At 35.0% G+C, this 56,303-nt stretch carries 68 protein-coding genes and 2 other annotated features (1 of these 70 running past the window's edge); of the genes, 57 read left to right on the forward strand and 11 right to left on the reverse strand.

The window, feature by feature from the left end:
* Window positions 1-232 precede the first annotated feature (232 nt).
* Complete coding sequence (locus EZV73_RS23530; RefSeq protein WP_240842899.1) at window positions 233-1,648, forward strand: hypothetical protein; 1,416 nt, start codon at window positions 233-235, stop codon at window positions 1,646-1,648.
* A gap of 3 nt (window positions 1,649-1,651) precedes the next feature.
* Window positions 1,652-3,187, forward strand: a complete 1,536-nt coding sequence (locus EZV73_RS23535; protein ID WP_240842900.1) for a DUF4652 domain-containing protein — start codon at window positions 1,652-1,654, stop codon at window positions 3,185-3,187.
* A gap of 8 nt (window positions 3,188-3,195) precedes the next feature.
* Here EZV73_RS23535 and EZV73_RS23540 read toward each other — a convergent pair whose 3' ends face one another.
* The 3 genes from EZV73_RS23540 to EZV73_RS23550 all read right to left on the reverse strand — a co-directional run bounded on the left by EZV73_RS23540 (window position 3,196) and on the right by EZV73_RS23550 (window position 4,389).
* Window positions 3,196-3,378 carry a PspC domain-containing protein gene (locus EZV73_RS23540; RefSeq protein ID WP_240842901.1) on the reverse strand — a complete coding sequence of 61 codons (183 nt, stop codon included), beginning with the start codon at window positions 3,376-3,378 and terminating at the stop codon, window positions 3,196-3,198.
* Between the two features lie 72 nt (window positions 3,379-3,450).
* Window positions 3,451-4,128, reverse strand: coding sequence for a metal-dependent hydrolase (locus EZV73_RS23545; RefSeq protein WP_240842902.1), 678 nt, complete (start codon window positions 4,126-4,128; stop codon window positions 3,451-3,453).
* A gap of 9 nt (window positions 4,129-4,137) precedes the next feature.
* On the reverse strand, window positions 4,138-4,389 hold the full coding sequence (locus EZV73_RS23550) for a hypothetical protein (RefSeq protein WP_240842903.1): 252 nt from the start codon (window positions 4,387-4,389) through the stop codon (window positions 4,138-4,140).
* 82 nt (window positions 4,390-4,471) lie between these two features.
* On the opposite strand from EZV73_RS23550, the gene EZV73_RS23555 reads away from it, so the two are divergent.
* From EZV73_RS23555 to EZV73_RS23620, 14 genes are all read left to right on the forward strand, one after another.
* Complete coding sequence (locus EZV73_RS23555; protein ID WP_240842904.1) at window positions 4,472-5,218, forward strand: nucleotidyltransferase domain-containing protein; 747 nt, start codon at window positions 4,472-4,474, stop codon at window positions 5,216-5,218.
* The gene (locus EZV73_RS23560) at window positions 5,218-5,625 is read left to right on the forward strand and encodes a secondary thiamine-phosphate synthase enzyme YjbQ (RefSeq protein WP_240842905.1); all 408 of its coding nucleotides are present in this window, start codon (window positions 5,218-5,220) and stop codon (window positions 5,623-5,625) included. Before EZV73_RS23555 ends, EZV73_RS23560 begins: the two co-directional genes overlap by 1 nt.
* Window positions 5,618-5,845 carry a DUF2007 domain-containing protein gene (locus tag EZV73_RS23565; RefSeq protein WP_240842906.1) on the forward strand — a complete coding sequence of 76 codons (228 nt, stop codon included), beginning with the start codon at window positions 5,618-5,620 and terminating at the stop codon, window positions 5,843-5,845. Before EZV73_RS23560 ends, EZV73_RS23565 begins: the two co-directional genes overlap by 8 nt.
* Window positions 5,796-6,545 carry a metallophosphoesterase gene (locus tag EZV73_RS23570; protein WP_240842907.1) on the forward strand — a complete coding sequence of 250 codons (750 nt, stop codon included), beginning with the start codon at window positions 5,796-5,798 and terminating at the stop codon, window positions 6,543-6,545. Before EZV73_RS23565 ends, EZV73_RS23570 begins: the two co-directional genes overlap by 50 nt.
* A gap of 80 nt (window positions 6,546-6,625) precedes the next feature.
* Window positions 6,626-7,324, forward strand: coding sequence for an ATP-binding cassette domain-containing protein (locus tag EZV73_RS23575; RefSeq protein WP_240842908.1), 699 nt, complete (start codon window positions 6,626-6,628; stop codon window positions 7,322-7,324).
* Window positions 7,317-8,030 (forward strand): hypothetical protein, encoded by a 714-nt coding sequence (locus EZV73_RS23580; RefSeq protein ID WP_240842909.1) that lies wholly within the window; start codon window positions 7,317-7,319, stop codon window positions 8,028-8,030. The genes EZV73_RS23575 and EZV73_RS23580 overlap by 8 nt, the downstream gene beginning before the upstream one ends.
* A gap of 9 nt (window positions 8,031-8,039) precedes the next feature.
* The gene (locus EZV73_RS23585; protein WP_240842910.1) at window positions 8,040-8,804 is read left to right on the forward strand and encodes a sugar phosphate isomerase/epimerase; all 765 of its coding nucleotides are present in this window, start codon (window positions 8,040-8,042) and stop codon (window positions 8,802-8,804) included.
* Window positions 8,805-9,045: 241 nt separating this feature from the next.
* The gene (locus EZV73_RS23590) at window positions 9,046-9,198 is read left to right on the forward strand and encodes a hypothetical protein (protein ID WP_240842911.1); all 153 of its coding nucleotides are present in this window, start codon (window positions 9,046-9,048) and stop codon (window positions 9,196-9,198) included.
* Between the two features lie 90 nt (window positions 9,199-9,288).
* Window positions 9,289-9,738, forward strand: a complete 450-nt coding sequence (locus EZV73_RS23595; protein ID WP_240842912.1) for a pyridoxamine 5'-phosphate oxidase family protein — start codon at window positions 9,289-9,291, stop codon at window positions 9,736-9,738.
* A gap of 60 nt (window positions 9,739-9,798) precedes the next feature.
* On the forward strand, window positions 9,799-10,737 hold the full coding sequence (locus tag EZV73_RS23600) for a DUF6144 family protein (RefSeq protein ID WP_240842913.1): 939 nt from the start codon (window positions 9,799-9,801) through the stop codon (window positions 10,735-10,737).
* Window positions 10,728-10,949 carry a hypothetical protein gene (locus EZV73_RS23605; protein ID WP_240842914.1) on the forward strand — a complete coding sequence of 74 codons (222 nt, stop codon included), beginning with the start codon at window positions 10,728-10,730 and terminating at the stop codon, window positions 10,947-10,949. Before EZV73_RS23600 ends, EZV73_RS23605 begins: the two co-directional genes overlap by 10 nt.
* Window positions 10,950-11,179: 230 nt before the next feature.
* Complete coding sequence (gene rsgA, locus EZV73_RS23610; RefSeq protein ID WP_240842915.1) at window positions 11,180-12,226, forward strand: ribosome small subunit-dependent GTPase A; 1,047 nt, start codon at window positions 11,180-11,182, stop codon at window positions 12,224-12,226.
* Between the two features lie 109 nt (window positions 12,227-12,335).
* Complete coding sequence (locus EZV73_RS23615; RefSeq protein ID WP_240842916.1) at window positions 12,336-14,609, forward strand: HD domain-containing phosphohydrolase; 2,274 nt, start codon at window positions 12,336-12,338, stop codon at window positions 14,607-14,609.
* Between the two features lie 129 nt (window positions 14,610-14,738).
* Entirely contained in the window at window positions 14,739-16,304 is a 1,566-nt protein-coding gene (locus EZV73_RS23620) for a M23 family metallopeptidase (protein ID WP_240842917.1), read from the forward strand.
* Window positions 16,305-16,345: 41 nt separating this feature from the next.
* On the opposite strand, the gene EZV73_RS23625 is transcribed toward EZV73_RS23620, so the two are convergent.
* Complete coding sequence (locus EZV73_RS23625) at window positions 16,346-16,609, reverse strand: YkuS family protein (RefSeq protein WP_240842918.1); 264 nt, start codon at window positions 16,607-16,609, stop codon at window positions 16,346-16,348.
* Window positions 16,610-16,762: 153 nt separating this feature from the next.
* On the opposite strand from EZV73_RS23625, the gene EZV73_RS23630 reads away from it, so the two are divergent.
* A complete protein-coding gene (locus EZV73_RS23630) occupies window positions 16,763-17,200 on the forward strand; it encodes a hypothetical protein (RefSeq protein WP_240842919.1) in 438 nt (145 codons plus the stop codon).
* Here the strand turns inward: EZV73_RS23630 and EZV73_RS23635 are convergent.
* The gene (locus EZV73_RS23635; protein ID WP_240842920.1) at window positions 17,193-18,203 is read right to left on the reverse strand and encodes an FAD:protein FMN transferase; all 1,011 of its coding nucleotides are present in this window, start codon (window positions 18,201-18,203) and stop codon (window positions 17,193-17,195) included. The genes EZV73_RS23630 and EZV73_RS23635 overlap by 8 nt on opposite strands.
* Window positions 18,204-18,276: 73 nt before the next feature.
* On the opposite strand from EZV73_RS23635, the gene EZV73_RS23640 reads away from it, so the two are divergent.
* From EZV73_RS23640 to EZV73_RS23675, 8 genes are read left to right on the forward strand one after another with little or no spacing between them, the layout of a single operon-like run.
* A complete protein-coding gene (locus tag EZV73_RS23640) occupies window positions 18,277-18,645 on the forward strand; it encodes a NusG domain II-containing protein (protein ID WP_240842921.1) in 369 nt (122 codons plus the stop codon).
* Window positions 18,646-18,655: 10 nt separating this feature from the next.
* Window positions 18,656-19,411: a LamB/YcsF family protein gene (locus tag EZV73_RS23645; RefSeq protein ID WP_255813988.1), complete on the forward strand. Its 756-nt coding sequence runs from the start codon at window positions 18,656-18,658 to the stop codon at window positions 19,409-19,411.
* Window positions 19,408-20,100 (forward strand): 5-oxoprolinase subunit PxpB, encoded by a 693-nt coding sequence (pxpB, locus tag EZV73_RS23650; protein WP_240842922.1) that lies wholly within the window; start codon window positions 19,408-19,410, stop codon window positions 20,098-20,100. The genes EZV73_RS23645 and pxpB overlap by 4 nt, the downstream gene beginning before the upstream one ends.
* On the forward strand, window positions 20,094-21,068 hold the full coding sequence (locus tag EZV73_RS23655) for a biotin-dependent carboxyltransferase family protein (RefSeq protein WP_240842923.1): 975 nt from the start codon (window positions 20,094-20,096) through the stop codon (window positions 21,066-21,068). The genes pxpB and EZV73_RS23655 overlap by 7 nt, the downstream gene beginning before the upstream one ends.
* A complete protein-coding gene (locus EZV73_RS23660; protein WP_240842924.1) occupies window positions 21,068-21,583 on the forward strand; it encodes a DUF5698 domain-containing protein in 516 nt (171 codons plus the stop codon). Before EZV73_RS23655 ends, EZV73_RS23660 begins: the two co-directional genes overlap by 1 nt.
* Complete coding sequence (locus tag EZV73_RS23665) at window positions 21,583-22,635, forward strand: DNA polymerase IV (protein WP_255813989.1); 1,053 nt, start codon at window positions 21,583-21,585, stop codon at window positions 22,633-22,635. The genes EZV73_RS23660 and EZV73_RS23665 overlap by 1 nt, the downstream gene beginning before the upstream one ends.
* A gap of 39 nt (window positions 22,636-22,674) precedes the next feature.
* Window positions 22,675-22,989, forward strand: coding sequence for a YbjQ family protein (locus EZV73_RS23670; protein WP_240842925.1), 315 nt, complete (start codon window positions 22,675-22,677; stop codon window positions 22,987-22,989).
* A 52-nt stretch (window positions 22,990-23,041) separates the two neighbouring features.
* The gene (locus EZV73_RS23675) at window positions 23,042-23,494 is read left to right on the forward strand and encodes a hypothetical protein (protein ID WP_240842926.1); all 453 of its coding nucleotides are present in this window, start codon (window positions 23,042-23,044) and stop codon (window positions 23,492-23,494) included.
* Between the two features lie 13 nt (window positions 23,495-23,507).
* On the opposite strand, the gene EZV73_RS23680 is transcribed toward EZV73_RS23675, so the two are convergent.
* Window positions 23,508-24,254, reverse strand: coding sequence for a TIM barrel protein (locus tag EZV73_RS23680; RefSeq protein WP_240842927.1), 747 nt, complete (start codon window positions 24,252-24,254; stop codon window positions 23,508-23,510).
* A 69-nt stretch (window positions 24,255-24,323) separates the two neighbouring features.
* Between EZV73_RS23680 and EZV73_RS23685 the strand changes: the two genes are divergently transcribed.
* From EZV73_RS23685 to EZV73_RS23735, 11 genes are all read left to right on the forward strand, one after another.
* Complete coding sequence (locus tag EZV73_RS23685) at window positions 24,324-24,893, forward strand: aminodeoxychorismate/anthranilate synthase component II (RefSeq protein WP_240842928.1); 570 nt, start codon at window positions 24,324-24,326, stop codon at window positions 24,891-24,893.
* Window positions 24,890-26,245 carry an aminodeoxychorismate synthase component I gene (gene pabB, locus EZV73_RS23690; RefSeq protein WP_240842929.1) on the forward strand — a complete coding sequence of 452 codons (1,356 nt, stop codon included), beginning with the start codon at window positions 24,890-24,892 and terminating at the stop codon, window positions 26,243-26,245. The genes EZV73_RS23685 and pabB overlap by 4 nt, the downstream gene beginning before the upstream one ends.
* Window positions 26,235-26,939 (forward strand): aminotransferase class IV, encoded by a 705-nt coding sequence (locus EZV73_RS23695; RefSeq protein WP_240842930.1) that lies wholly within the window; start codon window positions 26,235-26,237, stop codon window positions 26,937-26,939. Before pabB ends, EZV73_RS23695 begins: the two co-directional genes overlap by 11 nt.
* Window positions 26,939-27,658, forward strand: a complete 720-nt coding sequence (locus EZV73_RS23700; RefSeq protein WP_240842931.1) for a hypothetical protein — start codon at window positions 26,939-26,941, stop codon at window positions 27,656-27,658. Before EZV73_RS23695 ends, EZV73_RS23700 begins: the two co-directional genes overlap by 1 nt.
* Before the next feature lie 8 nt (window positions 27,659-27,666).
* On the forward strand, window positions 27,667-28,233 hold the full coding sequence (gene folE, locus EZV73_RS23705; protein ID WP_240842932.1) for a GTP cyclohydrolase I FolE: 567 nt from the start codon (window positions 27,667-27,669) through the stop codon (window positions 28,231-28,233).
* 3 nt (window positions 28,234-28,236) lie between these two features.
* Window positions 28,237-29,076, forward strand: a complete 840-nt coding sequence (folP, locus tag EZV73_RS23710) for a dihydropteroate synthase (protein ID WP_330637208.1) — start codon at window positions 28,237-28,239, stop codon at window positions 29,074-29,076.
* Window positions 29,076-29,444: a dihydroneopterin aldolase gene (gene folB / locus EZV73_RS23715; RefSeq protein ID WP_240842933.1), complete on the forward strand. Its 369-nt coding sequence runs from the start codon at window positions 29,076-29,078 to the stop codon at window positions 29,442-29,444. The genes folP and folB overlap by 1 nt, the downstream gene beginning before the upstream one ends.
* Window positions 29,437-29,910 carry a 2-amino-4-hydroxy-6-hydroxymethyldihydropteridine diphosphokinase gene (gene folK / locus EZV73_RS23720; RefSeq protein WP_255813994.1) on the forward strand — a complete coding sequence of 158 codons (474 nt, stop codon included), beginning with the start codon at window positions 29,437-29,439 and terminating at the stop codon, window positions 29,908-29,910. The genes folB and folK overlap by 8 nt, the downstream gene beginning before the upstream one ends.
* The gene (aroF, locus tag EZV73_RS23725; protein WP_240842935.1) at window positions 29,910-30,689 is read left to right on the forward strand and encodes a 3-deoxy-7-phosphoheptulonate synthase; all 780 of its coding nucleotides are present in this window, start codon (window positions 29,910-29,912) and stop codon (window positions 30,687-30,689) included. The genes folK and aroF overlap by 1 nt, the downstream gene beginning before the upstream one ends.
* Window positions 30,690-30,754: 65 nt before the next feature.
* On the forward strand, window positions 30,755-31,645 hold the full coding sequence (locus EZV73_RS23730; RefSeq protein ID WP_240842936.1) for a hypothetical protein: 891 nt from the start codon (window positions 30,755-30,757) through the stop codon (window positions 31,643-31,645).
* A complete protein-coding gene (locus EZV73_RS23735) occupies window positions 31,632-32,399 on the forward strand; it encodes a GNAT family N-acetyltransferase (RefSeq protein ID WP_240842937.1) in 768 nt (255 codons plus the stop codon). Before EZV73_RS23730 ends, EZV73_RS23735 begins: the two co-directional genes overlap by 14 nt.
* Before the next feature lie 31 nt (window positions 32,400-32,430).
* On the opposite strand, the gene EZV73_RS23740 is transcribed toward EZV73_RS23735, so the two are convergent.
* Window positions 32,431-33,477, reverse strand: coding sequence for an SPFH domain-containing protein (locus EZV73_RS23740; protein ID WP_240842938.1), 1,047 nt, complete (start codon window positions 33,475-33,477; stop codon window positions 32,431-32,433).
* Between the two features lie 10 nt (window positions 33,478-33,487).
* On the reverse strand, window positions 33,488-34,432 hold the full coding sequence (gene hflK, locus EZV73_RS23745) for an FtsH protease activity modulator HflK (RefSeq protein ID WP_240842939.1): 945 nt from the start codon (window positions 34,430-34,432) through the stop codon (window positions 33,488-33,490).
* Between the two features lie 139 nt (window positions 34,433-34,571).
* Here hflK and EZV73_RS23750 point away from each other — a divergent pair, with 139 nt between their 5' ends.
* The 9 genes from EZV73_RS23750 (at window position 34,572) to EZV73_RS23790 (ending at window position 45,142) form a co-directional block, all read left to right on the forward strand.
* Window positions 34,572-35,381, forward strand: coding sequence for a YihY/virulence factor BrkB family protein (locus EZV73_RS23750; protein WP_240842940.1), 810 nt, complete (start codon window positions 34,572-34,574; stop codon window positions 35,379-35,381).
* Window positions 35,382-35,446: 65 nt separating this feature from the next.
* Window positions 35,447-35,651, forward strand: a binding site (T-box leader).
* 59 nt (window positions 35,652-35,710) lie between these two features.
* A complete protein-coding gene (locus EZV73_RS23755) occupies window positions 35,711-37,312 on the forward strand; it encodes a 2-isopropylmalate synthase (protein WP_255814011.1) in 1,602 nt (533 codons plus the stop codon).
* A gap of 2 nt (window positions 37,313-37,314) precedes the next feature.
* Window positions 37,315-38,571, forward strand: a complete 1,257-nt coding sequence (leuC, locus tag EZV73_RS23760; RefSeq protein ID WP_240842942.1) for a 3-isopropylmalate dehydratase large subunit — start codon at window positions 37,315-37,317, stop codon at window positions 38,569-38,571.
* Window positions 38,564-39,049, forward strand: coding sequence for a 3-isopropylmalate dehydratase small subunit (locus EZV73_RS23765; protein WP_240842943.1), 486 nt, complete (start codon window positions 38,564-38,566; stop codon window positions 39,047-39,049). Before leuC ends, EZV73_RS23765 begins: the two co-directional genes overlap by 8 nt.
* Complete coding sequence (gene leuB, locus EZV73_RS23770; protein ID WP_240842944.1) at window positions 39,042-40,082, forward strand: 3-isopropylmalate dehydrogenase; 1,041 nt, start codon at window positions 39,042-39,044, stop codon at window positions 40,080-40,082. Before EZV73_RS23765 ends, leuB begins: the two co-directional genes overlap by 8 nt.
* 292 nt (window positions 40,083-40,374) lie before the next feature.
* Window positions 40,375-41,148: an ABC transporter ATP-binding protein gene (locus EZV73_RS23775; RefSeq protein ID WP_330637211.1), complete on the forward strand. Its 774-nt coding sequence runs from the start codon at window positions 40,375-40,377 to the stop codon at window positions 41,146-41,148.
* The gene (locus tag EZV73_RS23780) at window positions 41,129-43,501 is read left to right on the forward strand and encodes a hypothetical protein (RefSeq protein ID WP_240842946.1); all 2,373 of its coding nucleotides are present in this window, start codon (window positions 41,129-41,131) and stop codon (window positions 43,499-43,501) included. Before EZV73_RS23775 ends, EZV73_RS23780 begins: the two co-directional genes overlap by 20 nt.
* Window positions 43,494-44,801: an ABC transporter permease gene (locus EZV73_RS23785; protein ID WP_240842947.1), complete on the forward strand. Its 1,308-nt coding sequence runs from the start codon at window positions 43,494-43,496 to the stop codon at window positions 44,799-44,801. The genes EZV73_RS23780 and EZV73_RS23785 overlap by 8 nt, the downstream gene beginning before the upstream one ends.
* 101 nt (window positions 44,802-44,902) lie before the next feature.
* Window positions 44,903-45,142, forward strand: coding sequence for a hypothetical protein (locus tag EZV73_RS23790; protein WP_240842948.1), 240 nt, complete (start codon window positions 44,903-44,905; stop codon window positions 45,140-45,142).
* A 70-nt stretch (window positions 45,143-45,212) separates the two neighbouring features.
* Here EZV73_RS23790 and EZV73_RS23795 read toward each other — a convergent pair whose 3' ends face one another.
* Window positions 45,213-45,815, reverse strand: a complete 603-nt coding sequence (locus tag EZV73_RS23795; protein WP_240842949.1) for a hypothetical protein — start codon at window positions 45,813-45,815, stop codon at window positions 45,213-45,215.
* A 214-nt stretch (window positions 45,816-46,029) separates the two neighbouring features.
* Here EZV73_RS23795 and EZV73_RS23800 point away from each other — a divergent pair, with 214 nt between their 5' ends.
* The 11 genes from EZV73_RS23800 to pepT all read left to right on the forward strand — a co-directional run bounded on the left by EZV73_RS23800 (window position 46,030) and on the right by pepT (window position 55,044).
* Entirely contained in the window at window positions 46,030-46,461 is a 432-nt protein-coding gene (locus EZV73_RS23800; RefSeq protein ID WP_240842950.1) for a hypothetical protein, read from the forward strand.
* A 16-nt stretch (window positions 46,462-46,477) separates the two neighbouring features.
* A complete protein-coding gene (locus EZV73_RS23805; RefSeq protein WP_240842951.1) occupies window positions 46,478-47,218 on the forward strand; it encodes a hypothetical protein in 741 nt (246 codons plus the stop codon).
* A gap of 12 nt (window positions 47,219-47,230) precedes the next feature.
* Window positions 47,231-47,785, forward strand: a complete 555-nt coding sequence (locus tag EZV73_RS23810) for a hypothetical protein (protein ID WP_240842952.1) — start codon at window positions 47,231-47,233, stop codon at window positions 47,783-47,785.
* 43 nt (window positions 47,786-47,828) lie between these two features.
* Entirely contained in the window at window positions 47,829-48,302 is a 474-nt protein-coding gene (locus EZV73_RS23815) for a hypothetical protein (RefSeq protein WP_240842953.1), read from the forward strand.
* Window position 48,303: 1 nt separating this feature from the next.
* A complete protein-coding gene (locus EZV73_RS23820) occupies window positions 48,304-48,672 on the forward strand; it encodes an SdpI family protein (RefSeq protein WP_240842954.1) in 369 nt (122 codons plus the stop codon).
* A gap of 26 nt (window positions 48,673-48,698) precedes the next feature.
* Complete coding sequence (locus tag EZV73_RS23825; protein ID WP_240842955.1) at window positions 48,699-49,256, forward strand: 2'-5' RNA ligase family protein; 558 nt, start codon at window positions 48,699-48,701, stop codon at window positions 49,254-49,256.
* Window positions 49,257-49,382: 126 nt separating this feature from the next.
* The gene (locus EZV73_RS23830) at window positions 49,383-50,327 is read left to right on the forward strand and encodes a FliG C-terminal domain-containing protein (protein ID WP_240842956.1); all 945 of its coding nucleotides are present in this window, start codon (window positions 49,383-49,385) and stop codon (window positions 50,325-50,327) included.
* 248 nt (window positions 50,328-50,575) lie between these two features.
* Window positions 50,576-50,778 (forward strand) — a binding site (T-box leader).
* Between the two features lie 45 nt (window positions 50,779-50,823).
* Entirely contained in the window at window positions 50,824-51,816 is a 993-nt protein-coding gene (trpS, locus tag EZV73_RS23835) for a tryptophan--tRNA ligase (protein WP_240842957.1), read from the forward strand.
* Between the two features lie 9 nt (window positions 51,817-51,825).
* A complete protein-coding gene (locus tag EZV73_RS23840; protein ID WP_240842958.1) occupies window positions 51,826-53,013 on the forward strand; it encodes a radical SAM protein in 1,188 nt (395 codons plus the stop codon).
* 31 nt (window positions 53,014-53,044) lie between these two features.
* The gene (locus EZV73_RS23845) at window positions 53,045-53,830 is read left to right on the forward strand and encodes an aminotransferase class IV (protein WP_240842959.1); all 786 of its coding nucleotides are present in this window, start codon (window positions 53,045-53,047) and stop codon (window positions 53,828-53,830) included.
* Window positions 53,827-55,044 (forward strand): peptidase T, encoded by a 1,218-nt coding sequence (gene pepT, locus EZV73_RS23850; protein WP_240842960.1) that lies wholly within the window; start codon window positions 53,827-53,829, stop codon window positions 55,042-55,044. The genes EZV73_RS23845 and pepT overlap by 4 nt, the downstream gene beginning before the upstream one ends.
* 53 nt (window positions 55,045-55,097) lie before the next feature.
* Here the strand turns inward: pepT and EZV73_RS23855 are convergent, their stop codons facing one another.
* Entirely contained in the window at window positions 55,098-55,514 is a 417-nt protein-coding gene (locus EZV73_RS23855; RefSeq protein ID WP_240842961.1) for a universal stress protein, read from the reverse strand.
* A gap of 101 nt (window positions 55,515-55,615) precedes the next feature.
* Here EZV73_RS23855 and EZV73_RS23860 point away from each other — a divergent pair, with 101 nt between their 5' ends.
* Window positions 55,616-56,119, forward strand: coding sequence for a Gx transporter family protein (locus tag EZV73_RS23860; RefSeq protein ID WP_240842962.1), 504 nt, complete (start codon window positions 55,616-55,618; stop codon window positions 56,117-56,119).
* 19 nt (window positions 56,120-56,138) lie between these two features.
* Here EZV73_RS23860 and EZV73_RS23865 read toward each other — a convergent pair whose 3' ends face one another.
* Window positions 56,139-56,303: the end of a DUF5668 domain-containing protein gene (locus EZV73_RS23865; RefSeq protein ID WP_240842963.1), read on the reverse strand. It continues 363 nt past the right edge of the window; 165 of the gene's 528 nt are visible here — the last part of the coding sequence; the start codon falls outside the window, past its right edge; the stop codon is at window positions 56,139-56,141.

Below are 56,303 nucleotides of genomic sequence, written 5' to 3' on the forward strand. Positions count from 1 at the left end.
TTTCATCAGTAATTTGTTTTAATTTCTCATTCTTGTTATAATTCATTTGAAGCCTCCTTCTTAATAAGCTCTGGTTAGTTTAGTCACTACCATTATAACCTATTAAGTTGTGAGGTTTCTTTATTTAACTATATCGCAAGAAGCTCCTTGAATCTATTATAATGGAATATGAATTCTTTTTAAACAATTGTATCTGGGAATTCTCTAAGATACAATAATAGTAGGTGATCGAATGAAAAAGCTCATGTTACTTATAATATTCATACTTCTAATAGGCTGTGGTAACAATCAAACCATGGTTACTTATGATGAAAAAGAAAGTGTAGAAATCACTGAAGATTATATTTTGACAGGTCAGTTTGGAGACGAAGAAATAACTTGTCAGTATAAAATTCAAGGAGATGATATATTTGGTAAGTTTGATTTTGCTGATAGACAAGTCATTTTTAGAGGTGAAGGCAAACATAATGCTTTTAGAGTTCGCGCTGAAGAAGATGAATTGCTTATTTACATTGAGGATGACACTTTATTAGGGGTTCGGGTGGAGGATCTAACACCGATTTATGTTGGTAATAAAAAGCCAGAGATAACAGAAGATACGCTAGCTATGATGGGTGTTTATGAGCAATATGACAATACTTATTATGTTGGTCATAAAGTGATCATTGAACCCTTGTTTGAACACTTGATTTTAATCAATAAGGTTTTTTATGAAAATGGCAAGGAAAGTTCAGAGTATGAGCTTGGTATAAAAACCGAATCAGCTTATTATTTGCCCTTAAGCGATGCCTATCTAATGATAAATGAAAGGTATGAACTTGTGATTGACTATGATGGTCAAAGCCAGGTTTACAGTGAAACAAAGCGGGTAAGCTCTCCTAGTTTGAGAGATTTAAAAATAGCATCAGATGAAGAGGAAGCTAGACTCATTCAAGCTCTTTTGGGTGACTATTATGATGAGCTTGTAAATATAGCTTATGATATAAGTCTATCTGATCATGAAGTGAAGATATCAAACCTTGCTAGAATCAGAAAAGATCGTCATCTTTATGTCTGGCTCCATAAAGACTTGACAGGGGCAAGTGACCATCTAATTATAACCAATGACCTAGATGGACCACCTATAGATATGAGAGGACAAGTTCAGATTATGCCTCTACTTGAAAATGGATTTAAGACTGAACTTTCAGGTTCTAAAGATGACTTGGTGCCTTTTGATTATCAAATCATACAGCAGGATGAAAATGACCATTTGGAAGCCCTTTTAATTGAAAATGATCATAAGATTTTAATGGTTCTAGAAAAAGGCTCTGATTATCAAGTCCAAGTTCTTTTAGATCTAAGTGATTTGACCATTGACGATATTCGCTTTGAAGAAGACATCTTGGTCATCAGGATATCTGGAAAGGACACTTACTACTGGTCAGATAAGTTTTATTTTGATACTAGGTTTGACTACAGGTTATTATCTTCTGTCTATGAACGTTATAATCCAGAAACCAAAGCCACTCAAATCATTACTTATGATTTTATAAATGATGATGTTTTAATAGAGTCTGGAAACATCAGCTTAAACAGGGAAAAGAAAATACATGAAAGTATTTATTTAAAGACCTTTGATGGTTTTTACAACAAGGAGTACAAGTAGATTTTGAAATATATTAAGTACTTAATAATAATCGTATTGCTTCTAACATCATGTAGTCAAGAAACATTAGAAGTCAAACACAAGGACAACAAGTTATATACAGATATAGAAGTGGGTGTCAATTACACAGAGTTTACAAGACAGGCCTATCAAGACCGAGCGGATTATGAAACCCTATATACCCATAAGGTGGATTATCTAATGCCACTTGTTTTTTACTATATTCCTTTGAACTACAACTTTGATTCAAAAGAAAAGTGGCAAGTTTACTTTGAAGATTGGCTAGAGGCCGTTGATCAAGAGGATTATTCAGCCATAGAAGTATATGTAAAGAACACATCTGTAGAAGGTTATGTTAAAGAAAAGTTTAATAATAAGGCATTGATGCCGATTCTATCACTCTTGATACAAGAAAATGCTATAAACTATGTTGAAGGATTTGAAAGCTTTTATAAAACTGAGTGGCAAGAAATCCAAGAAACACTCTACAATAGGGCCAACTACTTAAATGAGTTTTTATTGTCACAGCGTGTAGCTGAAAAGTGGCAGGATAAGGCAGGCTTTACACTAGATGATTTTAAGATATCGCTGTCTTATTATGAAAATGAAGATCTTGATAAGTCTAGTATTTCCTATTATAAGACGGTTATGTATTATATGCCTGAGTTAGAAGTCAGTGAAGCAGTTGATGTCTTAAGTCTTGAGTATGGTGATAATCTGATAAAGACTTTATTAGAACCCTTTATAAAAGAGAAAATCAAGGCCTATGGCTATTTAGAGGAGCCAGTTTCCAAATACTTGATTGATATTACAGATCAAATTGTTTTAGACTATCATGCCAAGCTCTTTAAAGTCTATCATGAAGAACACTATCATTTACCAGACCTTGTGACTGCATCCATGAACTCACTGGATTTATTGTCTTACTTTGAAAAGGCAAGCACTTGGGTCTTAGAAGATCTAAAGGATGAAAAGGTCTATATCATTGATGATCAAGTCCATTATAAAGGGATGGTTTACGAATCGTATTTAGTAGTTAAAGATACAATACTGTATTATAAACATCAATATCCAATTGTCCTTGTAAAGGATGGTGAGGCTTCAGTCTTAACGGATTCTATGGATGCTTATCCTGAGCTTTCATCAGCAAGTCATAAAATGATATTTATATCACCTTATGCCTTTGAAGATGTAGGCAGTTTATATCTCTATGATTTTACTGAGGAAAAACTTGAAATCTTGGTCGAAAAAACATATGAATCATCTAATACTGTTAAAAAGTGCAAATGGTATGACGACCATACGATTTTGTTTATAGATGGTTATGCTTATGGAACCATTACCAGAGGTGGTAACCTAAATAAATACGACCTTTTAACAGGCCAGACTGAAATACTGATTTCATTTGAAGATTCTAAAAAAGAGGTCAGTGATATCCTTTATAAGGATGGTAAGTGGCTTTACGAAGTGACCATTTTTGATGAAAATGCCATCAACTATGCCTTACAATATGAAGAACTAGAAATGGATGCTGATTAAGCATCCATTTAAATTGCAGGTTTCATAATAATTGCTAGAATAATGTATAAGAGTATACCGCTGCCGCCTAATAAGGTGAATAATGCTAATATGATTCTTACTATACTCGGATCTATATTGAAGTATTCAGCCAAACCACCACAGACGCCGAGTAACATTTTATCTTGAGATTTTCTTAATTGCTTTTCCATACGCCCTCCTTTATATGATTTTATTATGTCAAAGCTTTTTTAAGCTTTCTTTAGTATAAAATTAAAATGAGATTAGATTTCTATCGTATCACCTGGTGATAGAATAAGGACTTGTGCGTCTTTAATTTTTTCTTTAAAATCATTTGGATCTGCTTCAATAAGACCGAAGGTATTGTAATGCATTGGCACCACTTTCTTTGGCTTGATAAAGTCTACGGCCCTTACCGCGTCTTTAATGTCCATGGTAAAGTTACCGCCAATTGGCAAGAGGGCCAAATCTACATGTTCATCTTCTAAAAGTTTCATATCCATGGTTAGTCCTGTATCACCAGCATGATAAAGGACTTTATCCTCTACAGTGATTAAAAAGCCACCTGGATTGCCACCGTCTACAGGGCCGTTTTCTGTTTGTATAGCAGAACCGTGAAGGGCAGGCGTCATTTTAACATCAAATCCATCAAAGGTCTTTCTACCACCAATATGCATTGGATGAGCCTGAACGCCTTGATTTGATAAATAGTTGCAAATTTCAAAGTTTGTGATGACCATAGCCCCATGTTTTTTAGCAAGTTCTACGGTATCTCCCAAATGATCACCATGACCATGTGTTACAAAAATATGAGTCAAGTCCGTGATATCCTCACTGCTTATGGTAGCCACTGGATTACCCGTGATAAAAGGATCGATAATGGCCTTCATATTCTTTGTTTCAAAATAAAATGTTGCATGACCGATAAATTTAACTTTCATTTTGCCTCCTTATTTGATGATCTTTAACAAACCTTTTAAGAGCTTCTTGCCTGTTTTGTTTTCTTGTTCTTTCATTAAATCATATATGAAGTTTCTTGTGTCTCTGATAATAAACTCGTTATCAAGTGAGTTTTCAAAGAACATTAATACAATACCCAAGGAACGTACGGCTTTTTTCATGTCTTCATTTTCTCTATGGGCGATTGATGCTTCTATGTAATATCTTTTAGTAGATTGATGGATGTTGCCTAAGTCTTTCATAGTGTCCTCCTAGGACTATTATATGACAAAAGAATTTTAAATTAAAAGATTATCTGATAAAATGATGGAAAATGGAGGGCGCATGAACGAAATTATTTTAGAATATATAAATACCTTGGATGTAAAATCATATAAAGGCATAGGTCTGGTAGGTTCTTATGCCAGTGGACATGAAAAAATTTGGAGTGACATTGACTTAGTTTTTTTAGTTGAAGAGGATAAATCATCTCAAATCATTCTTTTTAAAGACAAGTACTTTACCCTAACATATTATACTGAAGAAGGACTTGATAATTACCTGTGTGATGTAAAACTTATGATTCGTGGTGTTTCTTCTTTTAAGGAAATGAAGATTCTTTATGATCCAGAACAGGTTTTGGAAGCTTTTAAGAATAATTGCTTGTCTCATGTACCGACCAGTGTGGATAAAGAACACAGTCTCTATGCCAGTAAAAATGAGTACATTGGTTATATAGAAGAGGCTCAAAAGGCCTTACAGGGCCTACTGGATAATCATCATGGCAAAATGCTTTGTGGCTTGTATGGTTTGACCTATGGCATGTTTCAGGTATTGGTATTAAAAAATCACTTGTATACTTCAAGTGACAATGATTTTTACGATGTGGTTATGAATCATCTAGATGATAAAAACCCTATTAAAGATTTAGCACCTCAAGCATTTGGTATTGTTCAAACCAATCTTGAAGATCAAGTTGAAGCAGGCCTTGAAATGTTTATGCATGTCGGAAATTCTCTTATGAAGGTTTTTTCTGATGATGAGAAACATTATGTCATGAAGCTTATGCATGAAATCATTAGGGAGGTATGATGAAAACTTATACATTTAAAATTAAAACATCCGAACAAGATATGATTGATGTAACCACTTATATGAACCAGGTTATAAAAGAGAGTAAACTTAAGTCAGGTAGGTTGACTTTCTTTTGTCCCCATACCACTGCTGGCCTTACTATCAATGAAAATGCAGATCCTGATGTTGTTTTCGATATCATAAAGACTTTAAACAAGGTTTTTCCAGTCAAGGGAGATTACAGACACTTTGAAGGCAACTCTCACGCTCATTTAAAGTCATCTTTTATGGGGGTTGACCAAACGGTTTTAGTAGAAGAGGGCAGACCTATTTTAGGAACTTGGCAATCTGTCTACTTTTGTGAGTTTGACGGCCCAAGAACAAGAACCTTATATATAAGAAGTGAGGGGGTCTACAATGGATAGAAAAAAACTCATGAATGTCAGCCATTATATCATCGCAGAGATGTACAAGGATATTCTTGAAGATGCAGGTATTGGCTTGTATATTTCAGAAAAGAATGGACCTCATATAATGGAGATATATTTAGGACAGGGGCATGAAGGACTGGACTTGTATGTGGATGAAGAAGATTATGAAGAAGCTAAAAAAATTATTGAGCAGTCGCAGATTATGGATGATTAGTCTACTTGTAATCTTAGGTATTTTATATTATATGAACAAGCATGTTGTCATCACATCATATGAAATACCTTATGATGAAGACTTGACCATTGTCCATTTATCAGACATTCATCATATGAAAATAAATGATTCTATTGTTAAGAAGATTCAAAGTAAGACACCTGATATCATTGTCATAACAGGTGATTTTATAGACCGGAGATTCTATGATTTAGAAAGCAGTCTAGAATGGATTGATAGGTTAGATTATCCCATTTACTACGTCACCGGCAACCATGAGGCTTGGTCGGGTCATGCTGATGAAGTCACCAGTCAGCTTATAAGTCGTGGCGTACATGTTTTAAGAAATGACTATGAATCCATTGGGAACTTTAGGATAATTGGCTATGATGACCCTGCTTTTAATAGTTTCGAGCCTTTAGACATTGATGGCTATAAGATTGTTCTTTACCATAGGCCTGAATCTTTTGATCAATTTGAGGCGGATTTAATCTTGTCAGGGCATGCACATGGCGGTCAAATTAGACTCTTTGGTAAAGGTTTGTTTTCTCCTGGTCAGGGCTTTATGCCTGAATACACCAGTGGCTGTCATGATTTAGAAGATAAGAAGCTTATTATCAGTCGTGGCCTAGGTAACAGCCTCTTTCCTTTTAGGATATTTAACCAACCAGAAATAGTTGTCATACATATCGGCAAATGATTTAACCTTATTTTAAGGTTTTCTTTATTTGTTTTTCTAAAGAGAGGATGTATGATTAATAAGGATTAATTGGAGGTTTTATGTCAACTGTAGAAGTAAAAAATCTTAATAAGAAATATATATTTGTTAAAGCACTTGAAGACTTTTCAGTGTCCTTTGACAAGGGAAAAATAATAGGGTTGCTAGGACCTAATGGTTCTGGAAAAACCACTTTGATGCGGATCTTGTCAGGTTTGCTTCAAAAGACTTCTGGTGAAATTATTTTCGAAAATGAGTTAAAAGGAACTGCTTTAAAAAAGGCTGTCGCCTATATGCCAACAGAATCACATTTGTTTGATTACTTAACCATTAAAGAAACCATCAACTACTTTGATGATTTCTATGAGGGCTTTGATCGTGATAAGGTTCATGGTATTATAGCTTCTTTGGACTTGCCGCTGTCTAGCAAGGTAAAAACTCTTTCTACTGGGCAGTTGGGGCGGCTGAAGGTGGCACTGACCATTTCTAGAAAGGCAGAGCTTTACTTGATAGATGAACCCTTAAATGGTATCGACCCCATTTCAAGAGATATGATATTAGATGTCTTAAGAGAACAAAGTAGTAAAGACAAGTGTATTGTTATATCCAGTCATTTGGTTCATGAGTTTGAAAATATTATTGATGAAGTCATCTTTATCAGAAATGGCCATCTGGAGCTAAAAGGCAATGTCAATGTCTTAAGAGAAGAAAGAAACATGTCAATACATGACTTGTATAAGGAGATTTACAGATATGATTAAACTACTTAAATATGAAGTTATCAAGAAGTGGAAAGTATCGCTAAGTGTCTTGTTTGCCTTCTTTCTAACATATTTCTTGGCATTAACCAAATTCAAGGCAGATGGCATGATGAGCTTTGAGGAGATGCCTCTTAGAGTATTATTCTTTATTCTGCTCTCTGGTGCGCTTTGTTTATTACCATTCATAGGTGCAATTAATTCTATGAGATTAGAAGTTAAGAACAAGACAAGAGACTTGTATTTTGCTCTACCTCTGACGGCTTACAAGAAAATAGGTTCAAAGGTGATTATTGCAGCACTTGAAATGACAGTTGCTTATGGTGTGGCTGTTATGACATGCTTTCAAGCCATAGAAAGCCTTACTGGTTTTCAGTTGATGAACTACTTTAATGATGGTTCTAATTCATTTTCCCAAGTTCTTGTATCACTTTATATGCAGCTGGTGGCTTATCTTCTAATTGTGTTAATCATTTATTTATCCTTTGCCATTTTAAGAACTTTTTTCTCGCAGATACGTTTTGGCGGTATGATTACAGCTGTTATTTATGTCGTTTTGATGTATCTTCACATAAGATATGTATTTCCTTTTATAAGTTTGGATAATACATCTCAAGACTGGTTGCAGGCAGGTCTTTTGACCATCTACACAGGTCTTATCTTTGCACTGGTTGGCTATTTGTTTGAGAAGAGAGTAAGCTTTGAATAGGAGGTTTATATGATAGGTATGCCAGCACTCATAGAGTTTGATTCATTTAAAGAAAACGCCGAGCTTTGTCATAAGCTCGGCTTAGACTTTATAGAAATCAATATGAATCTACCTTTGTACAGTCACAAAATAGATGTAGAGGAGATTAAGAAATACCTCAAGCTTTATGACTTGAAGTTGACACTTCACTTATCTGAAAGTTTTGATCCCTTTGTTTTGGATCCCATCTATCGTCAGGCAGCACTTGATTCTTTTAACTCAGCATTAGAGATTGCCAAGAACTTAGGTGTAAAGCTTTTAAACATGCACATGTCTAAAGGCATTTACTTTACTTTACCAGATGGAAAACTGCTCTTAAATAAGAAGTTTCATCATGAATACTTAACTTATGTTCAAGAATTTAAGTCGCTAGTTGAATCTTCAGATATTATCTTATGCATTGAAAACACAGGTATTCATGATTTGGATTTTATTCAAACTGCAACAGATATCCTACTTGAAGCAGACAATATCTTTTTGACTTATGATATTGGACATGACATCACCAGCGGCTATAAGGATAAGGCTTATTTTGATTTACGCAGGGATAAAATATGTCACTATCATATCCATGATGCAACTACAAGTCACAATCACTTAGAACTCTATACAGGTGACTTAGATATAGATGGTTATATAAGTCAGGCAAAGAACAGTGGTGCTTCATGCGTCATTGAAGTCAAAACTGCAAGAGCTTTGACTCAATCAGTAGAAAAACTTAAACTTAGGGCATAAAAGCCATATTATGTCAATTGTGATTGATATACAATTAAATGATATGTATGATGCTACATAATGTGGTGTTTCAAACAACAATTATGACAAATATACAAAATTAACCTGATTATTCTAAATATTCTGATAGTACTTGAAATTTATGTAAATTGAAGTTAAACTATTGATACATGGTAAATGTTGGTATCTTTTGAGATCTACATTTTCAATATTCAATCTACCAGTAGATTAAGGAGGGTTTATGCAAAAGGATGTTAAGAAAAGTTGTTTGATTTGTGAATCGGATGAAGAACTACAGCCTTTCAAAAGTCATTTTGTCTGTGAATCATGTATCACCTACGCTAAGGACATAAGTAAAAAAGATAAAGAGAAGTCATATGAAAAAAACGCTTAGAATATAGGCGTTTTTTCTTGCCTTATATTTAAAGCATAGAGTCGCCTAGACGGACTTTTTCATGTATACTTTTACATAGGGAGGTGCTTTATGAGAAGAAAAGAAAGAAAGATGACAGATCAAGCTGTTATCAATTTAATAGAAAAACAAAATGTCCTAAGACTAGGACTTTCAGTAGACAATAAACCCTATGTGGTGCCATTGAACTATGGTTTTAAAGATAATGCTTTTTATATTCATTGCGCTAGAGAAGGTAGAAAGCTTGATATGATTAGAAAAAATCCTTTGGTATGTGTAGAAATAGAAGGAGAAAATACTATTGTCGAAGGAGATATCGCTTGTAAGTACACAACTAAGTACTCAAGTGTAATAGGTTACGGTCATGCAGAAATACTAGAAAGTCTAGAAGAAATAAAAGACGGCCTAGATATTCTAATGGCTCAGTTTAGCGACAGACAATTCACTTATGGCCAAAAGGTCATGGAGAAAATTGCTATTATTAAAATTCAAATGGACGAGCTATCAGGTAAATCATCATAACATAAATTATCATGTTTTTATCCCTAGCCTGTGGTAGCCTTTAATAAAGGCGGTGATTTTATGGAAGTAGGTAAATTAAAGGATCGATACAGTGAAGACAAGCTTAATGAGGTCAGAGATTATTTAAGAGCTCTAGAAATTTATCTAGATCAATCCGGCAAGAACTTCGAAACATGTTCAAGTGATGATCTTGAAAACTATATGGACCACTTGATTTCAGTTAAGCAGAATAGTTTAGAGAGACTCATAGCCATAGCAAGGTACTTTTATGATTATGATTATCCTTCTCTTTATATTTTTATGACAGGTGTGCTTGGTGGTGTTGGTGTTATTGCAAGTATCAACAGTAAGAGTAAGGCTATGAATCAAGACCTTCAACTGGAAGTTCCAGACCTTGGTTTAACACCTTCTAAACTTTTTCCACCAACAAGACAAATGGTTAAAGAAATTTCTAGATTGGATAAGGACGTCTATAGAGAAATTCTTGCAGACAATCATCATCAGATTCCACGAGAATCTATTTTGACTGAAAAGACTTTCTACGAATCATCCATTTCATTGGAAGCCTACCTTTATGAAAGGCATAAAAGAAAAGTTCAGGAACTTCAAGACCACTGTGATTCAGGTAAAGTTTGGTTTGAACAGGTCATCAGTCAGGAGATTGTTGATTATGTCTCATCTAATCAAGAAATCTTATCTGGCGTCTATAAAGATGGTTATATTTATATTACCAAGTTTCCTTATAAGACCGAGGCTGTTTTACATGCTGAATGTGATCTTTTTAAAAGGTATCACTACTGTCATTGCCCCTATGCAAAAGAATCTATTTTAAGTGATGAACCAGTTGATTCCGAGTGGTGTTATTGCAGTGCTGGTTTTGCAAAGTTCCCATTTGAAGTTATATTAGATAGACCTTTAAAGATTGAACTTTTAGAGTCGGTCTTAAGAGGTGATTTACGCTGTCGTTTTAGAATACGATTGGAGAGAGCATGCCAATAGATGAAAGAGATCGACTTAAAGATCAACCATTTGATTATAAGGTAACCAAAGCCGGTAAAGTAATGATTTATTATGAGAATCGCCAGATTATGATTTTATCTGAAAAGCAAGCTGGCAAGCTAGTTAGAAAGTTAGATCAAGCAGATGAGTTTAACACCCAGCTCTTACTGGCTAAGGCTACAGGACACTTTAAACATGGTAACGAAAGATAGAGGTGTAATATTTTTGTCATTTTTATTTTATGACAAGATATGCTATATTTTAGTTAGTGATGTAAACAAGGAATTCAAAGGAGGTATGTATTATGAGCAAATTAATGATGAATAACACAAACAAAACATGCCTACGGAATGAAGCTTTCTAATAACTACTAACCGTAGGTCTAGGTCTACGGTATTTTTATGCCCAAAAATAAATTGGTAATTATTAGAAAGGACACTGAATGAATTTAAACAATATTGGAATGAACGAGTTTTTCTCATCTCAAGTAAAGGAAAATGAGAAAGTTGGACGTGTAGCTAAGTATGCTCAAAACCATTATACACTTGCTACAGAAGATGGTATGCTTGGTGCTATTATCACTGGTAAGATGCAATATGAAGCCTTGTTACCTCGCATTGGTGATTTTGTTGTTTATGAGACAACAAAAGATGGTAGCTTAAATGTGATTAACAAACTTCTAAACCGCCAAACATGTCTATCTAGAAAAGTGGCTGGTGCTAGAAGCGATGAGCAAGTCATAGCTTCTAATATGGACTATCTATTTTTAGTCATGTCTCTTAATGAAGACTTTAACATAAGACGTCTTGAACGCTATATGATTGGCGCTTGGGAATCAGGAGCTGAACCTGTGGTGATTCTCACAAAAGCGGACTTAATGGATGACTATTCAGAACAGATACAAGATGTTGAAAGTATTACATTTGGGATTAAATGTATTCCTATCAGTGCAGTTACTGGCTATAATATAGATGAATTGGACAAGTACAATCAGCTTGGCAAAACCATTGCGCTAGTAGGCTCATCAGGTGTAGGAAAATCTACTCTGATCAATACCCTGGCAGACAAAGAAGTTATGAAAACAGATGGTCTTAGAAATGATGACAAGGGCCATCATACAACCACACATCGAGAAATGATTTTTACTCAAGGTGCTTGTTTGATTGATACGCCAGGTATGCGTGAGTTCTCAACCTATCAAGGTGAAGAGGGTTTAACACATGAGTTTCAAGATATCATAGATCTTTCAAAATCATGTCGTTTTGACGATTGTACACATGCTGGCGAACCGGATTGTGCCATTAAGAAAGCGCTAGAAGATGGTCGTCTTGAAAAGGCTAGATACCGATCTTATATAACTCTAGAAAAAGAGATTTCAAGACAAGAAAGAAAACGTAAGCATCAGGAAAAAGTCCAAGCATCCAAGATAGAAAAACTAAAAAGAAAGTCTAAACCTAGAAACAAAAGATGGAACTCTGCTAACTATTAGCAGAGTTTTTGTTATATGACACACACCTACTGAAATTACTTGTTTTTTTATTAGCTTATTGTGTTAAGCAAAGGTTGTTTTAGGGTAGAAAAAACCTGAGGTGATGATGATGAAAAAAAGGTATTTCTCCATATATCTGCTGCTAGTTTTTATAATAGCTTTTTGGATGATTTCATTTTACTCTAGGATAGATCTTTTAATAGAAGACAATAAAGAAGACTTGGTTTTTCTTGACCAATTCATATATAAGAATGAAATGACAGACATGAAAGTCAGAAAAATTGATAAGGGTGACGAGGGCCTTCATACTTATGAAACTTTTATAGGTGATGAGCTTATAAAAAATTATCAAAGTGATGCCTTGCTTGTTGTACCTAGATTAAGAGGCTCTTGGCATAGAATTTACTTTAATGATCATCTGATTGGCATTATAGGTATTGAAGGCAATGACAGGTTTCATTTGTGGAACTCGGTACATAAGTTCACCATATCTAAAGACTTATTTGAGACAGAAAACGTCTTTAGGTTTGAGACTTATTCTGACTATAAAATTGGTTATGCCTATATGCCTATGATCTTTGGTCAGCAAGGCATTACTGGTGAACTTTTCAATAGACTGGAATGGTTGCACTCTAAATTTTACTTGGTAGCCATCGGTATTTTAATGGCAATTTCCATTATGGAGTTGATCCTCTTCTTATTAACTGAAAACTACAGCAAACGTTATTTGTTATTTCCCATAAGTATTGTCCTGGTCAGTGTGTATTTACTGGATTATGTGGTTATTGAACATGCCTTTCTCAGTGCGCTGAATTTCAAGAAAATGGCCATATTAGCCCTTCATACATCCACGGTACTGGTGACTATAGCGCTGGCGACTCTTTACAATTACAAGCATATTAAAAAGTATGCTTATGCAGTAATAGCTGGTTCTATTATAGGCATGCTTTTTACTGGTGACATGATCGCATTTTCAAAATTTTATCAAGGTTATAACTTCTTGATACTAAGTCTTATTGTTTCATGGATTTATATGGCCTTTAAGTATTATAGGATATCTAAAAAACCTCAAGAGTATATGATTGTTGTCTCAGGCTTTCTCTTGATCGTGCCTTCTGTATACGATACTTTCATGTTATTTTTCTTTGACGGTAAACATTTGAGACTGTCTATCTACGGCATACTTTTTTATTCTATTGCCATGCTTTTAATTGCCATTGTTGATTATATAGAAAGTCAAAAGAACTTGTTTACCGAATCTAAGATGCTGGAGTTGGAAAAAACAAGACTCAACAGAGTATTGGTTACAGATGAGTTGACTGGGCTTAGCAATCACAGACATTTTCACGATTTGTTCGATAAGCTGATTGAAGATGCTGGTGAAGACGTCTATCTGATCATGTTGGACATCGATAAGTTTAGGCCCATCAACGAAATCAGAGGTCATACCATTGGCGATGCCATTCTAAAAGAAATTTCAAGGATTACACTTGATATCATTGGTGATAAAGGACATGTATTTCGGTATGGTGGTGAAGAATTTGCCGTCATGTATTACGGTCAACCAACTCCAGAAGCTGTTGCAGAGGACATTAGAATATCTGTTATTGAGGATAAAGAACTCCATGAACTGTCTGGCTATTTACCACTGACCCTCTCCATTGGCATATCTGCTTATCCTAGAGATGGGGTGTCTTCAAGAGTCTTGATCATGAAGGCTGAGAAGGCCATGACCTATGCAAAGTTTAGAGGTAGAAACAAGGTGGTTATGTATCATGACAGTATTGAAGCAGAAATGTCTGGTAATGCTGCGATAGAAATTAAGGATAAGCTTCTAATAGACTTTATTTATACATTGGCAAGCGTTATCGATCTAAAGGATTCTTATACAGGTAAACATTCAGAAGAAGTCGCCAGATTTGCCATGCTTATAGCTGAGGAAATGCAATTAGATGACCACCAGAAGTTTGCCTTAAGGCTGGGTGGCTTGTTACATGACTTTGGTAAACTGTCTGTACCTGATACCATCATCAATAAAACCACCCGACTGTCAGATGAAGAGTTTGATATTATAATATCTCATCCTAAAGCCGGTTATAACATAGCCAAACATATCGTAGATGATCCACTTGTTTTACAGTGTGTTAGAAGCCATCACGAAAGAGTGGATGGTAAAGGCTATCCAGATGGACTCAAGGGGGATGAGATTCCTTTGATGGCCAGAATTATCTGTGTAGCTGATGCTTACCATGCTATGATTTCTAATCGTTCTTACAGAAAGAGTTTAGGTCATGAATACGCCATGAACGAGCTTGAAAGATACAAGGGTGTGCAGTTTGATACAAATGTTGTCAATGCTTTTATAAAGGCAATTAATAAGTAGGACATAGTCCTGCTTATTAGATTTTTCTAGTCTTTTTTTCATTAATTCTGAAGGCTAATATTAAGTTATGCTTACAAAGACTGGAATGATTTATTCATATGATATAATGCCCATGAGTGAGGGACGGAAATGAAAAAATATTTATATGGATTAGTTGTTGTTCTAATCGTTGTTTTGTTTGCAAGCTTGTACAGTTATGCAACTGCTTTTACAGTAAGAAATGTAGAAACGATGACCATTGACGGAGAAGTCATTACTTTAGACGAGGATTCCAATACTTTTATTATGAGGATGCAGACTTTAAAGCAATATGAACTGCTTGATAAACATCAAGGAGACATCATTAAGTCTGTTGTTTTAGAGATGAAGTTTGGTGACTCTGTTGAATATGAAATTGGTCTCGATTATAATTTTAATACTTTATCCTTAAGGGATATTGAAACAGATAGGATTTATCTGATAGATGATTCACTGGTAGAGTGGATTTATATGCAGCCGGCACTGGAGGATTTATATACTTATTCAAAGGCCAAAGAACATTTGTTAAATGTTAATGGTCAAACGATCAAACACAGTCAAATAGATTACCACTATGTGAAAGCAGATGGTGTCTGGCATGACTCTTCTGACGAGACTGGCAACCTCGAAACCATTTTAATAACAGAGCCTTCTTTAGAACTTGACCTTGAAAGTGATGGTGAGGTGGAAGTAAAGCTTTCTAAGGACGGGAGTCTAGTATATGTTGGTCCACTGGATGGCTTTACAGTGCCTGAGAAAAATGGCAACTACCTTGTCAGTGTAGAATCTACTTGGAAAGACTTGCTCTTTTATGGTAGAGATACTTCATCATTTAACTTAGTTGTTCAGTATCCGCCAGAGGTTTTGATGACAAAGTCATTAATTTTACAGGGTGAATTAAGTTTGATACAAGTAAAAAACGTTGTAAACATTGAGGACTTGTCTATTGAGCAAGACTATATGGAAGGACTTGAGTTTGTAGAAAATGGTGACTACTATGAATGTCTGATTCCATCTACCTACTATACTTCACCGGGGATTTATCCCTTGAAGATAAATGTGGGTGACTTTAGTGTGGAGATGACTTTAGAAGTTGTTTCAAGAGACTTTTCACTCCAGTATCTGACTGTGAATAAGTCTACGGAAGCAGCTACAAGAAATGATGAAGCATATGCCCAGTACAATGAATACTATAAGCCGGCTTTACAGAAGGATGTTTATCCTGCTTCTGAAAGTTTTTTAGAAGATAGAAGCTTTACATTACCTGCTAGTGGCCGATTGACAACTGAGTTTGGCATTAAACGTTATGTCAACGAGCAGCTGACATCTTATAGACACAATGGTCTAGATATAGCCAATACAGAAGGCACACCAATTCTAGCGACCTATGATGGACAGGTTGTACTATCTATGGAATTGATTTTGACAGGCAACACAATTGTTATCAGTCATGGCAATGGTATTTTTTCATCCTATTTACACTTAAGTGAACTTGATTGTGAAGAGGGCGACCTTGTAAAGTCAGGAGACTTAATTGGTAAAATGGGGACAACAGGTTTTTCTACAGGTTCACATTTACATTTTTCCATATCTTATCACAGGATGTATTTAGAACCCGGTTACCTTATATTTGGTCAACCTGTAACATATGACAATTACACAGAACTCCTTAATTAGGACATTAAAAATGGATACTTTTGTATCCATTATTTTTTGTACTATCCTTTAACGTGTCTATGTACTCTTTGCATGATTTCTTCAGTTGTTGAGTTTGTACCATCGATAACAAGCATTTTCTTTTTACCATTTGCATGGTATTGAGCTGGTTGTATTTCTTCGTAAGCTTCATCGATACCAGTAACGATGGTTACATCAGCATCTAAACCTGCTGTTCCATATTTGTAAACGTCAAAACCTTCTTGCTTTAAAGCTGCTTCTACTTCGTCTAGTCCCCTTTGAACTGCAATTTTGTAGTTTTTCATTACAATCACCTCCATTATCTAAATACCCAAATAAAAGGCAGATAAGCATAAATTGTTTATTTTATGGTAAACAATTTAATCTTAAAGTCATGTCACCATATTTACATTTTTCTTGGATGTGTTAGAATTGTAGGGGAGAATTAAGGAGAATTTATGAAGCAATACACTTGGCATTTAGATAGATTAACAGCATTAATGGTAGGACTGACAAATGTTCTTTTAACCCTTTACCTTTCCATTAGGTTTTTAACAGATACTTACTTTTTTAAAACACAATTTGGTTTTATCTTGCAAGGGATGGGCCTAGTGGTCTTATTGGTCGGACTTGTTGCAGGAGCCATTTATTTAAACTATCAGTTTATCAGAAAAAATCATACTGCAAGATTGATCTTATCTTTAGGAGAAACCATCTGTTTGGCCTGCATCCTGAGAAATATCTTTATTGGGCATATGTATTTTGGTTTTGGATTTTCGGCATATATAAGAAATCTACTCGCCTTTGCAGTTATGTCAGCAGTCATTTATCATACCATGTTTTCAAGTCAGATTCAGGCTTATTTTCAAGAAAAAAAGAGCCGAGGCTCTAATTAAAAGTGAGTGTATATTGATCATCTAGAAGTTCTAGATGGTCTTTTAAGTTTTTGGATACAATGGCCTCATGATCCTTAGTAATAACAATGATATCAATGCCTAAAGAATCCGCAAGTTCGAATGCCTTTTCAGTACCTAGGTTAAAACAAGCTGTTGATAATGCATCACCATCCAGACTTTGATCTGAAATGATTGTCACACTTAGCAGATTGTTGTCCATAGGATAACCGGTAAATGGATCAAAAATATGATGATAAATTTGACCTTGATCTTCTAAGAATCTCTCGTAAACACCAGAAGTGACGATGGACTTGTTTTGTAAAGATAATTTAAGGATGGCATCTGCTCTTTCAAGTTCAGGGTGTCTTATACCAATTTGCCAATCTTCATCTTCAGGATTAGATCCTAATGCATAGACATTGCCACCTAAGTTGATAAGGGCCTTTTCAATCTGGTTGTTTTTAAGTAGGTTTACAATTTGATCTGTGATATAACCTTTTGCTATGCCGCCTAAATCTATGGATGTACCTGACTTTAAAAGTACCTCATTGTTTTGATAAAGAATGTGTTTGTAGCTTACATTTTTTAGTGCATCTTGAATGGCTTCATCACTCGGAACATTTGGATTGTCACCACCGATGTCCCAAAGTTCGACAATGGGGTTGATGGTGATATCAAAATAACCATCAGAAAGCTCGCTATATTGAACGGATGAATGTATCAGAGAAAAGGTTTCTTCATCAACAGTTAATCTGCCTGATTCATTAAGCTTAGAGATATCAGAAGTTGGTATATTTCTGCTAAAGAGATTATCATACTTTAAGATTAAATCAGAGATATCTTGAAAGACTTGTTCATTGTCTTCGTAAAGCGTGATATCGATGACTGTACCTAAATAATAATAAGTTTTGGAAACTGGCTCTGAAGGTGATGATAGAACACTTACAATGATAAATCCAATGATAACAATGGATGATAATACATAGATTATTTTATTTTTCATTTTTCTCTCCTTTGATGATATTTTTGATTATAACACAATTATTTATGTTAAAATAGGTTTGAAAGAGGTGCGTATGAAACGTGGAGATATAAAAGTGATTATCATAATCCTGATAGGAGTTGTCCTGTCTTATGGTTATGCATTTTTTATGGGCTTATCAAATGATGATAAGATTGTCAGAATCACAAGGGACCAAACGGTCTTACATGAGTTTAAAATTGATGAATCTTATATGAATACCCTTGTATTAGAAGAAAATGACCACTTCAATATCGTTGAGATTAGTGGTGGTGAAGTGTGGATGAAAGAAGCCAATTGTCCTAACCAAGTTTGCGTGAGACACCAGCCTATCAGCATACCAGGCGAAAGTATTATTTGCATACCCCATAAGCTTGTAATAGAGATTATTGGTCAAAAAACAATAGATGTGATGGTGGATTAGTGGAGGCATTATGAAAATCGATTTAAATTGTGATTTAGGTGAGAGTTTTGGTCATTACTCAATAGGTAATGATGAGGAAATAATGAATTATGTGTCATCGGTAAACATAGCCTGTGGCTTCCATGCTGGTGATCCCGAGATTATGGAAAAAACAGTTAAGTTGGCTATAAAGAAGGGGGTTTCCATTGGTGCACACCCCGGTTATCCTGACCTACAAGGTTTTGGCAGAAGACCTATTACAATGAGTCATCAAGCTTTAAGAAGTATGATGATCTATCAAATAGGTGCCTTAAAGGCTTTTGTGGAAACGTATGGCGGTAAACTTGTTCATGTAAAACCACATGGGGCACTTTACAATCTGGCTTCTAAAGATTATGATGTAGCACTCACCCTGGCAAAAGCCATTTATGATGTGGACAAGAACTTAGTCTTTATGGGGCTTGCTGGTTCTGAAATGATAAGAGCAGGCGAGGAAGTAGGCATAAAGGTCTGCAGGGAAACATTTGCAGACAGACGCTATACTGAAGAATTAAAATTGGTTCCAAGAGGCACTGAGGGTGCTGTGATTGAAAAAATTGAAGACAGCGTCAACCAATGTCTTCATATGATCAAAGAGAATAAAATTATAACAATAGATGGTAAAGAAAAAATTATGTCTGGAGACAGTATTTGTATTCACGGCGACAACAAACATGGCTTAGAAGTGGTAAAATCATTATTAGATTCTTTTAAAGATAATAATATTGAAGTAGGAGCCGTGAAATGAATATTAGCCCAGTAAATGAAGAAAGTATCTTAATTCGATTTTCTCATGATATTTCTGAAGAAATCCACTTAAGAATTAAGAGTATGTATATGCAGATATTAGAGCTTGAAGGTGTTTTATCTGTTGTACCATCTTATAACTCGATCATGATTTATTATGATCTATTAAAGACAGACTATGAGTCGCTAAAGGCAAGGGTATTAGATTTTGAATCTTCCCCTTTAGATTATGATAAAAAGATTGTTGTGAGGATTCCTGTATGTTATGATTTAGGACTTGATTTAGAACGTGTGTCGAAGCATACTGGCTTATCTCTTGAAGAGGTCATCGAAAGCCATTCATCTAGGGACTATCTTATTTACATGATCGGTTTTACCCCTGGTTTTCCTTATCTAGGTGGCATGGATGAAAGACTGACAACACCGAGACTAGAAGTACCAAGAACCAAAATTCAAGCGGGTTCTGTTGGTATAGGTGGCAAGCAGACAGGCATATACCCACTTGCAACACCAGGTGGTTGGAACATCATTGGCAAAACACCTTTAAAGCTGTATGATCAAGCTCATTCAAAGACCCTTTTGAAAATGGGGCAATATGTTAGATTTGTTCCGATTAGTCAGGATGAATACCATAGAATTGAAAAAGCTGTTCAAATGGATGCTTATGAAATCGAGGTGGTATCATGTTAGGATTCACGGTGAAACAAGCTGGATTGTTGTCGACTTTTCAAGATAAAGGCCGTTTGGGCTACCAGAGTGAAGGCATGCCTATTTGTGGTGCTATGGACCAAGAAGCGATGATTCTAGCCAACAAGCTTGTAGGCAAAGATCACGGCCCTGTATTGGAGATGACCTTTATGGGGTCCAGTATAGAGTTTAAGAAGGAGATGGCCATTGCGATAACTGGTGCAGACATGCAAGCTCAACTTAACAATAGAGCCTTAAATATGTACCAAACCCTTTATGTTAAATCGGGGGATATATTGTCCTTTAAAGGTCTTATGAGCGGTTTTAGAACTTACATAGCCTTTTCAGATATATTAGAACTGGAAGAAGTTTATGCTTCTCAATCAACTTATCTTAAAATTGCTGCTGGCGGTTATAAGGGAAGAAAGCTTGAAGCAGGTGACGACATTCATGTGAAAGCTTGTGAGCTTCCTAAGTTTGGTAAAGTGGTAAAACTTCATAGAAAAGATCAAATCAGAGTTTTACTAGGCTATGAATGTGATGACTTTAAATCACCTCAAGACCTATTTAAACATACATACAAGGTTACCAACGACTTGGACCGTATGGGGATAAGGTTAGAAGGTGGGGCTTTAGAACATAAAGAAGGTGCAGATATCATTTCAAGTCCTATCATTCCTGGGGCTATACAAGTACCTAAGAGTGGTCAGCCTATGGTCATGTTAAGAGATGCACAAACCATTGGTGGCTATACACGAGTGGGGACGGTTATTTCATGCGACTTAGACAAATTGGCTCAAAAAAAGCCAGGTGATACAGTTTGCTTTGAAGCAGTCACTTTAGAAGAGGCTGTTAAAATAAAAAAAGAATGGTTAAAAGCTTTAAACGAAATTTGTTTGGCAGATGATAGAAGACATTTTTCGGTCTCTGTAGCCGGCACCACCTACGATGTTTATGTGGAGGAAATCTAGTGGGAATATTGTTTTATTTACTTATATTATTCGCAAAGATCATTGAAGTTTCTTTGATGACTTTAAGAATTGTGTTTATTACCAGAGGGGAAAGAAAAATTGGGGCCCTAGTAGCCTTTGTAGAAGTAACCCTTTGGATATTTATTGTGACCTTTGTTATGAATGATTTGATGGCAGATCCTTTTAAGGCTGTATTTTACGCCCTTGGTTTTGCAATCGGTAACTACCTGGGCAGTGTGCTTGAAGAAAAAATCGGTATTGGTCTTTCTCAGGTGCAAATCATTGTTAAAAAGGAACACGGTCCCTTACTAGCCAAGGAGTTAAGAGACGAGCAATATGCTGTTACAGTGGTTCATGGCGAGGGTAGAAATCTAGAGAGAAATATTCTTTTTATGTATGTAAAGAGAAAACGCGTCAAACACTTATTGGAAATTGTGAAAGAAAAGCAAGAAAATGCTGTTATTACAGTCATGGATACTAAACCCCTTTATGGTGGTTATGGGATTAGGAAATAATGAGAAAAATCTTACATGTGGATATGGATGCCTTCTTTGCATCAGTAGAACAACTTGACCATCCTGAGTTAAGAGGCAAACCTGTTATTGTCGGAGGCTCTTCTGACAGAGGGGTTGTGGCGACATGTTCTTATGAAGCTAGAAAATATGGGATTCATTCTGCACAACCGACTTATATGGCAAAAAAGCTTTGTCCAAACGCTATTTTTGTCTCTGGCAATCACAGCAGATATTCTGAGGTGAGTAAACAGATTTTTGATATCTTATACTCTATTTGTGATAAGGTTCAGGTGGTTTCGATTGATGAAGCCTATCTGGATGTCACTGATTTGTTTTATTCACCAACTTACATTGCCAAATATATAAAAAAACGTGTAAAGGAAGAGATTGGTCTAACCCTATCAGTCGGCATTTCTTATAACAAGTTTCTGGCTAAACTGGCTTCAGACTGGAACAAGCCTGATGGTATTATGGAGATTAGTGAAGCCATGATACCTGATATTCTTAGACCGCTAGCTATAAGAAAGGTTCATGGCCTTGGAAAGAAATCTGTTGAAAAGCTTAATAAGATAGGTATATTTACAATAGATGATATGCTTAAGTACGATAAGGCTTTCTATGAAAGTTTTATGGGTAAGTTTGGTGCTGAGATATATGACCGTATACACGGTATAGACGATCGTGAGGTTCATGTGTCCTCAGGAGAAAGAAAGTCTATTGGAACTGAAAATACCTTGAGAGAAGATACGGATGATGTTAAAGAGCTCAAGGGTTACTTATCTGGTTTTGCTGAAAAGATAGAAAAAAGTTTGACTAAAAAACATGTGTCTGTAAAGACGGTCACCATAAAACTAAAGACACATGATTTTCAGCTCCATACACGTTCTAAAACCCTGACCTATTTTATCTACAAATATAAGGACATAGAGCAAGTGGCACATGACCTTTTAGATGAATATCAACTTGAAACCAAAGTGAGATTAATTGGTCTGACAGTATCTAACTTTGAAGACCGTGAACAAGAACAACTCACTTTTTTTGAAAATATATGAACTTTTTGATGAAAAAATAAGAATTGAAAGGAGAGGTATATGTTATTGGTTAATACAAATGAAATTCCTGGAAAAGAGATTAAAGAAGTGATTGGTCTTGTAAGAGGTTCTACCATTCAATCCAAGCATATTGGTAAAGATTTTATGGCTGGCCTGAAGACCATTGTTGGTGGAGAAATCAGTGAATATACTGAGATGCTTGAAAATGCTAGACAAGTTGCCTTAGGACGTATGATCAAGGATGCTGAAAATCAAGGAGCTGACGCCATTGTTAATATTCGTTTTGCAACCTCTGCAATCATGCAGGGAGCTGCTGAGCTTCTGGTATATGGTACAGCTGTAAAAGTAGAATAGTTTTGATTTAAACCTTTCATTTGCTATAATAAGCGTATGGAGGGTTTATTTTATGTTTGTAGATATAAATAATAGAATTGATAGACTGATTGATAAACTAGATGATGTAGAAGTAAGAAGACTGCAGCTGGAGTATTTAAAAACTGTAGCTGAAAGGCTAGAGAGAGAATCTGGGTCTTGTGAAAAATGTTCTTATCTAAAAGAAGATTTACAGGATGCTTTAAATATCATTGAAAAGGCTGAGGAAATCAAGGAAAGTCATCGAAGGGCTTACAATACTAGAATAAAGACCATCATCAGCCATTTTAGAAAGGTCCATAATCTAAAGTCCAAGTCCCATTATGAAACCCAGTACAGTCAAATGGGACTTTTAGGCGGTATAATAGCAGGGATTTGGTTCTTTGATTACTTGGTCCTTATGTTAGCCATTATCTTAACTGGGCCGATTATTGGTAGGTTTATTGGTAAAATAAGAGACAAGAATAATCATGAAGATTTAATATAGGCAGCTTAGCTGCCTATTTCCATACTCTATTAAAAGCCTGAATGTCACTGATTAAGGTTTGTCTGTAAGTATCACAGTGGCTCATTAGAAGTTCGATGTTATGATGACACTCTAAATCAATGTCATTCATATAAGTTAAAGGTATATGTTGAAAAGAGTCATGTTCATGATGTAAGTGAACATACCTAACTTTTTCAAGAAATTGCTCATGGGGTGCTGTTTGGTAGTTTTTACAGTCATGGCTCATATCCAAGCATATGCTGAGTCTAGGGTGGTCAAAATCATTGACAATTTTCAGTATATCTTGTCTGTTGCTAATAGGGAAATGCTTTTGTTGTGTTTCTAAATGCAAGTTAAAATCCAGTCTTTTCTGTTCAATAAAGTTTAAGAGTAGATCAAGCCCCTGTCGGGTTTTTTCTATAGCTTTATTTTTATCGCTGACAAATTGACAGCCGTGAACAATAATAGACGGGGTTTTTACGCTATATTGACGTAGTGATTCTATAATTGAAAAAAATTTGGTATAATCACTTTTGTAATGTTCACATGAGAAATCGTATTTACCAGGTGTCACAAAATAAGGAACATGAAAATGATGTTCGGTGACCCTATCTACGATTTTTTTATAGGTCTTTAGATCTAAGAGTTTTTCATCAGGTGCAAGCTCAATGGCATCAAATGGTGGTAAATCATAAAAAAAGGCTTCAAGTGACATTTTAGCTAGTATTTTTTCATCAAATGTAAAACCGAGTGTTTTCATAAATATCTCCTTTATGGTGCTATGAACAGTTTATCCTAATCAGGCCATAAAGGGAAGAAGGAGTTTTTAATGATATTAATGATCGATAATTACGATTCTTTTGTTTATAATCTGGTTCAGTATCTTCGTGTCCTTCACGAAGAAGTCGTTGTTTATCGTAATGATCAAATAACTGTAGACCAAATAAGACAGATGGATCCCTCTTTAATTGTTTTATCACCAGGTCCATGTACACCTAATGAATCAGGGGTTTGTTTGGACATCTTAAATCAATTAAAGGAAGAATACAAGATACTAGGGATATGTCTAGGTTTTCAGGCAATGGCTCAGGTATTTGGGGGCAAGATTGTAAAAGCACCAGAACCAGTTCATGGTAAGGTCTTTCCAATCATTCATAATAACCGAGGTTTATTTAAAGGCTTAAACAATCCATTAAAGGTAACGAGATACCATTCTCTAATGGTAGACCCAGATTCTTTGCCTGACTGTTTTGAGATTACTTCTCATACCAAAGAAGGCATTATCATGGGCATCAGACATAAAAAATATCCAATGGCAGGGGTACAATTTCACCCAGAAGCCATCCTAACGGAACAAGGCCATGAACTATTAGATAATTTCATTAGAGGTGACAGATGAAAATAAGAAAGTATCAAACCAATCTAAGTAGCAATGAGATTTTCTGTCAGTTTAAAGATGAAAAAAATCTTATGTTTTTAGATTCTGGAAGAGACCATGAAACACTGGGTAAGTACTCAATTATTGTTTCGAATCCGAGACTTATAGTTAAATCAAAAGGTACAAATGTCTATATCAACGATGAGTTGATTGTAGATGATCCCTTTGAAGTACTGAGAGGTCTTTTAAAAAAGTATGAAAAAAGCTATGACTCACCACTACCTTTTATTGGTGGTTGGGTTGGCTATTTATCATATGACTTAAAAGCCTTTGTAGAAAAACTTGAAGTGACGGTTGAAGATGATATAGATATGCCAGATATGTTCTTTGGACTCTATGACGGGGGTGTGGTCATTGACCATCAAAAGAATGAAGTATATTTAACAGATGCATGTATAGACGATCATGCTGACACTAGAATGGATAAGCTTGTAGGGATCATTGAATCCGAAAAGAAGATCATGCCTTTAAAGCATCATGAGAGTCCATCTTCTATCAAATCTAACTTTGAAAGACCTGCTTACGAGAAGGCAATTTCAAGAGTCAGAGATTATATCAGGTCAGGTGATATCTATCAGGCCAATATGACTCAAAGATTTGAAGCGCCTTTAAGAGATGAGCCCTTTGAACTCTATCAGAAACTGAGGTCTTTAAATGCAGCACCATTTGCATCCTATATAGACTTTTCGAATGGTCATATTTTGTCATCATCACCAGAACGCTTTATTAAGATTACAGATAAAATCATAGAGACCAGACCCATAAAGGGGACTATGCCAAGATCTAATGATCCTGTCATTGACCAGAAGAATCGTGAGATTCTAGAAAATAGTGAAAAAGATCAATCCGAATTATTGATGATTGTAGATTTAGAAAGAAATGACTTGAGTAGAATTGCTAGAACTGGGACTGTTGAAGTAAGGGAGCTTTTCAAGTTGGAATCTTATGCGACGGTTCATCACTTAGTGGCTACTATTCAAGCGACTGTAGACGACCAGTACGACCTAGTCGATTGTCTTAAAGCGACATTCCCAGGTGGGTCTATTACGGGTGCACCTAAGAAAAGAGCCATGGAAATCATCGATGAACTAGAACCGACTGCAAGAGGTCTTTATACAGGTTCTATCGGTTACATTGATTTGAATCAAAATTTAGATTTAAACATTGTGATTCGTACTTTTATATGCAAAAATGACAAAGCTTATTTCCAAGCTGGTGGTGGTATTGTATGGGATTCAGATCCTGCTAGTGAATACCAAGAATCTCTTGATAAGGCTTTCGCACTGAAAAAGGCTTTGAATTATGGCTTATAGTCTGGGGTTAAAATTTGGTTATGGTTTATTTGAAACCATCTACTACAATGGTCACTTAGAAGATTTCGACAGGCATATGAGACGGTTAAACGAGAGTTTAATAAAACTGAATATGTCACCTGTTGATTGTGATGAGGTTTTGAAGAATGCCCTTTTACATTTAGAGCCATCTGGTCATAATGCCATTAGAATCAGTGTCTATCAGGATAAAGACCAAGTCATTACCTACGAGACTAGAAATCATATTCAAAAAGAGTCTTATGATGTCAAGTTTTCATCCATTAAAAGACACTCAAGCCAACCTCTGTTTCAGCTAAAATCGACTTGTCATTTGTCTTACTTTTTAGAAAAACAATCGCTTAAAGACTACGATGAAGCCCTTCATTTCAATGAAAAGGGGCATTTAACAGAAGGTATATATACCAATGTTTTCTTTGTTAAATCTGGGATTTTTTATACTCCTGCAGTAGATTGTGGAATTTTACCAGGTATATATAGAGAAAAAGTCATTGAGACACTAAAAAAATTAGGCATTCCAATAAAAATAGGCTATTATAATAGAGAAGACATAGAATCTGCTGATGAAGTGTTTATGACCAATGCGCTGATTAAAATCATGCCGGTGCGCAGGTTAGAAGGTCAGACATTTAAGGAGGATCTATATACTAAGCTATTGATCAAGGAGATGTTATAGTGGATTATTATAAAGCTTTTTTAGAGAAAACAGAAGAACTAAAGAATGAAGATTCTGTCGTAGCCATACTTTTGATTGGTAAAACTGCACGAGCTGAAAAACAAAGATTTAATCACTTGAACGATATTGATTTATTGGTAGTATATGAAAACAATCGTTCATTTGAAAGAGAAATTGAAAAAATTGATGGCGTACCATTTGATATATCTTATATTTCTATTTTTGATATGATTACACAGGTTGAAGATAGATCACTTATATGGGTAAACATGATGATGGGGGCTAAGATATTCTATGCAGAAAACGAGTTGATATTTGGTATTATTGACCGTGTTAAGGATATCTACCTCAATGGTACAGGTCAAATAAAAGCTGAGGAGCTTAAGTTCATCAGATTCAATTTATCTCAGAAATTAATTGATATAGAAAACAGAATGCATGATGTGGTATTATCAAGCTTTTTAATGCAGCGCCTATTTATGCAAGTTTTAGAAGATTATTATACATTAAATGCAATATGGCAACCGCATCCAAAGAACACCTTTGAAAATTTGGATGTTGTTGACCAAAAGTTAAGTCATTTGGCCAAATCATTCGTCTATGAATGTACTGCGAAAAGACAGTTTGAATTATTATCAGAAATGGTGGCTTATATTTTAGAGCCTTTCGGTGGTCGTTTGATGACATGGGAGAAAGGGCCATATAACATTTCTAAATAGGAGACGTTATGGATAAGAAAAGAATAGAAAAAGCTGTAAGAGAAATATTAATTGCTATTGGTGATGATCCGGATAGAGAAGGTTTGATTGATACACCTAAACGTATTGCCAATATGTATGGCGAGATATTCTCTGGTATGACTCAGGATGAAGGTAAACATTTAGATGTAATTTTTAATGAAGGTGACCATGAGGAGTTGGTTTTGGTCAAGGATATTCCTTTTTATTCTATGTGTGAACATCATCTGGTACCTTTCTATGGCAAAGCGCACGTTGCATATATACCTAGAAATGGTAAGTTGACAGGTTTATCAAAACTTGCAAGAGTTGTAGAAACAGTGGCTAAAAGACCTCAATTACAAGAGAGGTTGACATCAGCTGTTGCAGATGCTATTGTTAATAAGTTAGACCCTCAAGGTGTACTTGTTGTTGTAGAAGCAGAGCACATGTGCATGACCATGAGAGGTGTAAAGAAGCCGGGTAGTCAAACGATTACATCAGCTGTGAGAGGTATCTTTAAGAAAGATGCGAGATCACGTGCTGAAGCCATGTCTTTAATTAATTTTGGGAAGTAATTTATGAATATAAAAAAATCTTACGATAAGAGAACCTTACCTTGTAGAGAATTTGATATTACTATCGGGGAAAAGACACTTGTGATGGGGATTTTAAACGTCACACCAGACTCTTTTTCAGACGGTGGTAACTTTAACAATGTCAGTCAAGCACTCAATCATGCTATTGCCATGGTAAAAGAAGGTGCTGATATCATTGATGTTGGTGGAGAATCTACTCGACCAGGTTCAGAAGAAGTAAGTGAAAAAGAAGAGTTAAAGCGTGTTGTGCCTGTCATACAGGAACTAAAGCGTTTTATCAATAAACCTATATCTATTGATACTTATAAATCTAGTGTTGCAGATGCAGCTTTAGAAGCTGGTGCAAATATTATCAATGATGTTTGGGGATTTCAAAAAGATCCTGAGATAGCAGAAGTCGCTGCACATTATAATGTACCTGCGATTTTAATGCATAATCAGGAAAATACAATATATGAAAAAGATATCATTGAAGCCATGATTGATTTCTTTAATGTGTCTATTGATATTGCACTCAAGGCTGGCGTGAAAAAAGAAATGATCATACTAGATCCAGGTATTGGTTTTGGTAAAACTGTAGATCAAAACCTAGAAGTCATGAGAAGACTTGATGAGCTGCAAGTACTTGGTTATCCTATTTTACTAGGCATATCAAGAAAATCTATTATTGGTAAAACACTTGACTTGGCAACGCATGACAGACTAGAAGGTACGATTGCCTTAAATTCTATTGGTATTCAAATGGGTGCAGAGATCATTCGTGTACATGATATCAAAGAAAATGTTAAAGCGGCACAAATGATTGACGCAGTGGTGAGATAATGAAAGATAAAATATTGATGAATCATATGGGATTCTTTGGCTATCACGGTGTGTTTGATGAAGAAAATCGTTTAGGTCAAAAGTTTTTTATAGATGCAGAACTTGAGCTGGATACAAAACCTGCTGGACTTAGTGATGATATGAACTTAAGTGTTTCTTATGGAGACGTTTATGAAGTCATAAAAGCTATTTGCGAAGGTAAGCCTTATAACCTTCTGGAGGCCCTTGCTGAAAACATTGCCAGTAAAGTATTGGATTCCTTCCCTTTGATTGAGGGTATAAAAGTAAGAGTTAAGAAACCAGAAGCACCTGTACCAGGTATCTTCGATTATTTTGGTGTGGAGATTTATAGGAAACGTGATGCATAAAGTATATTTGAGTTTAGGAAGCAACATCGGAGACCCTGTGAGTTATTTGGATAAGGCTGTGGATATTTTAAAAAATACCCAAGATATCCACAAGCTTAAAGTGTCTTCTTATTATCAGACAGATCCTGTTGGTTATTTAGACCAAGATGTTTTTGTTAATATTTCAGTATATTTGGAGACTGACTTGTCTCCTTATGAGTTACTAGAGGTATGTCAGGGTATAGAGGAAACACTAAAACGTGTGAGAGTCATCAGGTGGGGTCCAAGGACCATTGATGTGGATATCATTTTATTTGATGATATTAAGATGACAGACGACAAGCTGACAATCCCTCACCCTCGAATGCATGAACGTGCATTTGTATTGGTACCCATGTTTGAACTAGATGATCAACTGATGATTGAGGATAAGTCAATTGAAGAACTTATGACTTCAGTAGACACATCTGGTGTAAGGAAATTATAATGGACAGAAAAGTTTTAAAGAATCATGAAAAAATTACATTTAAAATAAGAGACCTGGAGATTGGCGGTGATAGACCAATTATCATTGCAGGTCCATGTTCTGTTGAATCAAGAGAGCAAATCATAGAAACGGCCAAGGCGCTTAAAGAGATTGGTGTGGATATGTTAAGAGGTGGTGTCTTTAAGCCGAGAACTTCACCCTATGCCTTTCAGGGACTGGGTTTAGAAGGTCTTAAGTATCTAAAAGAAGCCAGTGAAATAACAGGTTTACCAATTATTACAGAATGTATGGAAGAAAAGTACTTAGAAGTCGTTTCAAAGTATGCTGATGTGATACAGATCGGTTCTAGAAATATGTACAATTATCCTCTTTTAAAGGCAGTCAGCAAGATGGACAAGCCAGTTATGCTAAAAAGAGGTATCAGTGCAACTATTAAAGAATGGGTCATGAGTGCTGAGTACCTTGCTTCAGAAGGCAAGAAGAACATCATCTTATGTGAAAGAGGTGTAAGAGGTGTTGATACTTATACGAGGAATTTACTCGATTTAACAGCGGTACCAATTATGCAACATGAAACGGGTTTACCAGTCTTTGTTGATCCAAGTCATGGTATAGGTATTAGAGAACTCATGTTACCAATGAGCAAGGCAGCTATTGCATGTGGTGCCAATGGTTTGATGTTAGAAGTACATATCAATCCTGATGAAGCCTTGTGCGATGGTGAACAATCTCTGACAATTGAACAGTATAAAGAATTATATGATGCCATCACCAACTAGGTGGTGTCTTTTTTTTGTAAAATAAATGACTGAAGATTCGTGCTATTATACATAGGGAGGTTGTGATGAATTATAGAGATTATTTTGGATCTACAATTGATTTGAATATTTTACTTGTGACAGATGAAAAGCAGAAAAGCCTTGTTTCCTTATTTTCAGACATACCATCTAAGTCACTTGAAATCAAGGATGTTCGTGAAGATATAAATTTAGGGGCTTATGACATGGTGATTGTCTTATTATCCTTTGAATCTTTTGTTGTAGAAGGTTATAACAAGTTCTACTCACCTTTTAGAAAGCCTTTAGGCTTTCAGGGAAAATACGTTTTTATCAGGCTGGATATCACCAGGCAGTCATTAATGGAAGGTCTTTCAACTGATAAAGAAATACTTATAGACACTTTAAATACCTATAAGCGCCTAAGTAAGAAAAGACTTCGTATTTCAAACCAAGCTGGAACGGATATCAGTATTGTAGTCAATGATTTTAAAACATGTCATCACTTTATAGATGATCATTCAGACATGGCTTTCTTGCCACCATCAGAAATATATGCAGGTATCGAATTAGGTTCTGCAGAGGGCCAAATAGTCGTTGATGTGACCATCGGTGATATCTATAGAAATGGTCAGCTATTAGAAGGCTTTGGCTTAGTAGAAGGGCCTGTAACTTTGGTGGTAAAAAACTCTAGGATTGTTGAAATTACAGGATGTGATAGATTAAAGGAATGTCTAGTGAGTTTAGAAGATGCTGCGTCCGTCTTAGTTGAACTGGGGATAGGTTTATCAGATTTGAGTCCTACTGGACAAATCGGCATAGATGAATGTATTAAAGGCACCTGCCATTTCGGCATAGGAGACGGCACTTTTTATAACATTGACAATAAAGCCAGCATACATTTAGATCTTGTAATAAGTTCACCTGTGATAGAGGAGATCAGATATGAAAATGATTAGAGAAAAAGATACAGCACATCACATTTTTGAAAAAGAGAGAGACTTGGATAATGTTCTAGGACTATTTAGGTTTGAAGAGCCCAGTGGCTATATGACCATTAGAAGGGTAGATGATGTCTTTAGGGTGAGACTGTCAGCTCAAGAGGAAATAGGCGATCTCGAGGAGATTAAAGAGGTCTTAAAGCCTTATCTTAATGGAAAGGTCTTCATGACTATAGATGTTAATCAGAAAAAAATAGTCGATTACATAGAGACTACAGGCATAAAAAATTGGTTTGGTTTCTATGATATGAGCATAGACACTTATGATGGTAAAATGACAATTGGTTCTATTAGAGGTTATGAAGGTCTAGAGGACCAGTACAATCACATTCTCGGCAAAGCGTTTGAGCCGATGAGAACACGTCATGACTTCAAACCTTATGACTGGTACGGTGAAAATCCAGCGGAGGCTCATAAGGAATACCTTGAAGCTGACAAGAACAATAATTTTTACAGTTACTATGTAAATGATGAACTGGTAGGTGTGGCCATTTGCTATGATAATGTGATTGATGTTATCGGCATTGAACCGAGCCTTCAAAAGAATGGTTATGGAAGAGATTTTCTAAGAGGTGTTATAGATGATATGTTTAAAAAGGATATAGAAAGCATTGAAATTAATGTGGTAGAATCTAACCAACATGTCTATAAACTATATAGCGATGAAGGTTTTAAGACCGACTGTCATAAAAGAATGTATAAGAACTACTAAAAAAGAGCATCTCATTTGAGATGCTCTAATATTATTGTCCATCAGTTGTCATAGGTTCAATGCCTGTTGAGAAGTACTTTAAGAATGGATTGTTCTTGTCTAAGTAGATTGTCGTACTTGCATCAAGTGCATTGTCATAAGCTTCTAACATTCTCCAGAATTCATAGAACTCGGGATCTTTAGAAAATGCGTTTGCATAGATTTGTACAGCTTCAGCATCCGCTTCACCTTTGATTCTAGCAGATTCTTCGATTGCTGCTGCTTCAATAGAAGCTGCTTCTAAGTCTACACTAGAGATTGTTTCAGCATAAATCTTTTGACCATCTGCTCTGTAACCTGCAGCAACAGCGTTTCTTTCTGCATTCATCTTGTTAAATACAGATGCGTAGTTAGATGCTGGTACAGCCACTCTAAAGATTTCTAAGTCTTTAATAACAATACCTGTGTTTTTGATTTTTTCGTTGTAAGAAACTTTCTTTTCTTCTAAAGCGTTGTATAAAACTTCTTTATCCGTTAAGAACTCATCGCTATCTAAGTTGTTGATAAGAGCAATGATATCAGCATATAAAGTCTCGTCAATTCTGTTATTTGCCTTTTGAGTTGTTTTGTAGTTTGTTGCAAATAAACCTGGGTGAGTAATTTCCCATTGAGCGTAAAGTTCAACTTCGAATTTCACTTTATCACGTGTTGTTACTTGACCTGTGTTAGATACATAAGTCAATAGCTTACTTGTGTACTTATCTACTTGAGTAATAAAAGGTACTTTAAAGAATAAACCTTTCTTGTTAACAACTTCTACGTTTTTAAATCTTGGATCTAACTTGTTGATTTCTACAGCTTCATTATTGTCTGTATCTACAATAACTTGCTTAGTATCACTAAGTACCTTTACAACTGCCATTTCATCTTGCTCTACAGTATAGATGAAAGAGTTTGCCATTACGATAGCAAGGACTAGAATGATACCTAAAATAATTCTTACAATTGGTACTTTTTTCACTGGTCTGATAGGCTTAACATTATCAGTAAATGGTGCGCCGTTATTTTGACCGAAATTTGGTGTTTTATTATCTGTCATCTCGCACCTCCTAATTTAACACTTGTGGATTCAGTGGCAAATACTTTTGCATATCGCCATTTGACTCTAGATCGATGATAAATTTCTTATCCGTTCTAGCCATTACTTTTTCCATCATTTCAATGTATAAACGTCTTGCAGTGATATCTTTTGACTGCTCATATTTTTCAAGAATTTGCTCGAATGCTAAGACATCACCTTTTGCCTGAGCAACTTTAGTTTCCTTATAAGCTTTAGCTTGGTTGATTAAAACTGTTGCATCAGCGTTTGCCTTAGGGATTTTTTCATTGTAGTATTTCTGAGCATCTAGTTCTAATTGGTCTTTTTCGTTTCTTGCGATATTTACGCCGTCATAAGCTTCTTGAACTTCATCAGGTAGTAAAACGTCTGTTAACTTAACACTGTCAATTTTTACACCTAAGCCATATGTATTAAGCTTAGCTTGTAATTCTGGCAACACTTCCACAGCGATGTCATCCTTTTGAACAAGTGATACATCTAGTGGTTTGTTTTGCATATTTCTTCTAAGTACCGATTCAAATGCTAATCTGATTGTGCCTGTTGGATCATCACAATTAAATAAGTACGCTTCTGCATCTGTAATTCTATACTGTACAATTGCACCAACATCTACCATATAACCACCTTTAGTTAAGATGATTCTTTCTTCATCTACATCTGTGTATGTAGCTGCTTGATTAGTATCTGCTCCAGTCGCAATTGTATAGCCGTATTGTATAGACTGTACTTCGTTTACGTTAATAGGTGTCATTTTATCAATAACAGGTATCTTGAAGTGAATACCAGGTTCTTCAACGATTTCAACAACTTCACCAAATCTTTGAATGACTGCCTGTTCTTCGACACCAAGAGTATAAAAGCCGTTCATTGCTATAAAGCCGGCTAAAGCGACTAAAACAACAATAACAACGACATTTGCTATGGTTCTTTCCATAATGCCTCCTTATGTTTTACGTTATCCCTGATTCTATCTTAATTTCTATCCAATAAAATCGCAACTAAACCCTTATAACATTTATAGTCTTTTAATAAGTCCAAAATAAGTGTAAACTTATAATAAAGGAAGTGTTAAGATGTCAAAAAAGAATTTCATCATAGATGTATTAGATAGATTTAAAAATCACCATATAGAATCATTTGCCTCACAGATAGCCTTTTATATTATGCTGTCTATTTTTCCGTTTTTGATTCTACTTTTAATGTTTTTAACCAATGTTTCTGTTTCTTATTCAGAAGAAATGTCCATGATTTATAGGATGATTCCAGAAGCTGCATCTTCAGTGATACAAGACTATTTGCTTTACTCTCAGCAGTTTTCTGATACTGTATTTTCTCCTATCTTAGTCGCTTCCATTTGGATGTCTTCTAATGCTGTTATTGCTCTTATGAAGGCTGTGAATGTGGCATATGATATTGAAGAAACACGTAACTATTTTGTAAGAAAATTGATTGCCATTATCTGTACCTTAATGATCATTGTCTTGATTATTGTTGCCCTGATCATTTCCAATTTAGGGACTGAGTTTTTAGATTTCTTAAGAAGATACATTGAAATCCCTGAAGTAAATTTATCTCTGGTAAATTTCTTAAAATATGTTTTATCCATTGGTGTATTTTCTTTCATTTTAGGTGCGCTTTACTTTATTGTTCCTAATAAAAAAGTGACCTTTAGAGAAGTTATTCCAGGAACCATTTTTTCCTTCTTTGGTCTGACTTTAATTTCTAGATTATTTGCATACTTTGTGTCTGAATTCAGCCAATATTCACTGGTGTACGGTTCTTTGGCCGCAGTCATTATCTTAATGATTTGGTTATTTTTATGCGGCTTGATACTTATGATTGGCGGAGAGATTAATGCCATAAAAAATCAAGGTCTTAAATAATTTTCAGAAATTTTATAAATATGCTTGACAATGATTATTTATACTGATATTATCGATTACAATATAAAAAAACGATGACGGAGAGCATAAGGACAAACACTTCAAGAGAGTCGATGGTTGGTGTGAATCGATAGGGTTTTAATTATTTCTCGCTCCTGAGTAGGATATCTGAAACTAAGTAGGATATGACGGTTGGTTGCGTTATAAACTTTTTAAGTGGTAAAGTAATTTACAATTAAGGTGGTACCGCGGGTTTAACTCGTCCTTTTATTAAGGACGGGTTTTTTTATTTTTAAAATACCGGTTTAATTGGCTTTATTATTTTTACTCTGTACTGTAAAAAAAATCTAAAAAAGGAGGTATATGGCATGAAAAGAATTAAGATATTTGATACAACTTTGCGTGACGGTGAGCAATCGCCAGGATGTAGTATGAACATTGAAGAAAAAGTAGAGGTGGCTAAGCAGTTAGAGAAGCTTGGTGTGGATGTAATAGAAGCTGGATTTGCTATTGCCTCAGAAGGAGATTTTAAGGCAGTCAAAGCAATTGCAAATGAAATTAAGTCGTGTACGGTTGCCAGTCTTGCACGTGCAACAAAAGTAGATATCGATAGAGCTTATGAAGCCGTTAAAGATGCTAAATATCCAAGAATACATACATTTATTGCAACATCAGATTTACATTTGGAGTACAAGTTAAAAAAGACAAAGGATGAGATTATTGCCATAACAAAAGAAATGGTGTCTTATGCAAAATCACTTTGTGATGACATTGAGTTTTCTTGTGAAGATGCTACAAGATCAAGCCATTACTTTATGGTAAGTGTTATAGAAGCTGCAATTGAAAGTGGTGCAACAACCATCAATATTCCTGATACAGTCGGATATACAACACCTAATGAATATTACGACTTAATCAAATTTATCAAGGAAAATACCAAAGGGATCGATGATGTCAGTATCTCTGTACATTGCCACAATGATTTAGGCATGGCTGTAGCCAATTCCATTGCAGCAGTATCTGCTGGTGCTGATCAAGTTGAATGTACCATGAATGGTATTGGTGAAAGAGCCGGCAATGCTGCTTTAGAAGAAATTGTTATGGCTTTAAAAACTAGAAGTGATATCTATGAATATGAAACTGGCATCTGTACAGAGGAAATCGTAAGAACAAGTGAGCTTGTCAGTTATATCACTGGAGTAAAGGTTCAACCGAATAAGGCCATTGTAGGAGCGAATGCCTTTGCACATGAATCTGGTATTCATCAGCATGGTGTGATTAATAACCGATCTACATATGAAATTATGACACCTGAATCAGTTGGACTTAGAGAAAATAACCTCATTTTAGGTAAGCATTCAGGCAAACATGCTTTTAGAGACAAACTTCAAAAGTTAGGTTATGACTTAAATGAGATTGAGTTAAACAGAGCCTTTATAGAGTTTAAAGACTTATTAGACAAAAAGAAGAAAGTTTATGATACAGATATTGTAGCCATCGTTAGAAATGAAACCATTCCTTATGATGAAATTGTCAAACTACATGCTTTCAATATTCATTCATCCACAGAAACAGCAACATCTGCTTCTGTTAAACTTAAGATTGATGATGAAACTTATGAAAATGTGGAAATGGGAGATGGTCCTGTAGATGCAGCATTTAAGGCCATTCAAAGAGTTATTGGTGTACAGATTCCTTTAAGCAAGTATCAAATCAATGCCATTACAGAAGGTAAAGATGCACAAGGTGAAACTGTTGTTAAAGCTGAATACGACGGCTTAGAGTTTACGGGACATGGTTTAAGTACAGATATCATTGAATCCAGTATTGAGGCCTATATATCTGTTATCAATAAAATCATGAAGGATTCTGTTATATACAATGAGATGAAAGAAAGATTAGAACAAGTGAAAGTTCAAGGGGTGAGTTAAATATGGGCATGACGATGACGCAGAAGATAATGGCTGCTCATACAAATGAAGCAGTTAAGGTTGGCGAGTATATTTATTGTGATTTAGACATGGTGTTAGGTAACGATATTACTGCACCAGTTGCTATAGAAGGCTTTAATGAGTTGAATAAGCCAATTTTTCATAAATCTAAGGTGGCACTGGTACCGGATCATTTTACACCCAATAAAGATATCAAGTCAGCTGAGCAGTGCAAGATTGTGAGAGACTTTGCTATTAAGCACGAAATAGAACATTATTTTGAAATAGGTCAAATGGGCATTGAACATGCTTTGTTACCTGAAAAAGGTCTGGTTAAAGCAGGCGATATGATCATTGGTGCTGATTCTCATACCTGTACCTTTGGTGCCTTAGGTGCCTTTTCTACTGGTGTAGGTTCTACAGACTTAGGCTGTGCCATGGCGACTGGTAAGTGCTGGTTTAGGGTACCTGATGCCATTAAGGTAGTTATTACTGGCAAGAAACAAGGCCATGTCAGCGGTAAAGATGTCATTTTGTATTTAATAGGAAAGATTGGCGTTGATGGTGCCAGGTATAAGTCCTTAGAGTTTACAGGTCAAGGTATTGAAGACTTAACCATGGATGATCGATTTACCATTTCAAATATGGCCATTGAAGCAGGGGCTAAAAACGGTATATTCCCAGTCGATGAAAAGACAAAGGCTTATATGGATGAAAAAGGTTTAAAGTATAGAGTTTATGAAGCAGATGAAGATGCAGACTATGTAGATGTTGTAAACATAAACTTAGATGAATTAACACCACAGATTGCCAAACCACATTTACCATCTAACACAGTGTCTGTGAAGGATATTGAAGAAATCCATGTGGATCAGGTTGTGATTGGCTCTTGTACAAATGGTAGGATCTCTGATATAAAAGCGGCTGCAGATGTATTAAGAGGCAATAAGATAAAAAAAGGCATGAGGTTGATTGTATTCCCAGCAACACAAAAGATTTACTTAGAAGCCATGGAAGCTGGCTATTTAAGAGATATCATCGAAGCAGGTGGTATTATATCTACACCAACTTGTGGACCGTGTTTAGGTGGTCATATGGGGATATTAGCAGCTGGAGAAAAATGTCTTGCAACTACCAATAGAAACTTTATTGGCCGTATGGGCCATAAGACGTCTGAAGTTTATCTAGCGAGTCCAGCAGTTGCTGCAGCGACAAGTATTGCAGGCTACATCACAATGCCAGGAGGTCAAAATGAGTAAACTACATATATATGGCGATCATATCGATACGGATATCATTATTCCTGCACACTATCTTAATGTGCATGATCCTGAAGAGTTAAAGAAACATTGTATGGAAGGTGTAGATGAAGCGTTTGACCAGAGAGTATCTATAGGCGATATCATGATTGCTGGCGAAAATTTTGGATGTGGTTCTTCTAGAGAACATGCACCAGTAGTTATTAAGGCGTCAGGCATATCATGTGTGATAGCAAAATCCTTTGCAAGAATATTTTTTAGAAATGCCTTTAACATTGGTCTACCAGTGATTGAATCAAGTGAAATTGTTGATGAAGTATCTCCAGATGATAAACTATCTATTGATTTTAAAAGTGGTAAGGTCATTAATGAAACAAAGAATAAATCTTACACCATTCCAAAGTTCCCTGATTTTATGATGGCACTTATAGAAGCAGGTGGTGTGATTCCATATATTAAGGAGGCAGACAATGTATAAGATTGCCGTATTAAGGGGTGATGGTATTGGTCCAGAAATAGTGGATCAAAGTCTTAGAGTACTAAACTTTATAGAAGAAAAGTATCAATTGGATTTTGATATTAAGTATGCCCATTTTGGTGGTAAAGGGATAGATGAAGAAGGGCATCCCTTTCCAGAAAGCACAAAATCAATTGTTGATTGGTCAGATGCAGTTTTACTAGGGGCCGTTGGTGGACCTAAATGGGATCAAGCCAAAGACAGACCTGAACAAGGTTTGCTGTCGCTTCGTAAACACTTAGGTGCTTACTGTAATCTAAGACCAATCATTACTTTTGAAGCTTTAAAGGATATGTCTCCTTTAAAACTAGATCAGGGCAAGAACATTGATTTGTGCTTTGTAAGAGAGTTAACAGGTGGCATTTACTTTGGTAAAAAAGAGCGTATTGATGATTTGGCTTATGACCAGAAACAATACGAAACTTATGAAGTCAAAAGGATTGCTAAAAAAGCTTTTGAGCTGAGTAAGAAAAGAGCAGGCAAGATCTGTTCTGTAGATAAGTCCAATGTACTGATGTCATCTAAGTTATGGCGAGAAGAAGTAGAAAAGATGAATGAAACTTATCAAGTGGATCTTAATCATATGTATGTTGATAATGCAGCAATGCAGCTGATAATGAATCCCTATCAATTCGATGTTATCTTAACAGGTAACATGTTTGGAGATATTCTTTCAGATGAAGCTAGTGTACTGGCTGGTTCTATTGGTGTATTACCTTCAGCTTCCATTGGCGATGAAAAAGGTTTATATGAACCTATTCATGGGTCTGCACCAGATATAGCTGGCCAGGATATAGCTAATCCAATTGGTATGATTATGTCTCTTGCAATGATGTTCCAGAATTCATTTGAACGCACAGATATCTATGACTTCATTTATAAGAATGTCAACAAGACACTTGAAGATGGTTATGGTACTGTTGATTTAAAGTTAGATAGGAAAGTTACAACCAGAGAATGGACAGACCAATTAATTAAGAATATGCAGAGTTAGCGTTGATGAAAATCAGCGCTTTTCTTATGACCAAAATCCGATAAAATCCAAATGACAGGTAAATGTTTCAATTCCTTCAAAAGTGCTGATTTCTATTGACTGGCACTGTATGAATAGATATAATACAGTTGGTGTGTGTATTATGTGTACTAATACAGTTAAATATTATTCAGACTTAATACCGCCTTAAGAGTTTTTTAATATTTACCTTGGGTAAATTTGTTAAAATTATTATGGGTTTATATGAAACTTTTTTCAGACGTTTCACGTCTTATTATATAAGGGTTTGGAGGTGAGGAAGATCAAAAAAGAAGTCGTTATTGAAGTTAAAGATTTAAGGAAAGTTTTTAGGCTTGGAAAAGAAAAGGTAGTTGCTATTAATAAAATGGATTTCGAGATTCATAAAGGAGAAATTTGTTGCATTTTGGGTACTTCTGGATCTGGTAAATCAACGCTCCTCAATATGATGGCAGGCTTAGAAAAGCCAACAAAAGGGTATGTAAAAATACTTGGCAAAGAAGTGACCAAGATGAATGAAAAGAAATTGGCTATATTTAGACAAAAATATATAGGTTTTATCTTTCAGTCATACAATCTAATGAACGCTTTAACAGCTATAGAGAATGTAAGTTTACCGCTTGTTTTTAGAGGTGTTTCTAGAAATCGAAGAAAACAAGAGGCAAGCAAGCTTTTAAAAGCTGTTGGATTAGAGAGTCATATGAAACACAAGCCGACTCAGATGTCTGGTGGACAGCAGCAACGTGTTGGTATAGCAAGATCCTTTGTAGGTAATCCTAAAGTTATATTTGCAGATGAGCCAACAGGAAACTTGGATTCTAAAACTTCAGATGAAGTCTTACAATTAATGGAGAGAATTGTAAAGGAAAAGGAGCAAGTTTTAGTTATTGTTACACATGACAGGTCTGTCACAAAATACGCGGATAAAATCATTCATGTACTGGATGGTAATATTCAAAGTGTTGAAATAGTTGAGAGAAAAGAAGAGATTAATAATGAGATTAAAAAGGGAGAAGAGGAGATTAAGCATGAAGAAAAATCAGTTTAGGAAGTCATTCGTGATTTTCCTTGTTTTCGTAATGATGTTTAACATGTCTGTATTTGCAGGTTCAAACAATTATTTCGAAGTAAGTGGATCAAAGGCGACTTCTGGAGATATCAATGTAGGAGATGTATTTATATACGATTTGACAATTAAAGCTAAAGAAGCAGGAGTCAATGATGTAAAAGTTCAAGTTTCTGGTGATGTAAGTCTAGTTAGTGGTAGTGAGTTTGATTTTGGTACAGCTTTAACAACTGGTACAACAAAGTCGCTCGCCTTAAAAAACACTGGATCAGGTAATAGGCTAAATATGTACATATATAGAACTTCAGATTCAGGAAAAGCAATTGTTGAAAATGTAACTATTGATGGTTTAATCAGTTCTGGAGGTGGCTCAACTACTGTCACTGATAAGAATAAGTATTTTCCAGATTTCTCAATTCAATTAGGGACAAAAACACCTGTTTTTACTGCTGGACAGGTAAAAGATTTTGCTATTAATCTTGAGAATATTTCTGATTATTCATCGAAGAATACAACTTTGAAGCTTGAATTAGCACAAGATTCACCTTTTGATGATTCACAATATAGCTTAATTTCGAAAAAAATGTCTATCAGTAAAAAAACATCGAAAGAGATTGTTTTTCAAGTAGACACAAAAGCAAGTGCTAAAAGTGGTTTTTATACCATTCCTGTTAAAATCACCTATCAAAATGTCTATGGTATAGAAAAGACAATGAATAAGTCTTTTCAAGTGGAAGTTGTTAACAACAATACTTTACCATCACTTGTAATTTCTGATATGAAAATCAAGAATGCTCTTTTAACACCAGGTACTTCCGATGTTATGCTATTAGAGCTTAAAAACCTAGGTTCAATTGATGTAAGAAGTTTAAATGCTAGTCTTGAAGGTTTAAAGATGGATGGCATTACATTGAATGGTGATTCAGCAGAAAAACAACTTAGTAGCATAGAAGCAAAAGACACTGGCTTCTTGACATACAATGTAAATATTTCTGATAAGCTAAAAGACGAAGATGTAGAATTAAAGCTTAAGTTATCTTACTATGATGAATATGGTACAAAGTATGAGCAAGATGTGCCTGTATATTTAGACATCCTGCAACAAGGTGGCGACTTATATGACTTAGGTTTTAAAGTAACTTCTAAGCCAAATACTGTTGTACCTGAGTCTGAGTTTAAGTTAGCATTTGAGATTACAAACGATACGCCAGTTGTACAAGATTTAAAGATCAATATGACGTCTGAATCAGGTTTGGTATTTAAGACGCAACCTATTACAGTGGTTAAAGAATTACAACCAGATGAAACGAGAACATTTACTTATACAGTTATTGCTAATAAGAACATAATGACAAATAACTATCCAATTTATGCAAACATCTCTTACTTAAACGATGAATCAATCGTTAGAAAAGAATATATGGGTGTTTATGTAGATGGCGATAGCAATAACAACTCTAAACCAAAAATCATCATCGATGAGTATAACTTTGGTAAAGAAGTTATCTTAGCTGGTGAAACTTTTGATTTAGACATTGTATTCTTTAACACATCAAATACAATGGGTATTCAAAATGCTAAGGTTTCTATTACATCTGAAGAAGGTGCTTTTGTACCAGTGAATGCGGCAAGTTCTTTCTATATTGAATCAATTGGTGTTAAAGAAAAAGTAACTCACACAATTACATTAAAGGCTAAATCAGACTTAAATGTTAAGACATACAATGTAACTGCAGATATTGAATATGAAGATTCTAATGGTAACTCTTATGATAAGAGTGACAACCCATACAAGGCTTCAGAAAAAATGGCTGTTCCAGTTATGCAAGAGTTAAGATTAGAAGTTGAAGATATTAATGTACCAGGTGTTGCACCTGTATTCCAACCATTTGAGATTTACGTTGAGTTCTTCAACATGGGTAAATCACCACTTCAAAATACAATGGTAACAACAACAGGTGATTTTGAAGTTCAAGATGGCAAGTATTTTGTAGGTACATTCAATGCAGGTTCAAATGATTATTATTCTTGTCAAATCATCCCTATGGCTGAAGGACCTCAAACGGGAGTTATCACTTTTGAGTTTGAAGATGCAGTAGGTGAAAAGCATTCAGTAACAAAAGAGTTTTCTTTTGAAGCGGTACCAATGCCAGAACAAAACATGGATGAGTTCCCACCAATGGAAGGTAGCGGTGAGTTCCCAATGCCTGAAGATGAATCAGGTGGTATCCCATGGTTACCAGTAAGTATTGTACTTGTAATTGTAGCAATTGTTGCAGTTGTAGTTGTAAAGAAAAGAATTCAAAAGAAGAAGGAGATGGCGTTAGATGAGTAGTCTTGATCTTATGTTAATGGGGGTAAAAAACCTCTGGCGTAGAAAGACACGAACCATCTTAACTGTACTTGGTGTGGTCATCGGTACAACAGCAATTGTTGTGATGCTATCTCTAGGTTTTGGACTTCAAAGAGCTCGTGATGAGCAGATAGAAAGAATGGGCGGATTAACGACCATTGAAGTCCAAAAACCATGGTCTTATGAATCTAGAGATGGTAAACCAAGTGAAAACCAAGTCTATCTCGATGATGAAGCTGTTACCTTATTTAAGGGCTTTGAACATGTGGATGGTGTATTAGCAACGAAACGTACGAATATTCAGCTGAGAATTGGTAAGAAACAATCTTGGGCTGACGTACTGGCTGTAGACTTTGAAGCATTAAGAGCTTTTGGCTATGAACTTGAAACTGGTGAATGGCCAGGTGATATTCAGAAGAATGCCATGGTTGCCGGAGCCCAAACACATATGAACTTCTATGACCCTATGTCTAGAGGGGGCTATATGGGTGAAGGCGAAGGTGAAGACATTATGGGCGGCAACTTAAAAGTCTTCCTTAATGGTGATTACTATGGTGATGGCAAGAAAAAGCGTCCTTTTAAGATGGATGTAACAGGTGTCTTAGTAGGTAAAGGTGGCTGGGAAGATAACACTTCTTATATGAGTTTTTACGCTTATGAAAAACTTGTAGAAGCTGACCAAAGAAAATACGGTTCTGGTCAAAGAGAAAGAAAGAAACCAGGTACTAAAGAAGATAAATACGATACAATTAAAGTTAAAGTTGACAAGGTAGACAATGTAATGCCGATTCAAAATCAAATCAAGGAAATGGGTTATGAAGCATGGTCAAATGCTGAGTGGCTTGAAGGTGAACAAAACCAAGCCTTGATCATCCAGGGTGTCCTAGGTGGAATTGGTGGCGTGTCACTTCTTATAGCGGCTATTGGTATTACAAATACTATGATCATGTCTATTTATGAAAGAACCAGAGAAATCGGCGTTATGAAAGTACTGGGTGCTAGATTAAAAGACATCAAGAACTTATTCTTGTTTGAAGCAGCGCTTATAGGTCTGTTTGGTGGCACAATCGGTCTTGGACTGAGTGTGCTTGTCTCCAAAATCATTAATAAGGTTGCCGGTAATATGATGGGTGATTTCGTAAGCTCAGGTATTTCATACATTCCTATGTATTTAATGATTGCTGCACTTATCTTTGCAACACTTATCGGTATTATTTCAGGATACTATCCTGCAAGAAGAGCCATGAAATTAAGTGCCTTAAAGGCAATTTCAACAAACTAATTATAAAGATCTATTCATTCATATGAATAGGTCTTTTCTAATTGATATTGTAAATAATTAGGCGTAAGATAAACTTAGAGGTCAAACATGAGGAGCGTATGATGATTGAAAAGTATATGAGACAAATAGAAAAAATCTTGCTAACAATTTTGGTTATATCAGCAAAACTTGAATTAGATGTTTTGGTGATGTTCAGCATGCTTTCAATATTTTATTTAGCTATAAAATATAAGGGAAAGTCAAGTTTTACTTTAAAATCAATGCTGATAGGTGGTCTGATAATTGTAGTCATTTTAATTGGAGTTGGGTATTTGGAATCTAGCTTATATGCATCGACTTGATCATTAAGATTTTAACTAAGAATATAGTAAGAACCTAGTGCTGATGTGCTAGGTTCTCTTAGGATATAGATTATTCTATTTTAGCAGTAAATATAATGACTCTATCATTTTCTAGATACTTGTCTTCTAGTTCGTTAAAATCACTTGGAAAGTACATGTTATGGGTTTTAAATGTGTCTCCTGCATGTGCTGAATAGATACCAATAATGACTTCTTGTCCCTTGTTTAGGCCGACTGATTCATTAGCCAAATCCATACCGTAAGATGCTCTTAAATAAGGAGAAAACCATCCTGTGTCATATTGTACGCCGTTTCCGCCACTAAACCTATAACCTTCATCTTTATTGATATGAAAGGCTACATTGGCTTCAGTGTTGTCTTTATATAGTGAGGCAATCTTAAAGTCATTTGTCAACTGCCCGCTTTGATACTCATAGGCACAAATATATAGAACATCATCACCCTTAAAGCGTCCGTGAAGCTCTAAAGGGGCATATATACCTAAAGATCTCCACATATTGACTTCTGAGAGTTCCATCTTTTCAAAACCGTTTTCTACATGTATCATGACATCTGTTGCCTGTAAAACACCGTTGGTATCTAAAAAATAAACACTTAGGCCTATTGCAATCAGTATGAGTACAATAATGCCGTTGACCATTCTCTTATTCATTAAATGCTCCTTATTTTATAATTTTTTGATTAAATCATATGCTGTTTTATAAGTGATGTATAAGTTTCTTCTATATTTTAACATTCAATGAATCTTTTTATCAACGCTTGTAAGACATTTGAGGTTGGATTTAATATTTACATAATGTTTGAATTTGGAATTATATAGTAAAATTGATATAGTAGAGGTTTAAGATCAAATGACGGAGGATGAAATGAAGAATGCTAAGAAAACAAAAATCTCTTTTATAGTAATTGTATGTGTTTTTCTTGTGCTTTTCATTTTCACTGAAGAAAGGTACATTTTTAATAATATTGAAAGGATTGACAAGGCAGATTCTATAAAACTTATTTACAATGATAAAGAAGTCATGCTTTCTTTTGATGATCATACAATCGATATACTGTCTTATGGAGGTTCTATTGTAAAAGTAGACAGTATATTTAAAAGCCTAGTAAATCCTTATAGAAAAGAGCTTGAAAAGACCGACTTTAGAGTAGAATATTTTAAAGAACATTCAAAACTAGCACATGCAGAAATCTATACTTCAAAAGACTTTCCTGATGAATACATTATGTATATGAATCATGTGTATTGGAGAACAAGGACAAATATTGAAGTCTTGTATAAGATGATTAATAACTAATAGAGAGGTTGATGGTATGAAGAAATGGTTGATATTAGTGATAGTACTCTTAATGGTAGGCTGTCAGTCTAATACTGATGAAATGACTTTAAAAGTAAATGAATTACAAGATCAAGTGAGCAAGTTAGAGACAACTATTATTGAACTTGAAAAAGAAAATGATTTGTTGGCTAATCGAGTAGAAGAACTAAATGCAAGGAATTCTGAAGAGAAAATTAAAGATGCTATTGAAGAACTTCATGAGGCATTGGCTAAAGCAAAAGAAGTTAATACACAGACTTCTGCAGAGCAAGTGAAGGATATTATTGAAGAACTTGAGACCATGCAGTCGTATGTTTATCCTGATTTAATTGAACTTTCAAATGAAGAAGCTAATATGCTTCGAGCATTTAAAGTTGAATACGACCCTGGTGTTTTAATCGATGCTTCACCACTTTCGATTTGTAAACTCTATTTATATTCTTCAAGTCAAAAGGATTTTGAGACATGTTATGAACTCTATATAAAAGACAGTGAAGACATCATGGGTTATGTTGAAAAGGATGAATATTTAGAAATACGTAATCGAGACGCAAACTTCTCATATGAACTTTTCACAGATGTCTATGATTTGGAAGTAGAAATTGAAGATGATGAAGCAATTATTCTTTGGTATGCAAAAGATGGTTACAATGATCCTCTACAGGGGCCATTTAGATATGGCTTTACTTTAACTAAACAGGATATATGGCGTGTAAACTTTTTGCCAATGCAGTAGGGGGACATTTTTATGAAAAAAGAAAGTGTAAAAAATTTAGTGATAGTTGGTTTGAGTCTTATTATTATTGTTATGGCTATTATTATCTTTGCAGACAACTATCAAGTATTTCATTCTGATTTGTCGCAAAACGAAATGACGTATATGTGTAAGACTTTAGAGGAAAATTCGATCGCTTATAAACTAAAAGGTAATCAAATACTTGTAAAAGAAAATCAACTTGTAGAAGCTAATAAGCTATTTGATGGCTATACTTGGAATGAAACGTTTACAGATAAGTCTGAAAAAAGAAAAGAATCACTGTATCTGGTAATGGCTGAAGAAATATCTGATGCTATTGAAAGTCTGGATGATGTTCAGAAGGCAGAGGTAAGTTTAATGATCTCAGAAAATGCAGGCAATAAAGCTTCCTGCCTACTGACAATGCATAAGGATAACTCACTAGATGAGTCGCAAATTAATGGCCTTGTAACATTCATAAAGGGATCTGTAGATAATCTTGAAAGAGAAGATATCATAGTAATGGATTCTGATTTTAATGTGTTGTTTTCAGAGAAGCAAGAATAAGTGAAATCACTTGAGAGGATAAACTATTTTGAGAAATACTCGGATGAAACTTAAATTAATATTTATTGTAGTTGTGCTTCTTTTATGGTCATGTACGACTGAGAAAAATATTAAAATTGATTCTATTGATGATGTATTAGAAGAAATCTCTGATCAATATGATGAAGTCTACAATATCAAAATGACTTACATTGCTTATACTTTTTTCTTTAATGTCAAAGTATATCAGAATGAAGAAACCTTCGATAAAGATTTGGTCTTAAATGATTTGCAGGTCTTTTTATCGGAAAAGACAAATCAAGATATCATTAGAGCGTTTCATGATGAAAAATTTATGAAAGACATTTATAATCCTATGACACCGACTTTAAAGATTGCCTTGATTTCCTATAATGACAAGTTTCCAACTGAGTATTATGCACTCTATATAGAAGAAAGCGACGATGGGTATGGTCATAAATCTTATAGTTATTCGGATGAATGGCAAGGACCTTTGTACGATAAACACGGAGATTAGTATGGGATTTTGGATATTTATGACGACAATGAATCTTCTGATACCGCTCACGATGATTGGTTTTGGTAAGTATTTTAAAGACAATAGTTCTAAACGTATTTATGGATATAGAACATCGATGTCTATGAAAAACGAAGATACAATACAATTTGCACATAACTACTGTGGTAGGCTATGGTTGCGTTTGGGATGGCCACTCTTGATATTGTCACTTGTTTCAATGTTGATTCTTCTCGGTGAAGGTAATAAGCATGTGGGTATTTATGGGGGCATTATTAGTGGTATTCAGGTGATGGTACTTATAATATCTATCATACCTATAGAATTGGCTTTAAGAAAAACATTTAATAAGTCAGGTAAGAGGCTTTGAAAAAGATCATCTTAGAAGAGGAGAAAATGAATAATTTCATTAGTGTAATTGCCTTATTCGATGAAGAAGGTAGAGAAAAAATAGAGTTTTATCAAGACTTAATTAAGGAAACTGATTTAGATAATAGACTACCTCATATGACCTTGGCAGTATATGATGAGCCAATTGAGGTAGGGGATTTTTTGAATTTGGTGGATGATTTTTGTAAATCTCACACTGGAATATCTATTTATGTTAACTCAATGCGTATTTTTAATCAATCAAGCATCTGTTTTACACCCATATTAGATTCTGTTTTGAATCAATTTTACTTAGATTTTCACAGAAAATACAAGGATAAATGTCGACCTTTTTTTAGTCCATTTAGTGAAAGCTGGTTTCCGCATATAGGATTAATGTATACAAAGTTAGATGATGCAAAGAAAAAACTTACAACTATAATGGACACTTTTGAAGACTTTGAGTTAAGGATTGAAAGTTTGAGAGTTACTAGGAAAACAAGTAATGGTTTCGAGGTTGTTCATGAAGTGAAGTTAAATACTACTTCACATGAGGTTGATGGTAGCTCAATCAATAATTTCTAAGATGAAATGTACAGTATAGGTACATTTTTTTTAGAGCTTATAAAATGATAGAAATTCTTGTTGACTTTAACGTTATGTAAGAGTTTATAATTGATTTACAAGGTGCTTTGTGAAATTGGAGGTTAGATGACAAATCTTTTTAGAATAGGTGAACTATCACAAATGACGGGTGTTTCTACACGAACAATACGTCATTATGTCGATATTGGACTTTTGAAGTGTGCAAGTGTGACGGATTCGCGATACCGTATGTTTGGTCTACAAGAGATGAGAAGTCTTCAGCAAATACTTTTGATAAAAAGTTTTGGTTTCTCTTTAGAGGAAATCTCAGAGATACTCACTTCTAGAGAAACGCTTGTAATAGGAGAGAAACTGGAGAGTAAAATCGAATCATTGGAAAAGGAAATATCAAAACTGAATCGTTCAAAAGAACTTCTAAAAGCAGTTACTAGAATATATAAAACAAGTGGATTAGACTATATAAGCAATTTTCATTTGATAAAGGAGATGGTTACAGTGAACAGCAAGTTTATAAGAGTATTTAACAGGTTAAGTTTGGAGCTTCAAATAACAGTTTTGACAGAACTGTATGCAACAGGAACTTTACAAGCTAACACCTTGAAGAAGATAGGTGAAGGCAACGGGCATCTGTTTTTAGAGGAATTACATATGGTTTTGGTTAAATCTTTGCTCAATGGTGTGGATTTTGAAACTGAAAAAAATATCATGAACTCATTAAGAAAAAATAATCCTGACTTCTTTAAAGTTGCAGTGAAATCTATGTTTACATTTGATGATTTCGTCAGACTACCAGACAAAACCATAGAGAGATGGTTGTTAGATTGTTCAGATGACCTTTTAATTGTTGCTTTAAAAGACAGCAGTCAGTATTTAGTGAAAAAGATATTAAGCAATATGGATAAAGAGAGGGCTGATAATATTAAGGATCAACTGAACTCTGACCATGTGTTTAATCTAGATGAAACATTTACAGCAATGGAGAGTCTGATAGATATATTAAGACAGTTGGAAATGAAAGGCGAAATTAAAATAGAGCGATTCGAGTATTAAGAGTTCATCTAGAAAGAATGTAGATGAAGCAAATTTCTTCTTCAATCTTCTTAGTAGTGTTTTAAATATAACAGTACTCTAGAGCTTAACCGATGTAATATTAGAATGTATTCATTATGAAGGTTATATATTTGACGCAGTATTTGTAGATATTCATGTTGATTTGACCATGTATCTTTTATGAGATAAATGAGAAATAATAAAAATTGTTGACAAGATGTTTAGAAGGTATATAATAAATATAATAAGTTAAAGCTTTGATTGAGATTAGTAGATTAATGAAACGTTTTAGAGAGTCAAGGGTTGGTGGAACTTGATACGATAGATTTATTTGAATGGACTCATGAGTTTGGCATTGAAATTAGTAGGTGTCAACGGGTAACTCCGTTATCAGATATGAGTGGATATATCAATTAGAGTGGTACCGCGGAAGTATGCTTTCGTCTCTTTCAGAGACGAGAGCTTTTTTAGTTTATAGATTTGTTAGGAGGATTTTATGGAAAAGCAAACGATATTTTCAGGGATTCAACCATCTGGAAAATTAACATTAGGTAATTATTTAGGGGCAGTGAGAAACTGGGGTAAACTACAAGATGAGTACAATTGCTTCTACTGTATCGTAGATATGCATGCAATGACACAGTACCAAGTACCAAAAGACTTAAGAAAACAAACTTTAGAAGGCCTTGCCATGCTTTTGGCATGTGGTCTTGATCCTGAAAAGAACACACTCTTCATTCAATCACATGTACCTGCTCATGCAGAAGCAGCATGGTTAATGTCATGTATGACTTACTTTGGTGAGTTATCAAGAATGACTCAGTTTAAAGATAAGTCTGCTAAACAAAGTGATAACATCAATGCAGGTTTATTTACTTATCCTGTATTAATGGCATGTGATATTTTGCTTTACCAAGCTGATCTAGTACCAGTAGGTTCTGATCAAAAGCAGCACATTGAATTAACAAGAGATGTTGCAGAAAGATTTAACAACAGATACAGTCCAACATTTGCTATGCCTAAGCCTTATATTCCTAAGGTTGGTGCTAAGATTATGTCTTTACAAGAACCAGAAAAGAAAATGTCAAAATCTGATGAGAATGACAATGCAAATATCTACTTATTAGATCCACCAGAAGTTATTAAGAAGAAATTCAAGCGTGCTGTTACAGATTCTGTAGGTGTTGTGCAGTTAGCTGACGATCAACCGGGTATAAAGAACTTAATTACTATTTACTCTGTGTGCAAGAATATGACCATGGATCAAGTGGTTGAAGAATTTGAGGGTCAGGGTTACGGCGTATTCAAAGATGCTGTAGCAGATGCTGTTATAGAGGTTTTAAAGCCAGTACAAGATAAGTTCCATGAATTAATGGCTAATAAGGCATACTTAGAAGAAGTATATAAAGATGGTGCTGATAGAGCCGAAAGAACTGCAAGAAAAACACTTAGAAAAATGTACAAGAAAGTAGGATTTATTCCTAGATAGGAGCTTTCTGTGGTAAACAAACATTATGTAGAGGTTAAGAGTATAAAAAAGAATACTGGTTTACCTGATACATATTTTGTATCTAAATTTGGTTTTTCGCCATACAAGGCATGCCAGCATGGCTGCAAGTATTGTGATGGCCGTTCTGAAAAATATTATATAGATGGGGACTTTGAAAAAGACATAACGGTTAGAAAGAACATACCAAGTGTTTTAGAGACCTCATTAAGAAAATTTAGAGAAAAAGGTATCATTGGCATCTCTTCTGGTGTCAGTGATCCTTATCAGCCGATAGAAATTAAAGAAAGACTGATGCCTCAATGTGCAGAAATCATCAGTCGTTATAAGTATCCAGCCATGTTGTTTACCAAGTCCAACATGGTTATGCGTGACATTGATTTATGGGAAGAGGTTCATAAGAAAGCAGGTTTTACACTGATGATGTCGATTGTTTATCCAAACGATGACATTAGAAAACACTTTGAACCTTATAGCTCGTCAGTAGAGCAAAGATTAAAAACATTAAAGGCATTCAAAGACCGTGGCATGAGCGTTGGGGTTTTAGCAATGCCTTTATTACCGTTTTTGACCGATTCAGCCGGTCAAATGGACCAGATGATGAAAAACTATGATGAGATTGGTGTTGATGTGGTTATGCCTGGTTGTATGACTTTAAGACCAGGCATCAACAAGAAGACTTACTTCGACATCATTGATAAACATTATCCTCATTTAAAGAATCAATACTTTGATTTATACAGCGAAAATAGACAATCTGGTTCACCAAGAAAATGGTATGCTGAAAAAGTACACAAACAATTTTCAAGGATTATTTATAAACATGGGACACCTGAGTATATACCCCATAGGCTTTATAAAAACAGGATGCCAATTTATGATGAAATTTACATATTAATGACCCATATGATCAAGCTTTATGATAAGAGACGGGTCAATGTAGATTCATTGGTTCTTGCAAGGAAGCGCTACGGCGCTTGGCTAACAGATGAAAAGACTTATTATAATCGTAGAAGAAACTTATCTTTTGATGAACTTGAAAGTAAAGTCATCAATATGCTTGACAATGGGACCATGATGACGTACTTTCAAAATGAGAAGCTTTTAAACTTCTTTAAAAAGGTTGTTTTAGACCAACAAGTATTTAACTATATCACACTAAAATTAGAAGCATTGTAGTGTTCTTTTGGAATGCTGTAAGGAGAAAGCTATGTATCAGAATATTGGTAAGTATTATATAAGAAATGGAAAAACCGTACCATCTTATGAGTTTGAGTTGGTTCATTCGGACTTAAAGATTATTTATGAAGTTATTAGGGTTATTGACGGGACAGCCTTATTTTTAAAAGATCATCTTGTTAGACTTTCAGCCTCTTTGGAAAAAAGTCAGATGGTGGCTGATGTGGATGACATTGAAAAGAGCATACATAGACTTATAGACATGTATCCAGAGTACAATAAAAACATCAAAATAGATGTAACAGAGAATAATTATAGGCTTTATTTTATGGAGAGTTTTTATCCTGATGAGGACAAGTACAGACAAGGTGTTTATGTTAAGACTGCAAACATTGTCAGAGAAAATCCAAATATAAAACGTTTGAATATGGATTATAAAAGGCATATTGAAGCCATCAAAGGGGATGCTTTTGAAGTTTTACTTGTTAATAAAGATGGTTTTGTAACGGAAGGCAGTCGTGCAAACCTTGTTTTTGTAAAAGATCAGACACTTTTTTCAGCGCCACTAGAAGAAATTTTGGTCGGTATTACTTTTAAAAATGTTTTATCTATGGCTGAAAACAAGTCCTTTTCTATCGATTACACCTCTGTAAAACTAGAAGATATAAAAAAAATGGATGCTTGTTTTTTAACGGGAACATCGCTTGGTATCCTGCCAATTCATCAGATTGATGATCATATTTTTGGTTCTGAAACCAATCATGTTGTGTTAGAATTAAGACAGGCTTACAATCAAGAAATCAAGGGGGACCAATGAGTGTTGTAGAAAGATTTTTAAAATATGTTAAAGTTGATACCAAGTCAGATCCAAATTCAGAAACTTGTCCAAGTACGGATATTCAGAAAAATTTAGGAGAAATCCTAGTAACTGAAATGAATGAAATTGGCTTATCTGATGTATATATGGATGAACATGGTTATGTATATGGCACCTTAAAAGCGAATGTAGACAATAAACCATCGATTGGTTTAATTGCCCATATGGATACAAGTCCTGATTTTTCAGGTAAAGATGTAAAACCTCAAATTGTTGAAAACTATGACGGCAATGATATTGTTTTAAACTCAGAGTTAGATGTTGTGATGACAACAAAAGATTTTCCATCATTAAAGAAATATGTTGGACAGACACTGATTACAACAGATGGTACAACACTTTTAGGTGCTGATAATAAAGCTGGTATTGCAGAAATAATTGCTGCAGTAGACTATTTAAAGAATCATCCTGAAATCAAACATGGTGATGTTAAAGTAGGTTTTACACCAGACGAAGAGATTGGCCGTGGTGCTAATTTATTCAATGTTGAAAAGTTTGCAGCTGATTTTGCTTATACAGTTGATGGCGGAGAACTTGGTGGCATTGAATATGAAAACTTTAACGCAGCTGGTGCTAAGGTGAAAATCAATGGTAGAAATATTCATCCTGGTGCTGCAAAAGATAAGATGATCAATGCTGTTCATATTGGTAATGAATTATCAAATATGTTACCGATGTCACAAAGACCAGAGCATACTGAACTCTATGAAGGTTTTATTCACTTAAATGATTTTAATGCTACTGTTGAGCATGGCGATATGTTATTCATCATCAGAGACCATGATATGGAAAAGTTTGAACATAAGAAACTTATTATGAAGTCTGCTGTAGACTATTTGAACATCAAATATGGTCAAGGTACTTTAGAACTAGATATGAAAGATTCTTATTACAATATGAGAGAAAAAGTTGTTGAGAAGATGCACATCATTGATACAGCTAAAGAAGCTATGAAGCAGTTAGACATAGAACCACAAACATTCCCAGTAAGAGGTGGTACAGATGGTGCAAGACTTTCTTATATGGGTCTAGTAACGCCTAATTTATTTACAGGTGGTGCAAACTTCCATGGTAAGTTTGAATACATCGTAAAAGAATCTATGGAAAAGGCAGTAGATGTTATTGTAAAGATTGTAGAAATCTACGGTCAATAAGCAAAATAAAAAAGATGGCTAGCCATCTTTAGGAGGTGGTCTTTGACCACCTTTTATCTTACAATTAAAACAGGTTTTGTAGCATGATGTGCTACTTTATTTGTCACACTTCCTAATAAAAATCTTTTTATAGCTGACATACCGTGTGTACACATTACAATAATGTCACAATCCTCTTCTTCAGATACTTCAATAATCACTGATGATGCATCACCAAATCTGCAAAGTTTTTCAACCTTCATGCCCTCGAAAAACTTACTGGCTTCCTCTACAATTGGAGAACCATTGTTGGTACAGGTGACAGTTGGATTTTCAAGAGTTAAGGTATCATTTGCCCAGTAAATAGGTGTAATTGGTTCGTCTACATGTAATATCAGGATTGTTGCATCGTATTTTTCAGCCAAGGATTTGGCCATGTTATAAGAGCCGCTAGATTCAGAACCATCAACAGGTAAGAGTATTTTCTTCATAACTTCACCTCCTTATTATATTTTTTCCCTATTTTGAGAAAATCAATCACAAATTAGCATATATTTCGAAGAAGTGTTAAAATGATAGGCGAGGAGTTATTATGAGAAATAAAAAAATGATGACGATCAGCGTATTCGTCAGTTTAGGCATTATATTAAGTTATGTAGAGCATCTACTGCCTACCCAGTTTTTAATGGCAGGAGCAAAATTAGGTTTAGCTAATATTGTAACTGTCGTAACCTTGGTACTCTTAGATAAAAAGTCGTCACTTTTGATTCTACTGCTTAGAATCTGTTTGGTTTCACTTTTGTTTTCAGGATTTTCAGGTTTTCTTTATAGTTTAGCAGGAGGCATGTTTGCTTATTTGACCATGCTTCTTATGTTAAAAATTGACTTTAAAGATGTATCTTTAGTAGGTGTGTCGGTTGTAGGTAGTGTTTTTCATGGATTTGGACAAGTGGTCATCGCATCAGTCTTGTTTCAAAATTACAAGATTCTTCTCTATTTTCCAAGTTTGCTTTTAACGGCACTCATTACAGGTATCTTTATTGGACTTATATCCAATTACTTAACAGAAAGATTAATAAAAGCAGCAGTTATATAAAAAATAGCACTTTAAAGTGCTATTTTTCGTCCTTTTCATATTCAAATGTAAATACAGGTTCATCATCTTTATTTCTTGATTCTTTTAAGAGAACAAGTCCAACAACAATTAAAATGATTAGAAATACAAAAGATCCTCTAAAGCTTAAAAGTGATAAGACTGTTGATGTTACTGCAAATGCTAA

The organism is Acidaminobacter sp. JC074 (genome assembly GCF_022496765.1).
In the GTDB taxonomy this organism is placed as follows: domain Bacteria; phylum Bacillota; class Clostridia; order Peptostreptococcales; family Acidaminobacteraceae; genus JABXKX01.

Excerpts from the sequence above, each read along its gene's own strand:
- EZV73_RS23530 (WP_240842899.1), top strand. The coding sequence starts at position 233 with ATGAAAAAGCTCATGTTACTTATAATATTCATACTTCTAATAGGCTGT.
- EZV73_RS23540 (WP_240842901.1), bottom strand. The coding sequence starts at position 3,378 with ATGGAAAAGCAATTAAGAAAATCTCAAGATAAAATGTTACTCGGCGTC.
- EZV73_RS23545 (WP_240842902.1), bottom strand. The coding sequence starts at position 4,128 with ATGAAAGTTAAATTTATCGGTCATGCAACATTTTATTTTGAAACAAAG.
- EZV73_RS23550 (WP_240842903.1), bottom strand. The coding sequence starts at position 4,389 with ATGAAAGACTTAGGCAACATCCATCAATCTACTAAAAGATATTACATA.
- EZV73_RS23555 (WP_240842904.1), top strand. The coding sequence starts at position 4,472 with ATGAACGAAATTATTTTAGAATATATAAATACCTTGGATGTAAAATCA.
- EZV73_RS23560 (WP_240842905.1), top strand. The coding sequence starts at position 5,218 with ATGAAAACTTATACATTTAAAATTAAAACATCCGAACAAGATATGATT.
- EZV73_RS23565 (WP_240842906.1), top strand. The coding sequence starts at position 5,618 with ATGGATAGAAAAAAACTCATGAATGTCAGCCATTATATCATCGCAGAG.
- EZV73_RS23570 (WP_240842907.1), top strand. The coding sequence starts at position 5,796 with ATGAAGAAGCTAAAAAAATTATTGAGCAGTCGCAGATTATGGATGATT.
- EZV73_RS23575 (WP_240842908.1), top strand. The coding sequence starts at position 6,626 with ATGTCAACTGTAGAAGTAAAAAATCTTAATAAGAAATATATATTTGTT.
- EZV73_RS23580 (WP_240842909.1), top strand. The coding sequence starts at position 7,317 with ATGATTAAACTACTTAAATATGAAGTTATCAAGAAGTGGAAAGTATCG.
- EZV73_RS23585 (WP_240842910.1), top strand. The coding sequence starts at position 8,040 with ATGATAGGTATGCCAGCACTCATAGAGTTTGATTCATTTAAAGAAAAC.
- EZV73_RS23590 (WP_240842911.1), top strand. The coding sequence starts at position 9,046 with ATGCAAAAGGATGTTAAGAAAAGTTGTTTGATTTGTGAATCGGATGAA.
- EZV73_RS23595 (WP_240842912.1), top strand. The coding sequence starts at position 9,289 with ATGAGAAGAAAAGAAAGAAAGATGACAGATCAAGCTGTTATCAATTTA.
- EZV73_RS23600 (WP_240842913.1), top strand. The coding sequence starts at position 9,799 with ATGGAAGTAGGTAAATTAAAGGATCGATACAGTGAAGACAAGCTTAAT.
- EZV73_RS23605 (WP_240842914.1), top strand. The coding sequence starts at position 10,728 with ATGCCAATAGATGAAAGAGATCGACTTAAAGATCAACCATTTGATTAT.
- rsgA (WP_240842915.1), top strand. The coding sequence starts at position 11,180 with ATGAATTTAAACAATATTGGAATGAACGAGTTTTTCTCATCTCAAGTA.
- EZV73_RS23615 (WP_240842916.1), top strand. The coding sequence starts at position 12,336 with ATGAAAAAAAGGTATTTCTCCATATATCTGCTGCTAGTTTTTATAATA.
- EZV73_RS23620 (WP_240842917.1), top strand. The coding sequence starts at position 14,739 with ATGAAAAAATATTTATATGGATTAGTTGTTGTTCTAATCGTTGTTTTG.
- EZV73_RS23625 (WP_240842918.1), bottom strand. The coding sequence starts at position 16,609 with ATGAAAAACTACAAAATTGCAGTTCAAAGGGGACTAGACGAAGTAGAA.
- EZV73_RS23630 (WP_240842919.1), top strand. The coding sequence starts at position 16,763 with ATGAAGCAATACACTTGGCATTTAGATAGATTAACAGCATTAATGGTA.
- EZV73_RS23635 (WP_240842920.1), bottom strand. The coding sequence starts at position 18,203 with ATGAAAAATAAAATAATCTATGTATTATCATCCATTGTTATCATTGGA.
- EZV73_RS23640 (WP_240842921.1), top strand. The coding sequence starts at position 18,277 with ATGAAACGTGGAGATATAAAAGTGATTATCATAATCCTGATAGGAGTT.
- EZV73_RS23645 (WP_255813988.1), top strand. The coding sequence starts at position 18,656 with ATGAAAATCGATTTAAATTGTGATTTAGGTGAGAGTTTTGGTCATTAC.
- pxpB (WP_240842922.1), top strand. The coding sequence starts at position 19,408 with ATGAATATTAGCCCAGTAAATGAAGAAAGTATCTTAATTCGATTTTCT.
- EZV73_RS23655 (WP_240842923.1), top strand. The coding sequence starts at position 20,094 with ATGTTAGGATTCACGGTGAAACAAGCTGGATTGTTGTCGACTTTTCAA.
- EZV73_RS23665 (WP_255813989.1), top strand. The coding sequence starts at position 21,583 with ATGAGAAAAATCTTACATGTGGATATGGATGCCTTCTTTGCATCAGTA.
- EZV73_RS23670 (WP_240842925.1), top strand. The coding sequence starts at position 22,675 with ATGTTATTGGTTAATACAAATGAAATTCCTGGAAAAGAGATTAAAGAA.
- EZV73_RS23675 (WP_240842926.1), top strand. The coding sequence starts at position 23,042 with ATGTTTGTAGATATAAATAATAGAATTGATAGACTGATTGATAAACTA.
- EZV73_RS23680 (WP_240842927.1), bottom strand. The coding sequence starts at position 24,254 with ATGAAAACACTCGGTTTTACATTTGATGAAAAAATACTAGCTAAAATG.
- EZV73_RS23685 (WP_240842928.1), top strand. The coding sequence starts at position 24,324 with ATGATATTAATGATCGATAATTACGATTCTTTTGTTTATAATCTGGTT.
- pabB (WP_240842929.1), top strand. The coding sequence starts at position 24,890 with ATGAAAATAAGAAAGTATCAAACCAATCTAAGTAGCAATGAGATTTTC.
- EZV73_RS23695 (WP_240842930.1), top strand. The coding sequence starts at position 26,235 with ATGGCTTATAGTCTGGGGTTAAAATTTGGTTATGGTTTATTTGAAACC.
- folE (WP_240842932.1), top strand. The coding sequence starts at position 27,667 with ATGGATAAGAAAAGAATAGAAAAAGCTGTAAGAGAAATATTAATTGCT.
- folP (WP_330637208.1), top strand. The coding sequence starts at position 28,237 with ATGAATATAAAAAAATCTTACGATAAGAGAACCTTACCTTGTAGAGAA.
- folB (WP_240842933.1), top strand. The coding sequence starts at position 29,076 with ATGAAAGATAAAATATTGATGAATCATATGGGATTCTTTGGCTATCAC.
- folK (WP_255813994.1), top strand. The coding sequence starts at position 29,437 with ATGCATAAAGTATATTTGAGTTTAGGAAGCAACATCGGAGACCCTGTG.
- aroF (WP_240842935.1), top strand. The coding sequence starts at position 29,910 with ATGGACAGAAAAGTTTTAAAGAATCATGAAAAAATTACATTTAAAATA.
- EZV73_RS23730 (WP_240842936.1), top strand. The coding sequence starts at position 30,755 with ATGAATTATAGAGATTATTTTGGATCTACAATTGATTTGAATATTTTA.
- EZV73_RS23735 (WP_240842937.1), top strand. The coding sequence starts at position 31,632 with ATGAAAATGATTAGAGAAAAAGATACAGCACATCACATTTTTGAAAAA.
- EZV73_RS23740 (WP_240842938.1), bottom strand. The coding sequence starts at position 33,477 with ATGACAGATAATAAAACACCAAATTTCGGTCAAAATAACGGCGCACCA.
- hflK (WP_240842939.1), bottom strand. The coding sequence starts at position 34,432 with ATGGAAAGAACCATAGCAAATGTCGTTGTTATTGTTGTTTTAGTCGCT.
- EZV73_RS23750 (WP_240842940.1), top strand. The coding sequence starts at position 34,572 with ATGTCAAAAAAGAATTTCATCATAGATGTATTAGATAGATTTAAAAAT.
- leuC (WP_240842942.1), top strand. The coding sequence starts at position 37,315 with ATGGGCATGACGATGACGCAGAAGATAATGGCTGCTCATACAAATGAA.
- EZV73_RS23765 (WP_240842943.1), top strand. The coding sequence starts at position 38,564 with ATGAGTAAACTACATATATATGGCGATCATATCGATACGGATATCATT.
- leuB (WP_240842944.1), top strand. The coding sequence starts at position 39,042 with ATGTATAAGATTGCCGTATTAAGGGGTGATGGTATTGGTCCAGAAATA.
- EZV73_RS23780 (WP_240842946.1), top strand. The coding sequence starts at position 41,129 with ATGAAGAAAAATCAGTTTAGGAAGTCATTCGTGATTTTCCTTGTTTTC.
- EZV73_RS23785 (WP_240842947.1), top strand. The coding sequence starts at position 43,494 with ATGAGTAGTCTTGATCTTATGTTAATGGGGGTAAAAAACCTCTGGCGT.
- EZV73_RS23790 (WP_240842948.1), top strand. The coding sequence starts at position 44,903 with ATGATTGAAAAGTATATGAGACAAATAGAAAAAATCTTGCTAACAATT.
- EZV73_RS23795 (WP_240842949.1), bottom strand. The coding sequence starts at position 45,815 with ATGAATAAGAGAATGGTCAACGGCATTATTGTACTCATACTGATTGCA.
- EZV73_RS23800 (WP_240842950.1), top strand. The coding sequence starts at position 46,030 with ATGAAGAATGCTAAGAAAACAAAAATCTCTTTTATAGTAATTGTATGT.
- EZV73_RS23805 (WP_240842951.1), top strand. The coding sequence starts at position 46,478 with ATGAAGAAATGGTTGATATTAGTGATAGTACTCTTAATGGTAGGCTGT.
- EZV73_RS23810 (WP_240842952.1), top strand. The coding sequence starts at position 47,231 with ATGAAAAAAGAAAGTGTAAAAAATTTAGTGATAGTTGGTTTGAGTCTT.
- EZV73_RS23815 (WP_240842953.1), top strand. The coding sequence starts at position 47,829 with ATGAAACTTAAATTAATATTTATTGTAGTTGTGCTTCTTTTATGGTCA.
- EZV73_RS23820 (WP_240842954.1), top strand. The coding sequence starts at position 48,304 with ATGGGATTTTGGATATTTATGACGACAATGAATCTTCTGATACCGCTC.
- EZV73_RS23825 (WP_240842955.1), top strand. The coding sequence starts at position 48,699 with ATGAATAATTTCATTAGTGTAATTGCCTTATTCGATGAAGAAGGTAGA.
- EZV73_RS23830 (WP_240842956.1), top strand. The coding sequence starts at position 49,383 with ATGACAAATCTTTTTAGAATAGGTGAACTATCACAAATGACGGGTGTT.
- trpS (WP_240842957.1), top strand. The coding sequence starts at position 50,824 with ATGGAAAAGCAAACGATATTTTCAGGGATTCAACCATCTGGAAAATTA.
- EZV73_RS23845 (WP_240842959.1), top strand. The coding sequence starts at position 53,045 with ATGTATCAGAATATTGGTAAGTATTATATAAGAAATGGAAAAACCGTA.
- pepT (WP_240842960.1), top strand. The coding sequence starts at position 53,827 with ATGAGTGTTGTAGAAAGATTTTTAAAATATGTTAAAGTTGATACCAAG.
- EZV73_RS23855 (WP_240842961.1), bottom strand. The coding sequence starts at position 55,514 with ATGAAGAAAATACTCTTACCTGTTGATGGTTCTGAATCTAGCGGCTCT.
- EZV73_RS23860 (WP_240842962.1), top strand. The coding sequence starts at position 55,616 with ATGAGAAATAAAAAAATGATGACGATCAGCGTATTCGTCAGTTTAGGC.